Consider the following 56,665-nt stretch of genomic DNA (forward strand, 5'->3'; position numbering starts at 1 on the left):
ACTGAGCGACTTTCAGCAAAGAATCCATGACGTCATTCCGCTGACCCGGGCCATGTCGGCGGAACTGGTGCACTACGACGGCGGGCAGCTGCTGGTGAAGGCGCCCCTCGCGCCCAACAGTAACCATCAGGGCACCGGTTTTGGAGGAGCCATCTATTCCGTTGCGGTGCTGGCGGCCTGGGGCCTGATCGAGTTGGTCGTGGCCGACGCCGGCCTGGAGGGAAACGTGGTCATCCAGAGTGGCGGCATCGACTACGGCCAGCCGGCGGACGACGACTTCTTTGCCCTCTGCCAGCTTCCCGAGGAGCAGGCGAAGGCGAAATTCCTGACCATGCTGCGGCGCCGTGGCCGGGCCCGGCTGGAGCTGGAGTCCGCGGTGTACTGCGGCGAACCACAGCTGGCTCCGGCGCAGCCGGCAGTGGCGACCTTCAAGGGGCGCTTCGTGGTCCGTGTCCAGCCTGATGCCCCCTCCGGGGATGACAGCGGGACCTGACCGACGGGTCTCCCGGGCAACCATTTTTGCCAACCCCTGCTATGCTTACGGCCGGGTTTTCTGGTTACATATCAAGTTCAAGCGGCGCCTGGAAAAGCCGATAACAAGAATCCTGGGGAACGGGTGGCGGTCAGGTTATGAAAAAAACGGAAAGACGCGGTCATATCCGCACGGCACTGAACGCCAGAGTCAGTGTTGAACACGAGACCCTTGGCAAGAGCATTTTTTCCACCCGTGACATCTCGGACGGCGGAATCTTCGTGGTGGTTGAAGACCAGCAGTTCACCCCGGACATGGGTGACCTGGTGACAGTTCAGGTGCAGGGGCTGCCGATTCCCGCTCCGGAACTGAGAATGGTGGTGGTCCGCAAAACCGTGGACGGGTTTGGCCTGCAGTTCGCCGACCACCAGGACGACTGACATTTCATTGATGGTTTTCTCAAATTTCCTGTCCAGTTACTAGACAGGCTGTGATTCGTGTCACAGTATTACCCTATGTAGCAGAACGACAATATACGTAACCGAATGTGGCGGTTCGGTTACCAATATTCTTCCATTTGTAACGGAATCCTGACACGGAGGTGGCGACAATGGATGTTGTCAAGTCTCGACCAATCCAGAGGTGGAAAGTGGGTGTTTCCCAGAAGAAGGTATCCGTCCAGGACCTTGAAGTGGGTATGTTCGTGGCCGATCTCGACCGGCCCTGGCACCTCACGCCGTTTCCCATTCAGGGCTTTTATATCCGCTCCCAGGAAGAAATCCGGGCGCTGGTTTCCCATTGCCGCTGGGTCATGGTGGATGTGGCCGAGGCGCGTGACGAGCTGGAATACAGCGAGGCCGGGGCGCCCAGTTTCGCCAGACGCGCCAGCCGAAAGGTCCGCGATAGCGAGATCGTCAAGCTCGCACCCGTCCAGATCAGAAACCCGGTGGATCACCAGACCACCCGCTCCCTGAAAAAAGAACTGAAGGCCTGCCGCAATCTTATTGATTCCGCCGCCGCCGCCATCGAGGACGTTGCCTCCGCCCTGCGTACCGAGTCGCTGCCTGACCTGCGACCCATTACCCGCGTGGCCCGGACCATGACCGCCAGTGTCATGCGCAATCCCGACGCGTTGTTGTGGCTGACACGGGTGCGTGAGCACGATGATCATACCTATCGCCATTCCATGAGATCCGCAGTCTGGGCACTGGTGTTCGGCCGCCACCTGGGGCTGGACGAGTCTCTGCTTACCAATCTGGCCACAGGTTGCCTGCTGGCGCACATTGGCAAAGCCGAGCTGCCCACCGAACTTCTGTTCAACGAACAGCAGCTGGATGCCGAGCAGTTCCGGGAGTTCCGCACCTACGTGGAGCGGGGTGCCCGCCGTCTGGAAGAAGCAGGCATGCCCCGTGCCGTGGTTGCCGTGGTTCGTGGCCATCGCGAGCGTCATAACGGATCCGGCTTCCCGGCGGGCGTTCGCGGTGACCGGATTCCGTTGCTGGCCAAGCTGGCGGGACTGGTGGATTTCTACGAGTCGCTGATCGCGCCACGGCAGGGTTATGAGCCCCTGTCCCCGGCCCAGGCGGTCAGCCAGTTGTTCGAGCTGCGCAACGTGGAATTCCAGGAGGATCTGGTTGAGAAATTCATCCAGGCGATCGGCATCTATCCCATCGGTACACTGGTGCAGCTGACCAACGGCCAGCGGGGTATTGTCGTGTCCCATTCGCCAAAGAGGCGGCTGATGCCGCGGGTCATGGTGATGACGGACACCGCCCAGCAGCCCCTGCGTTCCGCGAAAATGATCAACCTGGCGGCCATCAATGAAGGGCGCAAAGTGGAGGACTCCCTGCGGGTGGAGGGCTGTCTTCCCAATGGCACCGAAGGGCTGGACCCGAAACGGTACGATGTCACCGGGGCCGAAACCCGCTGGAACCTGCGCCGCCTGGTCGGTGCCTGATCACCTGCCTCCGGGGCAAGTCTCCCGGTCGCAACCCCCCGCAGTCGGGTGCCTTGCCCTTGAATTTTATTCCTGTTGGCTCAAGATATAGCGCTTTCGCGACACACCACTCTCTGTCCGGACTTCGCTATGACAACCTTACCGAGCCAGTCTTCCCCGCCCGCCTGGGCCCTTGAAATCGAAAATCTCAGGAAGAGTTACGGCAGCGGTTTCGAAGCCCTCAAAGGCATTGATCTGAAGGTCCGGGAGGGGGATTTCTTCGCCCTGCTGGGTCCCAACGGCGCTGGCAAGTCCACCATCCTGGGAATCGTCTGCTCCCTGGTGAACAAGTCGTCCGGCAAGGTCCGGGTTTTCGGCCATGATATCGACACCGACCTGGCCGCTGCCAAGCTCAACCTGGGCGTGGTGCCCCAGGAATTCAACTTCAACCAGTTCGAGAAGGTGTTCGACATCGTCACCACCCAGGCCGGCTATTACGGCATTCCGCTGTCCAAGGCCCGGGAGTCCGCCGAACATTACCTGAAGAAGCTGGGGCTCTGGGAAAAGAAGGACGACCCGGCGCGCATGCTGTCCGGGGGCATGAAGCGCCGCCTGATGATTGCCCGCGCCCTGGTGCACAACCCCCGGATACTGATCCTCGACGAACCGACCGCCGGCGTCGATATCGAACTGCGCCGCTCCATGTGGACGTTCCTGGAGGAGATGAACCGCAACGGCACCACCATTATCCTCACCACCCACTACCTGGAAGAGGCGGAAGCACTCTGCCGCAACATTGCCATTATCGATCACGGCAGGATCGTGCGGCACACCAGCAAGAAGGAGCTGTTGACCCAGTTGCGGATGGAAACCTTCGTGCTGGATGCGGAGCAGGCCCTGACCGAGGCGCCGGAGCTGGACGGCTTCGTGACCCGCCTGGACGGGGAGGGTGCACTGGAGGTGGAAGTGGAGAAGGGGCAGGGCCTCAACGAGGTGTTCGCCCAACTCGACCGCAAGGACATCCGCGTACTCAGCATGCGTACCAAGGCCAACCGCCTGGAGGAACTCTTCCTGCGAATGGTCGAGGACAACAACAACCGTCGGGACGAGGAGGTGATCCAGTGAGCCCCAGCGCCGTCCTGACCGCCTTTCTGACGATCGTACTTCGCGAGATCCGCCGCTTTACCCGGATCTGGCCCCAGACACTGCTGCCACCGGCGGTTACCATGTGCCTGTATTTCGTGATTTTCGGCAACCTTATCGGATCACGGATTGGTCCCATGGAAGGTTTTGACTATATGTCCTTCATCGTGCCGGGGCTGATTATGATGGCGGTGATCACCAATTCCTATTCCAATGTGGTGTCGTCCTTCTTCAGCATGAAGTTCCAGCGCAGCATCGAGGAGTTGCTGGTGTCGCCGACCCCGAACTGGGCCATTCTGGCGGGATACGTGGCCGGGGGCATGGCTCGCGGCCTGGGGGTGGGGGTGATCGTCACCCTGCTGTCCCTGGCGTTTACCCGGCTGCAGATCCATAACCTGCCGATGATCGTGCTGACAGTGTTCCTCACGTCTGCGCTGTTCTCCCTGGGTGGCTTCATCAACGCCATGCTGGCCACCAAATTCGATGACATCTCCATCGTCCCCACCTTTATACTGACGCCGCTGACCTACCTTGGGGGTGTGTTCTATTCCATCCAGATGCTGCCGGACTTCTGGCGCAGCGTGTCCATGGTGAACCCGATCCTCTACATGGTGAATGCCTTCCGCTACGGCATTCTGGGGGTGTCCGACGTTAACCCCTATGTGGCGCTGGGTATGATCCTGGTGTTTATTACCGTACTCGCCGTCGTTTCGCTGCGCATGCTGCAGCGGGGCAAGGGCATCCGCAGCTGAGAATGACCTATGGCCCTTGATAACGCCCCCCTTGGCAAGAGCAGTGACTATCCGGAGCGTTACGCGCCGGAGCTGCTGTTTCCGGTACCGCGAGATGACAACCGCCGTCGCATAGCGCTGGATGATGGGCGCTGGCCCTGGTTCGGCGAGGATCTCTGGCAGGCGTGGGAACTGTCATGGCTGCGGCCTTCCGGGGTACCCGAGGTTGCCTGGGGCACGTTCCGGTTGCCGGCCGCTTCCCCCAGCCTGATCGAATCGAAATCCCTCAAGCTGTACCTGAACTCCCTGAACCAGGAGGTGTATAGCTCCCATGGGCAGGTCCGCGAGACCATTGAACGGGACCTGGCCAGCGCCTGTGGCGCCGCCGCCTCGGTAATGCTTTACAGCGTGGATCGGGGCATGACCGCCGCCGGGCGGCCGGAGGGGGCCATCCTGATTGATGACGAGCCCGTGGACGGGGTGATCTACGAGTACTGCCCCGAGGTGCTCGTCGCCGGTGGCGAAAAGGTGTCGGAAAGCCTCTGTTCACACCTGCTGAAGAGTAACTGCCCGGTTACCGGGCAGCCGGACTGGGGCAGCCTGCTGATTGAATACACCGGCCCGGCCATGGACCGCGCGGCCCTGCTGAAGTACGTGGTGGGTTTCCGCCAGAAGCAGGATTTCCATGAGCATTGCGTGGAGACGGTATTCACCGACCTGATGCGGGCCTGCCAGCCGGAGCAGCTCACCGTAAGCGCCCGCTATACCCGGCGGGGCGGGCTCGATATCAATCCCTGGCGCAGCACCAGCCCCGGCGAGGCGCCTCTGGTACGGCTGGTGCGGCAATAGGGCCAGTGTTCCGTCCGGGACCCGGATGGGATATTACCGGTCTGATTCCTCTTCCCGCAGTCGGTCGGCGGCCTCTTCCAAAGCTTCCAGAATCGCATTGCGGTCCCGTTCGCAGATCTTGCCGGAGTCGAGATACATGGCGAAACCGGCGTGTTCGTGTTCCACGAAGCTGCGGTTGGGGCCCAGGTCACGGCGAAAGTCGATGACCTCGTAGATGGCCACCGGGCGGCCAAACCCCTTTACGGTGATTTCGCCCTTGTCCCGGCACATGATCCGCTCCTTGATCAGGGAGAAGGTTTCGTAGGACACCAGGATCTGCCCGGGCTCGGCGAGTTGCTCCAGGCGACTGGCCAGGTTCACTTCCTTGCCGATGATGGTGTAGTCCATGCGGTTTTCGGCACCGAAGTTGCCAACGGTGACGAAGCCGGAGCTGATACCCATGCGGATCTCCAGGGGAGTGCGGATACCCTGGCTGCGCCAGCGCTGACGCATGATCTTCATATGATTGCGCATGTCGATGGCCATGGACACGCAGGCCTGGGCATCCTCTTTCTGGCCCCGGGAGGAGGGATCGCCGAAGAAGATCATGATGGAATCGCCGACGAACTTGTCGATGGTGCCGCCGTATCGCAGTGCCACCTCGGACATCTCGTTGAAGTAGTTGTTGAGCAGTTCGGTCAGACCCTCCGGCTCCATTTCCTCGGACAGATCGGTAAAACCCTTGATGTCGGAAAAGAACACGCTGAGTTTCTTGCGGCGGGTCTCCAGGCGCACATCCCGCTCACCGGTAAAGATGGACTGCCAGACCTGGGGTGAGAGGTACTTGGAGAGCTTATCCGACAGGGCGATGGACTGCTCCCGCTGCTTCTGGATCTGGCCCTTGGCGGCCAGCAGGCTGCGGGCCTGGATATGGGTGTAGTAGGCCGTGACGCAGATGTAGATACCGGTGCCCAGCAGAGACACCACGCTGGTGAGCACCGGGGTGGTGAAATCGTCGGTGACGCCCATGAGTCCCACCACCAGTCCGGCAACGGCACTGAGCAGCAGGGTGCCATAGAACCAGAGATAGATACCACCGACGATCAGGCAGCTGAACATCAGCATCAGGGTCATGGCCAGGGCGGGTACCGGGGTCAGCCCGGTCAGACCGATGACGGCACCGCCGATAATGCACTCGCCCAGCAGCAGGTACTGGTGAATCCGAGGCTGCCTGTACAGGTCGATACGGCGGCTGATGAGCGTCATGGCGTGGGGCCAGACCAGCCCCGCGGCCAGCAACCAGAGCATGTTCTGGTGGAATATGCCGTCCACGACCCCCGCGACGATGATGGCGCAGAAGGCGGCGGACCCCAGCACCCGGCCATTGAAGTCCGGAAGCGGAGGTATGGCCTTCGGGGCATCGTCGAGGGCGCTGCCGGAGCGTGGCTCCTGACTGCTGTCCGTGGCGTTCATATAGCCTGGCATGGTCCATCCGTGTTGAAAGCGGGTAAAATACTGGGTAGAGCTGCGGTGCGGATCCTGTTCAGGCGGTGCTTGTGTTCCTTTGCTGCGACGGTTAGGGTCCGGCGACAGCGCACTGCAATTTAGATGAGATTATCAGCAATGGGCCCATCCGACAACGCGGCGGAGGCCCCTGTGACCGAGCCGGGAGATGTCGTTCAACCATGGATACCGTTACCGAGGCAATCCTCAACCGCAGCTCCGAGCCCCGACTGAAGGCGCCGGCGCCTTCGGGCTCCGCCCTGGAACTGGCCCTGGCCTGCGCCGCCCGTGCCCCGGACCATGCCCTGCTGCGTCCATGGCGCTACCTGGTGGTGGAAGGGGAGGGCCTTGAGGAACTGGGTCGGCTGTTCGAGTCCAGTGCCCCGGAGGACGCTACCGATGCGGCCCGTGAGAAACTCCGGCGCATGCCGTTGCGGGCGCCGATGATTATCGCCGCCATTGCCTCTCCGGTACCCCATCCCAAGGTGCCGGCCCTCGAGCAGTGCTACTCCACCGCAGCGGGGGCCGCCTACCTGGTGCTGGCCCTGCAGGCTGAGGGTTATGGCGCCATGTGGCGCACCGGGTCCGTGGCGGAAAGCCCGGTGGTGGCCAGGGGCCTGGGCCTGGCGGAGCACGAGACCATTGTCGGCTTCATTTATACCGGAACCGTGGCTGACGACAAGCCCGCCGTGCCCCGGCCAGGTGTCTCGGAATTTTCCTCCCGCTGGCCGGCATAGCGCAGACCTGTTGCCCGCTTTGCCGGTGGTGGGGAAGCGGGTTGCCGCTCTGCTCATCCAGCCCCTGCCTCAGCCCCTCCCGGACTTGTCCTTGTTTTTGTAACCCTCCGATATTAAACATAATATTGATTTTCCTGTAAGCCTGGCACTGTGCTTGCTTTGATCTCTGCAAACGATCCCTGACCGGCAAATGCATGGCGGGGAGATGCAGTTACTGGAGGCACAATGGCAATCACCTTCGACAAAGCCCTGGGCATACATGAAACGGCGCTTCTGGCCCGCAGTCAGCGCGCGGAAGTGCTGGCGAACAACCTGGCGAACGCGGACACCCCTGGCTACAAGGCCCGGGACGTGGACTTCCAGGCCATGCTGAACGAAGCCTCACGGGCGTCGGAAAGCCCCTCGATGGAACGTACCCATCCGGGCCATATGGACGTGAGCGGTGCGGCCACGGGCCGGGAGCTGCTGTACCGGGTACCGCATCAGCCCTCCATCGACGGCAATACCGTTGAGGCCCAGCAGGAGCAGAGCCGCTACATGCGCAATGCCATGGACTTCCAGGCCAGCTTCCAGTTTCTGAACAGCAAGTTTTCGGGCCTGACCAAGGCCCTCAAGGGCGAATAGGCCGGCCACCGGGATTAGAGGAGAGACCGTATGTCCCTGGGAAACATTTTTGATATCGCCGGCTCCGGCATGACCGCACAGCAGCTGCGGCTGAACACCACCGCATCCAACATTGCCAATGCGGAAACCGCCAGCTCCAGCATCGATGAGACCTACCGTGCCCGCAAGCCGGTGTTCGCCGCCATTCAGCAGCAGATGCTGAACCCGGACCAGGCCAGCGGCCATTTCGCCTTCGGCGGGGAGTCGGGCGCGGGTGTCCAGGTTCAGGGCATCGTGGAAAGCCAGGAAGATCTGCAGATGCGCTATGAACCCCATCATCCCGCCGCCAACGAGGAGGGGTATGTGTTCTACCCCAACGTCAACGTGGTTGAGGAAATGGCGGACATGATGTCGTCCTCACGGAGCTTCCAGATGAACGTGGATGTGATGAACGCCGCCAAGTCCATGATGCAGCGGGTTCTCACCCTGGGGCAGCAGTAAAACCGCCAGCGACTAGTTCGGGGAATTGACCAATGAGCATAGTGAATACCACCACCTCGGCCACCGACCTCCTGGCAGAGTTCCGACACAAGCAGGGCGGTGCTGCCGGTGGCAGCAACGAACTGGGCAAGAACGAGTTCATGGAGCTGATGATTGCCCAGCTCAAGAACCAGAATCCCCTGGAGCCCCAGAGCAACGGCGAGTTCATCGCTGATCTGGCCCAGTTCAGTTCCCTTGAGGAAATGCAGAACCTGAGCTCTTCCGTGGACAGCGTGGTGGGTGAGTTCCGTTCCACCCAGGCCCTGCAGGCCTCCGCCATGGTGGGTAAGAGTGTTCTTGCCCCGGCCAATTTCGGTGTGCTGGACCAGAGTGGCGAAATGACGGGCGTGGTGAACGTTCCGGCCTCCACCGGCGGCCTCACGGTGTCGATCCAGAACAGCCAGGGCGAACTGGTGCGCCAGCTTGACCTGGGCCAGTCCGAGGCAGGACAGAAGGCCTTCAGCTGGGACGGCAAGGACGGAAACGGCAACAGTCTGCCGCCCGGGCGCTACAGTGTGGTGGCCCAGGGTCGCTACCCGGAAGGCATGGAGCAGCTGGAAACTCTGATGAGCGCCAATGTTGACAGCGTGTCACTGGGTAAGGGGGGCGGCATCACCCTGAACCTGGCGGGCATGGGCTCCATCGCGTTGTCAGATGTACAACAAATCAACTGAGTGAGGTGAAACATGGCATTTAATATCGGACTCAGTGGTCTGCGGGCCTCACAGGTTGATCTGGACGTCACCGGCAACAACATCGCCAACGCCAGCACCGTGGGCTTCAAGGGCAGCAAGGCCCAGTTCGGCGACCTGTACTCCAGCGGCTTTCTCAGCAGCGGCAATATCAATATCGGCGGGGGCGTCAAGGTCCAGGACGTCAAGCAGAGCTTCGGCCAGGGCAATATCAGTGGTACCCAGAACGGCCTGGACATGGCCATTGATGGCGACGGCTTCTTTATCCTGAACGACGGTGGCGAGATCCAGTACTCCCGTGCCGGCCAGTTCGGCGTCGACCGTAACGGTTACGTGACCAACAACCAGGGTATGCGCGTGCAGGGGTTCCAGGCCGATGAAGACGGCAACCTGAGCGGCATCCGTGGTGACCTTCAGATCGACACCGACAACCTGGCCCCGCGACGGACCACCAACTTTGTCTCCGAGCTGAACCTGGATTCCCGGGAGCCGGTGCTGGAAGTGTCCGGCACCAGGATCCAGACCACCGGTGGCCCGGTCACCTCGGATCAGAACTACACCATCAATTACCCGGACGGAACCACCCGCAACGTCCTGATCGAGTCGGGTTTCTCAGCCCGGGAGACCGCCGAGCGTTTTAACGAACAGCGGGGCGTCGGCGCCTCCGCGAGAACCACTCTGGATGTGCCCCTGACCGATATCCAGCCGGGCTACTCGGTGAATCTCCAGGGTACGCAGTTCGAAATTCCGGCCTCTCTGGCGGATGGGGCCGAAGCGGCTGAGTGGCTGCGGGACGCGATCAACGACTCGCCCCTGAATACCATCAATGCCACAGAAAGTGGAGGCAGCCTGCGGCTGATCGACAGTCGTGGCAACGATGTCACCACGATTGTGGAAGACGGCACCGGCACCGAGCAATTCAACGAGACCAGGGTGGGGGCAGTCTCCATCACCCTGGAGCGGGATGTCTCCATTTCGCCGGACAACAGCGGCATCCTCGCGGGCAGCACCAGCGAAGCCTTCCGCACGAACACCTTCAATCCCGACGATCAGCGCACCTACAACCATGCCACTTCGTCCACCATTTACGACAGCCTGGGCAACCCTCACACCATGACCCAGTTCTTCGTCAAGGAGCCGGTTTCCGGTGGGGACAGCGTCTGGGCCATGTACGTCCAGATTGATGGCCGCGATGTTGGGGATCCGCCCGACACCAATGGTGAACCCAGCCGGGCCCGCTTCGATATGCAGTTCAACCAGGATGGCAGTCTTGCCTCCATTGACGGCAATCCCAGTGGCGAGGTGCTGATTTCCAACTGGACGCCGCTGGATGAAAACGGTCAGCCCAACGGAGCTGATGGTCCGCGCCTGGTGGCCGAGGGCGCCCAGATTCCCATTGCGGATCCGCCCATTTCGTCGAACTTCGTCATCAACGTGGCGGAAACCACCCAGTATGGCGCGGAGTTCGGGGTCAACGACCAGCAGCAGAACGGCTATACCACCGGCCGTCTTTCCGGTCTGGACGTTTCCGGTGAGGGCATTATTTTCGCCCGCTACACCAATGGTCAGTCCCAGAGCCTGGGGCAGGTGGCATTGGCCACCTTTGCCAATAATGACGGCCTGACGCCGGTGGGCGATACCAGCTGGGTTGAAACCTTTGAATCGGGCCAGCCCATTGTCGGCGCGCCGGATACCGGCACCCTGGGATCGATTACCGCCAGCTCGGTGGAGGAATCCAATGTGGACCTGTCGGCGGAACTGGTGAACCTGATCATCGCCCAGCGTAATTATCAGGCCAACGCCAAGACCATCGAGACGTCCGATGCGGTGACCCAGACCATTATCAATCTTCGATAATGGCTGAAAGCTGAAGGCGCGGGTGCTTTTTTGTCGTCCGCGCCTGAGAATTCGGGTGCAGGGCCCCGGGGGTGAGGGGCTCTTTCTTCGCCGCAATTCACGGCCCGTCCCTGGACCGGCCTTGCTACCGCGCCATCCATGGCGCTGCTACGAAAGAGTCCCTCACCCCCGGGACCTTACCGGCAATTTTGAGGGCCTGGTGGTCAACGTAATCTGATTAAAAATTCTTCCTACTGACGTCGTTTAAAAAGTTGAGTTTCCACCGGGGTACGAAGAGTCGGAGTGTGGTGGTCCTTTTTCGCAACAGCGCCATGGATGGCGCGGAGCAAGGCCGGTCCAGGGATGGACCGTGAATTGCGGTGGAGAAAAAGGACCACCACACTCCGACTCCGGCACCCAAGCCAGCCCCCAACGCTAACCAAAGTAAGAACCCGCCTCCAACCCAGACCGCAAATACAACCCTGGCACGACTCCTGCAAGAACCACCGAAACGACGAAAAATCGTCAGATTTCCGGCAGGAGTTTTCCCATGGACAAGTCCATCTACATCGGTATGTCCGGTGCCAAGCAGAACATGATGGCACAGCAGGCCCATGCCAATAACCTGGCCAACGTGAACACCACTGGGTTCAAGAAAGATTTCGCCCAGGCCCGCAGCATGCCTGTATTCGGTGAGCACCATCCTACCCGCGCCTACGCCATGACCGAACGCCCCGGCACCGACTTCAGCGCCGGCTCGCTGCAGCAGACCGGTCGCGACCTGGATGTGGCGGTGGAAGGCCAGGGCTGGCTCGCCGTCCAGAACGACCAGGGCGAAGAAGTCTTCACACGCTCCGGCAGCCTCCAGGTGGACGTCAACGGTCTGCTGCGGATGTCCTCCGGAGAGCCGGTACTCGGTAATGGCGGTCCGGTGGCACTGCCTCCTTTCGAACGTCTGCTGGTGGGCGCGGACGGCACCATTTCGGTCCAGCCCGTGGGTGGTCCCCCGAACCAGCTGGTGGAGGTGGACCGGCTGAAACTGGTGAACCCGCCCGCCGATGTTCTGGAGAAGGGCCAGGACGGCTTCATCCGCCGCAAGCCCGATGACGCCCTGGCAGGCCCCGAGCCGGTCGATGCGACCATGCGGGTGGCTTCGGGCTACCTGGAAAGCTCCAACGTCAATGCGGTGGAAGAAATGATCGCCAACCTGCAGCTGTCGCGGCAGTTCGAAATGCAGGTGAAGGTGATGCAGACCGCCGATGAGAACTCCGAGGTTACGGCACGGCTGTTGCAGAACCTCTGATAATGACACGAATTTTCATCTGATCGACCGCAAACGGCAAATATTCGCCGCCGGACGGGCAGCAAGCAAAGGGGATTGATCATGCATCCAGCACTTTGGGTCAGCAAAACCGGGTTGAGCGCACAGGACACCAACATGTCCACCATCTCCAACAACCTGGCCAACGTGAATACCACGGGCTTCAAGCGGGACCGGGCCGTGTTCCAGGATCTGCTCTACCAGGTCAACCGTCAGCCGGGTGGTCTCAACACGCAGAATTCGGAACTGCCTTCCGGTCTCCAGCTGGGCACCGGTGTGCGGGTGGTGGGGACGGCCAAGCAATTCTCCCAGGGGAACCTCCAGGTGACCGAGCAGCCCCTGGACATGGCGGTGAACGGTCGCGGCTTCTTCCAGGTGCAGATGCCGGACGGCAACATTGCCTATACGCGTGACGGCCAGTTCCAGCTCAATTCCGACGGCGACATCGTGACCCCGGATGGCTATCTGCTGGAGCCGAATATCACGGTGCCGGAAAACGCCACCAGTGTGACCATCGGCAAGGATGGCACTGTCTCCGCGGTGGTCGAGAACCAGGCCAACCCGGTAAACCTGGGCGAGATTCCCCTGGTGGACTTCATCAACCCCCAGGGCCTGCAGGCCGTGGGCAACAACCTGTTCCGTGAAACTGCTGCCAGCGGCAATCCCCAGGAAGGAGAGCCCGGTATTGGTGGCCTTGGCACCATCGAACAGGGCATGACCGAGGCCTCCAACGTGGAGGTGGTGGAGGAACTGGTGAACATGATCACCACCCAGCGGGCCTACGAAATGAACTCCAAGGTGGTGTCCAGCACCGACCAGATGCTGCAGTTCATCACCAACAACATTGGTTAATACGGGTAGCAGGTGATTACGCCATGACCATGCCGAGCGCCATCAGATCGACACACCACAACCGGACCGTGGGCACCGTTGCCCTGGTTCTGGTGCTGGCGCTGCTTCAGGGTTGCCAGTCCATGAACCGGCCGCGGCCGATGCCCGACGATCCGGCCTACGCGCCGGTGCGCGCACAGGCCATGGAACAGCGCGGGGTGCATACCGGCTCCATCTACCAGACCTCCCGCAATCACAACTTCTACACCGATAACACCGCCCTGAACGTGGGCGATATCCTGACGGTTACCCTGCAGGAGGCCACCAGCGCCAGCAAGAGCGCGGAGAGCAGCATTACCAAGGACAGTGAGATCAGCATGGGCAGCCCCGGTCTCTTCGGCCGTGTCTATGACCGTCTCGGAGCCTCTGCCAACGCCGAGCGTGATTTCGAGGGCGAAGCGGAAGCGGATCAGAGCAACAGCCTGGCCGGCAGCATCACCGTGACCGTCACCGACGTGCTGCCGAACGGCGTGCTGCACATCCGCGGCGAGAAGTGGCTGTCGCTGACCAATGGGGACGAGTATATCCGCCTCACCGGAATGGTCCGTCCGCAGGACATCACTCCGGACAATACGGTTCCGTCGCAGCGCATCGCCAACGCGCGCATTGCCTACGGCGGCACCGGTGATTTTGATCAGGCCAACCAGCCCGGTTGGCTGACCCGATTCTTCAACAGTGAATGGTGGCCGCTGTGACTATCAAGAATACCCTCGCTCTTGGCCTGGTCCTGCTGATGGCGGCGGGTCCGGTAATGGCGGATCGCCTGAAGGATCTTACCCGTGTTCAGGGCGTACGCAGCAACCAGCTGGTGGGCTACGGCCTGGTGGTGGGCCTGGACGGCTCCGGGGATTCTGCGGCTTTCACCAACCAGACCTTCCGCAACATGATGAACCGCTTCGGTATCACCATCCCGGAGGGCGTCAATCCAAGCATCGATAACGTGGCCGCGGTCAGTGTCCATGCCAGTCTGCCGCCCTTTGCAAAGGCCGGCCAGGAACTGGACATTACCGTGTCGTCCATCGGCAACGCAGATAGTCTGCGGGGCGGAACCCTGCTGATGACACCCCTCAAGGGGGCCGACGACCAGGTCTACGCCATGGCCCAGGGCAGCCTGGTGGTGGGCGGTTTCGGTGCCGAGGGCCAGGACGGTTCGCGGATTACCGTGAACGTCCCCAGCGTGGGACGGATTCCCAACGGCGCCACCATCGAGCGTGAGGTCACCAGCCCGTTTACCCAGGGCGATACCATTACCTTCAATCTGCTCCGTGCGGACTTCACCACCGCCAAGCGGGTGGTGGAAACCATCAATGGTTACCTTGGTGATGGCATGGCGTATGCCCATGACGCCACTTCCATCTCGGTCAAGGCGCCCCGTGATCCGTCCCAGCGGGTCAGCTTCCTCTCCATTCTGGAGAACCTGGAGGTGGATCCCGCGGAGGAAGCAGCCAAGGTGGTGATCAACAGCCGCACCGGCACCATCGTGGTGGGAGAGAACGTCCGCGTCAGTCCGGCCGCCGTGACCCATGGCAACCTGACCGTCACCATCCAGGAAAACCCGGAGGTGGTTCAGCCCAACCCGTTTGCCGCAGGCGAAACGGAAGTGGTGGCCAACACCCAGATTGCGATTACCGAAGAGCCGGCCCGGATGTTCCAGTTCGGCCCGGCCACCACCCTCAGTGAGATTGTCCAGGCGGTGAACCAGGTGGGCGCGGCGCCGGGGGATGTGATGGCGGTGCTCGAAGCCCTCAAACAGGCCGGCGCCCTTCGTGCCGAACTGATTGTCATATAGGTGTGACCATGCAGCAATCCGGACTTCCCCAGGCCCAGATCTACACCGAATTCGGCGGTCTGAACGCGCTCAAGGCCCAGGCCAGGACCGACCGCAAGGCCGCTCTGGAAGAGGTGGCGAAGCAGTTCGAAGGTCTGTTCCTGTCCCAGATGCTCAAAAGCATGCGGGCGGCCAACCAGGTTCTTGCGGAGGGCAATTACCTGAACAGTCAGCAATCCGAGTTCTACCAGGACATGTTTGACAGCCAGTTGAGCCTGTCCCTGAGCCGGGGCAACGGCTTTGGTCTCAGCGAGGCCCTGGTGCGGCAGATGAGCCGCCAGATTCCGGGTATGGACAGTGACGGCAATGAATTGCCGGGCGCCCGACGGACCCTCGCGGACTACGACCGCAGCATCGCGCCGCTGTCGCCCCGGTTGCCGGCCCGTGTGGAGCAGGTGGAGGAACTGGCGGAGACGGTTGAGGCGGCTGAGAAGACTGCGCCTGAGGTTGCCGGGCCTGCCGCAGACAAGGCGATGGAAACCGCCATGCCGGAACGTTTCGACAGCCCGGAGCACTTCGTGCGCACCCTGCTGCCCCTGGCCAGAGACATTGCCCGGGAGTCCGGTATCGACCCCCGGCTGATGGTGGCCCAGGCTGCCCTGGAAACCGGCTGGGGCCGGCATATGATTCGCGGTAACGATGGTGCCCACAGTTACAACCTCTTTGGCATCAAGGCGGACAGTCGCTGGCAGGGGGATTCAGTGAACATTGCCACCACGGAATTCCGGGACGGCGTGGCCATGAGTGAGCGGGCCAATTTCCGCCAGTACCCGGATTACCGGGAAAGCTTCCGTGACTACGTGGCTTTCCTGCAGGACAACCCGCGCTACCGGGAAGTGCTGGAAGTGGCAGACCAGCCAGAGCTGTTTGCCGAACGGCTGCAGCAGGCCGGTTATGCCACGGACCCGGCCTACGGCCGCAAGATCCGCAATATCATGGAGGGCGAGCCCTTCGAGGCGGCCCTTGACCGGTTCCACACCCTGTCCAGGGTTACTGAGGAGTAACGGCGATGGCTGGTCTGATCGGTATTGGTCTGAGTGGAATCCTTGGACATCAGTCTGCCCTCAACACCACCGGTAACAATATTACCAACGCCAACACTCCGGGCTATAGCCGCCAGGAGGTCCAGTTCGACACCCAGGCCGGCCGTAACACCGGCAATGGCCGCATTGGCTCCGGCGTCAGTGTCGAAAACATCCGGCGCCTCGCGGACCAGTACCTGGTGGACCAGGTGAGGGCGGATTCGTCCCTTTATGAGGAGCAGAAAACCCTCAATACCGAATTATCCCGGCTCGACGACCTCCTGGGTGGCGAAGATACCGGGCTCTCCAAGTCACTGAACAATTTCTTCGCCAGCCTGCAGAACGCCGCTGAAGACCCCGCCTCTCTGCCACAGCGACAACTGGTGCTCAGCGAGGCGCAGGGCGTGGTGAACCGCTTCCAGGCAATCCAGCAGGAGCTGATCCAGCAGCGGGAACTGGTCAAGGCCCAGATGAACGAAGGTGTCGAGGATGCCAATACCCTGATCAAGAGCATCGCGGAACTGAATCTGGCGATCTCGGAATCGCCGGGTCTTGCCCAGGGCAGACTGCCCAACGACCTTCTGGATAAGCGCGATGAGGCCCTGCGAAAGCTATCCGAGCAGCTCAAGGTCCGTGTTGTACCCACCGACGGCCAGCAGGTAAACGTTCTGCTTAACAATGGCCAGGCGCTGGTGGTCGGTGCGGAGGCTTCGCAACTGGGGACCCGCCGCAATGCGGACGATCCTTCCGCCCTTGAGTTCACCCTCAACAACGGTGGCCGGATCACGGTGGTCAACGAGCAGGTGGTGGGCGGTAAACTCGGTGGCCTGCGCCGTTTTGATCAGGAGGCCCTGCGCCCGGCATTCGATGAGCTTGGTCGCGTCGCCATCGCGTTGTCCGACGCCATGAACCACCAGCACGAGATCGGCATGGACCTGGAGGGCGACCTTGGGGGCCGCTTTTTCCGGGACATCAACAGCCCGGAGCTGCAGACAGCCCGGGTCATCGCCAGCAGCAATAATCAGCCGCCACAGAATGCCGTCCTCGGGGTCGAGATCACCGACAGCTCCCGGCTCGAGGCCGGCGCCTGGACCCTCCAGATGAGTGGTACCGACGGCCGCAACTACGAACTGATCGACCAGCAGAGCGGACGGGTGGTCAACCAGGGCCAGTTGCCGGCTCAGTTGCCGGCGGAAATCTCCATGCCGGGCTTTAACATTCGCGTGGAATCCGGCGATTTTGCCGAGGGTGACCGTTTCCAGATCCAGCCGTCCCGTCAGGCCGCGTCCGATATTGTCCTGGAAGTGGAACGGGAGGAAGATCTGGCCTTCGCCAGCCCGATAAGGGCGGTGACCGACAACGGTAACAGCGGCGATGCCCGTATCGACCAGGGTCAGATGCTGGCTATCCGCAATCCCCTGACCAATGCGCCGCTGCCGGCATTCAGCCAGCGGGGCGAGCTGTCTCCACCGTTGATGGTGAGGTTCATTAGTGACAGCCAGTACGAGATCCTGGACGCGACCGATCCGGCGGTCCCCCAGCCCCTGAATCCGCCGGTGATCGGTGACTACCAGCAGGGCATCACCAACAAGCTGTTCTCGGAGGACCCCTCCGACGACAACTACCGTGGTTTCCAGTTTGCCATCAGTGGCAACCCCCGGGCTGGTGACAGCTTCATTATCAGTTACAACAGCAATGGTGTGTCTGATAACCGCAACGCCGAGCTGCTGGCGGGCCTGGCCACCCGCAACACCATGAACGACGGCACCCAGAGTTTTACGGAAGGTTACGCCGGGCTGGTGGAGCGTATTGGTGTGCAGACGCGCCAGGCCCAGCTTGACAGCGATTCCGGGAAGACCCTGCTGGAACAGTCCAATAACCAGCGCGAGGCGGTGTCCGGCGTTAACCTGGATGAGGAAGCCGGCCGCCTGATCCAGTACCAGGCGGCGTACAACGCTTCCGCCCGGGTGATGGGGGTGGCCCAGGATCTGTTCGACACCCTTTTATCCACTTTCCGTTAAAGCCCGGTGGCCGTAGAGGGACACTGACATGATACGAATCTCATCCCAGCAGATCTTCTCCGGTGGCGTGAACCGGCTGCAGGAACTGAACGTTGGCCTGAACAAAACCCAGGAGCAGGTGTCCACCGGCAAGCGGGTGAATCGCCCGTCGGACGACCCGGTGGCGGCGGCGCGCATCCTCAAGCTGGACCAGCAGGTGGGCCGGATCGAAACCTTCCAGCGCAATGTCAGCCTGGCGGAGAACCGTCTGCAGAAGGAAGAAGGCACCCTCTCCAGTATGGTGGATGTGGTTCAGCGGGTCCGGGAACTGACGGTTCAGGCCGGCAACGGCTCGCTGTCCATCAATGACCGCCAGTCCATCTCCGCGGAGCTCAAGGAACGACTCGGTCAGCTCGCCTCGCTGGCCAATACCCAGGATGCCGCCGGCGAGTATATATTCAGCGGTTTCCAGGGAAACACTCCTGCCTTCGGTCAGAACATTTCCGGTGACTGGGTTTACCAGGGTGACGAAGGCCAGCGTAAACTGGAAATTGACGATGGGGTGACCGTTCCCATCAGCGATCATGGCAGGAAGCTGTTTGTGGACGTGGCCAGTGCCGGTCCCACCTTCTTTGCGGAAGCCAATCCGGCCAATACCTCCGGCGCCCGTATCAGCAGTGGTGTGGTGCTGGATCCTGAGCTGGTGGCGGGTCTTTCACCGGAGGATCTGGTGGTTTCGGTGGAGGATGATGGAGCAGGCAATCTCGGTTACCGCATTACCGAACGCAGTTCCGGCGACCCGGTCATTCCCGCCCTGGCGACGGAACCGGCCATTCCCTATACCAGTGGTGAGAGTGTCCGGGTCAGCGGCATGCAGTTCGAGATCACTGGTGCCGGGGCCGGCGATGAGTTCTTCCTGAAAACCAGCTCCAAACAGTCCGTTTTCACCAGCATTGAAAAGCTGATCTACGGCCTGGACAACCTGGCGAAGCAGGGAGAGGCTGCCACCGTCACCGCATTCGCGCCGGCAGGCGGGGACTCCCTGACGATCAATGACGACGTGGTGCTGACCTTCGCCGCCGGTGATGATATCCAGGATCTGGCCGACGCCATCAACAACAGCAATGACAACGCCCTCGACGGCGTGACAGCGGAGGTGGTCGGTGGTGAATTGAAAATCAGCTCGCCTGGCAAGGATGTGCGTATCGACGCCACCGGCTGGACCGGAAACCTTCAGATATCCGGCGCGCTCTTCGATGATATCGGGATTACCGGAGGTGCGGTGGATGCGGGCGCCACCAGTAGCGCGGGCTTCGTGAGCAGCCAGAAAGCCTACGACGACCTGATTGCCCAGTCGCTCCAGAACCTGGATAACGCCCAGGAAAGCATCATTCGCGTGCAGACCGAGATTGGTGGTCGGATGAACGCTCTGGAATCCACGGGAGAGTTCCTCGACGATTCCGCCCTGTACAGCAAGGACATCCGCTCACAACTGCAGGATGTGGACTACGCCGAGGCCATCAGTAACCTGTCGTTCCAGAGCTTCGTGCTGCAGGCGGCCCAGCAGTCTTTCGCCCAGACGTCGCAGCTGTCCCTGTTCGATCGTCTGTAAGAGAGGGTGGGGGATACCAAAGCGTTTGATTTCAGGGCTGTCGTCGGTATAATCGCTGGCGCTTCTCAACCCGGGAAGCTGTATTTGGCGGCGTGGTGAAATTGGTAGACACGACGGATTCAAAATCCGTTGGGGTAAAACCCGTGGCGGTTCGAGTCCGCCCGCCGCTACCATTCCTGGTCTGTTCCCCCGATTTCCCACTGCTCCCCCGATTTCCCACTGCTCCCCCGCGATCCTCAATTGGACCGCCGCCCTCGAGGCTGTATAATCCGCCTCTTTCAAAACCCCTTATCGATGATCGCCTCCTTTGGGCCCTGACGCAGTCCTGCCAATGAACGTTTCCGATTTCCATTTCGACCTCCCGGACGAACTGATTGCCCGTTATCCCATGCCTGAACGAAGCGGATCCCGCCTGCTGGTTCTCGAGGGTGTGTCCGGTAACGTCAGCCACCGGTATTTCCGCGACCTGCCGGCATTGCTCGAACCCGAGGATCTGCTGATATTCAACGACACCCGGGTCATTCCCGCGCGCCTGCTGGGCACCAAGGAGACAGGTGGCAAGCTGGAAGTACTGGTTGAACGGGTCATCGCCGACGACACCGTGCTGGCCCATGTGCGCGCCTCGAAGGCCCTCAAGCCGGGGCAGCGTGTGTATCTCGAGGACGGCTCGGTGCTGGTCATGCTGGACCGGGACGACACCCTGTTCCGGTTGCGGACGGAATCCGGCGAGCCGGTTCTGGACCTGCTTGAGCGTACCGGCCACATGCCCCTGCCGCCTTACGTGGATCGCCCTGACGAGACCGCCGACCGGGAGCGATACCAGACAGTCTATGCCCGGGAAGCCGGTGCCGTGGCGGCACCCACCGCCGGCCTTCACTTCGATGATGCCATGTTCGAGGCCCTTGCCACGAAGGGCATCGAGACCGCTTTCGTGACGCTGCACGTGGGAGCCGGTACGTTCCAGCCGGTGCGGGTGGAAAAGGTTGAGGATCACGTCATGCACAGCGAGGTGGCAACGGTTCCGGAAGCCACTGTGGCCGCCATTGCCCGGGCCCGGGCCCGTGGCGGCCGGGTGATTGCCGTGGGCACGACGTCGGTACGGTCACTGGAATCCGCCAGCCGGGGTGGAGTGGTGAGACCGTTCCAGGGGGAGACCGATATCTTCATCAGCCCGGGTTACCGGTTCCAGACGGTGGACGCCATGATTACCAATTTCCACTTGCCGGAGTCGACCCTGATCATGCTGGTGAGCGCCTTTGCCGGCTACCAGAACACCATGAACGCCTATGACGAGGCGGTCCGGGAGCGGTACCGTTTCTTCAGTTATGGTGACGCCATGTTCATTACCGGCGAGGGCCCCAGTCTTGGCGCCCTTGCTGGCCCAGGAGCCCGAGATGACTGATCGCTGTTTCATGACCTTCGAGAAACTCGGCGAGGACGGAAAGGCCCGGCGAGGCCGGTTGACCTTCCCCCGGGGAGTGGTGGAAACACCCGCCTTCATGCCCGTTGGAACCTACGGCACCGTCAAGGGAATGTTGCCGCGGGATATCGAGGCCACCGGCGCCCAGATCATTCTCGGCAATACCTTTCACCTGATGCTCCGGCCGGGCACCGAGGTGATCAGGGCCCACGGTGACCTTCACGATTTCACTCAGTGGCAGGGCCCGATCCTGACCGACTCCGGTGGTTTCCAGGTGTTCAGCCTGGGAGATATGCGAAAGATCACCGAGGAGGGCGTGAGTTTCCGTTCCCCGGTGGATGGCTCCCCGGTGGAACTGAATCCCGAGATTGCCATGCGGGTACAGCGGGACCTGGGCTCAGACATTGTGATGATCTTCGACGAGTGCACTCCTTATCCCGCCACCATGACGGAGGCCAGGGTTTCCATGGAGATGTCGCTGCGCTGGGCTGCCCGGAGCAGGATTGCCCATGGCGACAGCCCATCGGCGCTGTTCGGTATCATCCAGGGGGGTATGTATAACGACCTTCGGCAGCGCTCCCTGGACGGCCTCGTGGAGATCGGGTTTGACGGCTATGCCATCGGCGGCCTGTCCGTGGGCGAGCCCAAGGAAGAAATGCTGGCCGTGCTGGATGACCTGCCGCCAAGAATGCCGGCGGACAGACCCCGTTACCTGATGGGGGTGGGTCGCCCGGAAGACATCGTGGAAGCGGTACGCCGGGGCGTGGATATGTTCGATTGCGTCATGCCGACACGGAATGCACGTAATGGCTACCTGTTCACGTCCACGGGCATCGTCAAGATCCGTAACGCCACCCACCGTCACGATACCTCACCGCTGGATGCGGAATGCGACTGCTACACCTGTTCACAGTTTTCCAGAAGCTATCTGCATCATCTTGATAAATGTGGTGAAATGCTCGGGTCGCAATTAAACACCATCCACAATCTCCATTATTATCAAAAGCTGATGGCCGGATTGCGTGGGGCTATTGAAGCAGGTACATTGTCCGACTTTGTGGCATCCTTCTACGCGAAAAGGGGCCTTCCCGTGCCGCCTCTGGCCGGGGTCTGAACCCGGACGCACCCGTTTTTATCGCTGAAACCGTTAACGGAGATATCCTATGAAAGCAGTAAAAGCCATGTTGGCCACCCTTCTGGCTACGGCCACTCCCGGCGTTGCCCTTGCGCAGGACGCCGGTCAGGGCATGGGCGTGATCGGGCAGGTCATCTTTTTCGGTGGCTTTATCCTGATTTTCTACCTGTTGATCTGGCGCCCGCAGTCCAAGCGTGCCAAGGAGCATAAGGCTCTGATGTCAGGCCTGAACAAGGGTGACGAAGTGGTCACCTCCGGTGGCATCGCCGGCCGTATTACCCGGGTAACCGACGACTTCATCGTCATGGAAGTGTCCGACAACGTGGAAGTCAAGGTCCAGAAGGTTGCCGTCGGCGCCGCGCTGCCCAAGGGCACTCTGAAAGATATCTGATACCGCTGACCATAGGGCCGCCCTGGCACCCGGGGCGGCTCCCGGACGGTCAAGAAAGGGCTCCTATGCTGAACAAGTACCCGCTTTGGAAAAATCTGGTCATCCTGGTCGTACTGGCGATCGGATTCATCTACGCATTGCCGAACATCTTTCCGGACGATTTTGCGATCCAGGTCACCGGTGCCCGCAGTGGCACGGAAGTTTCCGAGAGGACGGTGGATACCGCGGTCAGCGCTCTCGAAGAGGCCGGCATTGCCATCAAGGGAGTGGAGCGGGAAGAGCGTAGCGCGCTGATCCGTGTAAACAGTTCGGAAGCCCAGCTGCGGGCGCGGCCGCTGGTTCAGCAGGCCCTCGGGGATGAATACCTGGTCGCCCTGAATATGGCCGAGTCCACCCCGGGCTGGCTGGAGAGTCTCGGGGCAGGCCCTATGAAGCTCGGCCTTGACCTGCGTGGCGGCGTTCACTTCCTGCTGGAGGTGGACATGGAAACGGCGGTTACCCAGCGTCTGGAGGCCATTGCCAGCCAGATCAAGCGGGAACTCCGCGAAGAGCGGATCCGCTATCGCGGCGGCGATCTTACCGGGAATGAAGAGATCGTTCTGAACTTCCGGGATGAAAGCGATCGAGCCGAGGCTTTTGACCTGGTAAGGCAGAATTACAACGAATTCCTGCTCGACGAACGTCGGGTGGATGGTGACTACCAGCTGGTGCTGAGCCTGACGGAGCAGGAAGTCCGACAGATCCAGGACTATGCCATCGAGCAGAACCTGACCACGATCCGCAACCGGGTAAATGAACTGGGTGTGGCGGAGCCTCTGGTTCAGCGCCAGGGCGCGGACCGTATCATTGTGGAGCTGCCGGGAGTGCAGGATACCGCCCAGGCCAAGCGGGTACTGGGTGCCACCGCCAACCTGGAATTCCGCCTGGAGGCTCGTCAGGACGCACCGGCGGCGACCACGGAAGTACTGCCGTTCCGGGATAATCCTGATCGTACCGCCCGCCTGCAACGGGATGTGATCGTTACCGGTGAGCATGTCTCCAATGCCCGCCAGAGTTTTGATGAGAACGGCATGCCCCAGGTGGACATCACCCTGGATGGTGTGGGCGGCGACCTGATGACCCGGACAACCCGCAATGCGGTTGGGCGCAGCATGGCGGTGGTCTTTATTGAATACCGGACCGAAACCGAGCAGAAGATGGTGGATGGTGACATGGTCACCGAGGAGAAACGGGTCGAGGAGGAGAGCATCATCAGTCTCGCCACGATCCAGACCACCCTCGGGTCCAGCTTCCGCATCACCGGGCTCGACTCCATCCACGAGGCCTCGGAGCTGGCCTTGCTGTTGCGCGCCGGCTCACTGGCGGCTCCCATGTATTTTGTTCAGGAGCGCACCATCGGCCCAAGCCTGGGCCAGCAGAATATCGATGCGGGGCTGATGTCGGTGATTGTGGGCTTCATTCTGGTGCTGGTGTTCATGGCGGTGTTCTACCGGGTGTTCGGGCTTGTGGCGAACGTCGCCCTGACCCTGAACCTGATGCTGCTGATCGCCTGCATGTCGATATTGTCCGCCACACTGACATTGCCCGGTATCGCCGGTATCGTGCTGACAGTCGGTATGGCGGTGGACGCCAACGTCCTCATATTTGAACGGATACGGGAAGAGATGCGTGAGGGCGTGGCCCCACAGCTGGCCATCAACGCCGGTTACTCCCGGGCCTTCGTGTCCATTGTGGACGCCAACATCACCACCTTCCTAGTGGCCATTATCCTGTTTGCCATGGGCACGGGACCGGTCAAGGGCTTCGCGGTTACCCTGTGCATTGGTATCGTGACTTCCCTGTTCACCGCGTTGGTGGTGAGCCGGGGCATTGTGAATGTCATATATGGAGGCCGGAAGGTCGAAAAGCTCTCGATCGGAGGCAAGCTGGCCAATGTCTGATACCCATAAGCAACCGTTTGATTTCATGAGTTTGCGGAAGGTTTTTGCCGCAATTTCCATTATCCTGGTCATTGTATCCATTGTACTGATAGGGGTCCGGGGCCTGAATTTCGGTCTCGACTTCACCGGCGGTACCTCGGTGGAGCTGGAATACCAGCAGGCGCCGGACCTGGAGGACGTCCGTTCCCAGTTGTCGGATGCGGGCTATGAGGACTTTGTGGTCCAGAACTTCGGTTCGGAGAACCTGGTGCTGATCCGGATGCAGGAGTCCGGTGACGACACGCTCGGCAACCGGATTGTCCGGGACATCCGGGACCGGAGCGACCTGGAACTCAAGCTGGTGAGTTCGGAGTTCGTGGGTTCCCAGGTGGGTGACGAACTGAAGGAAGACAGCGGTCTGGGTATGCTCCTGGCGCTGGCCGTGGTGCTTATCTATGTTGGCATGCGCTTCCAGTTCAAGTTCGGCATTGCATCGGTGATCCCTCTGGCTCACGACGTCATTATCATCCTGGGGATATTCGCGCTGTTCCAGTGGACCTTCGACCTGACGGTGCTGGCAGCCCTGCTGGCGGTTATTGGTTATTCCCTGAACGACACCATCGTGATCATGGACCGCATCCGGGAAAACTTCCGTAAGCTCCGGATTGACGATCCCCAGGAAACGATCAACCGCTCCATCCAGGAGACCATCAACCGGACCATCAACACCTCCGTGACAACGTTACTGGTTCTGCTGGCGCTGTTTTTCCTGGGGGGAGCGGCGATCAACAACTTCGCACTCACCCTGGCGCTGGGTGTGGTGGTGGGTACCTACTCCTCGATCTACGTGGCGGCCAATCTGCTGCTCGCCCTCGGAATCACACGTACGGACATGATCCTGCCGGCGAAGGAAGGTGTGGCCGGAGAGAGTGAGGAAGAGGAAGAACCGCCGGAGTGGCTGAACCGGATGTAGCACCGGGGCAGGCCAGGCGAATACGAAAAAGCCGCGGGGGACGTTATCTCCCGCGGCTTTTTCGTGTCTCTGCTCCCGATTCCGAGGGGACTGTGTCTCAGCGGGGCAGGCGGGACTGGAAAGGATGCAGGGTGCGCAGCAGTTCCCGGAACAGCTTGGGGTTGGCGATGGCCAGCTGACGGGTGTCGGCACGGGACGGATTGCCGGAGAAATCGCCACTGAGGATACCGGCTTCATTGGCCAGTGCCAGGCCTATGTCCATGTCTTCCGGTGTGGGACGAAACAGCACGATCGCATCCAGATAGCCGGCAGCTACGCGGGCAATATCCAGGACGCTGCATCCGCAGGTACGCAGGTCGTTGCTCTGGCTGGCCAGCTGAGCGGACAATTCTCCCCAGACCAGCGGGTTATCGCTGCCCCGCGCCTGACGCAGCAGGTTCGTGACCACCATGGCGTCCGCCAGGTGTTTCACTTCGCTGGCGCGCATGCGCCGGTTGTTCAGGGAGGCTCCCCGGCCACGGCTGGCGGAGTACTCCTCCCCAGTCACCGGATTGATCAGCAGCAGATTCTCGGTGCGGTTGTCCTTTTTCTGGACCAGGGCGAGGGCAAATTCGGGAATGCCCCGCAGCAGATTTTCCGATCCGAGTACAGGGAAGACATGCCAGCTCAGGGCATGGCCGTCGGCATCACCATCGCCGGCCGGGGCGATGTAGTGGTCCTTGTAGGCCTTCTGAAGCTGTTCCGAAAAATTCTCGTAGATCTTCCCGGTGACGCGTTCCAGTTGACGCTCCCGTTCTTCGGGCGCATTGCCTGCGATGTCCTGGCGTTCGAAATGGGCTTTCAGATAATCGGTACCCTGGCGTGCAATACGCAGGGCCATTTTAATGGCTGGTTGCATCGGACTCTTCAATACCTGGAATGAGCGAAGGCGCGATCATAGCAAATAGCGCATGGCCCTTAAACGTTTTTCCTCTCCGTAAAGACCGCCATGGCGTGGTCATGGATAGCATCCCGCGGGCTTTTCCGGTATCAATCCGGGGGGGTCAAAGCCTTCGCCAGTCTGGTAACATTACCTCTTTCCTACACCTTTTCTTTGTGGATGTTCGCCTGATGCATAAACCCGCATTACCCAGCAGTTTCGACCTTCCCGCCCGCGATTACGTCCGGGTGGTCCTGGTGGAGACCTCCCACTCAGGCAACATCGGTGCTGTTGCCCGGGCGATGAAGAACATGGGCCTGGGCAACCTGTGGCTGGTCAGCCCGAGATCGTTCCCGGACGAGACCTCCTACGCAAGGGCCGCCGGCGCTTCCGATGTACTGGACCGGGCCCGGGTGGTCGCGACCCTGGATGAGGCGATCGCCGATTGCGTGCTGGTTATGGGAACCAGCGCCCGCGGCCGGAAGGTGCCCTGGCCCGTGATGTCGCCCACCGACGCCGCGCAACAGGTTGGTGACTACCAGGAGCGGGGCGAGGTGGCCCTGGTGTTCGGTCGCGAGAACAATGGCCTGAGCAATGACGAGCTGCAGCGCTGCCATGTGCACATCCATATTCCCTCGAACCCTGACTACGGATCCCTGAACGTGGCCATGGCGGTCCAGGTACTGTGTTACGAGGTTCGAATGCAATATCTGCGGGGGCTTGAAAACAGCGAGAATAACCCGCAACTCAAGGCCATTAACTCTCCCGAGGACGCGGGCTGGGATGTGCCGGCCGCGACGGTGGCGGAGCTCGACGGATTCTTCGGACACCTCGAAGCAACGCTGGCGGACATCGAGTTTCACCGCCGGGATAACCCGCGCCAGCTGATGACCCGGCTGCGCCGCCTGTTCCAGCGGGCGCGACCCGATCAGATGGAGATCAATATTCTCCGCGGCGTGTTGTCCGCGGTCCAGAAAACAGCCACTGACCGGGGCGAAACGACGGCGGGTGCATCACAACAGGACCAGCAAGATGTTTGACAGACTGAAAGAAGATATCAATAGCGTGTTCCACCGTGATCCCGCGGCCCGCAACACGTTTGAGGTTCTCACCAACTATCCCGGCCTGCACGCGCTTCTGTTTCACCGGCTGGCTCATCGCATCTGGCTTAAGGATTTCAAGTGGCTGGCCCGAAGTATTTCCACCTTTTCGCGCTGGCTTACCGGAATCGAAATCCATCCGGGTGCCACCATCGGACGACGTTTCTTTATCGACCATGGCATGGGGGTGGTGATCGGGGAAACCACGGTGATCGGGGATGATGTCACCCTGTACCAGGGCGTTACCCTGGGGGGCACCAGCTGGAACAAGGGCAAGCGCCACCCCACCATCGGCGATGGCGTTGTGGTGGGTGCCGGCGCCAAGATCCTCGGTCCCTTCGAGGTGGGTGAGGGCGCCAAGGTGGGCTCCAACTCCGTTGTTACCAAGGCCGTGCCCGCCGGAGCCACGGTGGTGGGTATTCCCGGGCGTGTGATCGTCAAGAGCCCCGAGTCGGATGGCCGCCGCAAGGAGATGGAAGAGCGGATGGGCTTCGATGCCTATGGCGTTACCGAGGAGATGCCAGATCCCGTTGCCAGGGCCATGCGAAGCCTGCTGGACCATATGCACGCGGTGGATGAGCGAATCGAGAAGATGTGCACTGCCATTCGCAAGGTCAATCAGGATTACGTCGACAACGGCAAGCTGCCACCGCTGGATGCGGAAGAGTTTGACTGTGTTCGCGACGACTCCAGTGAGACAGCGGAAAACCGTTGAATACTTGACCAAAACACTTGGTCAATTCATACTCACCGGCACACATGCACATGTTCTTCTTTGCCGGGACAGCCCTATGCGACTCACAACCAAAGGCCGCTACGCCGTAACCGCCATGCTTGATCTGGCTCTCCATGGTGATGAGGGACCGGTCAGCCTGGCGGATATCTCGCGGCGTCAGGGCATTTCCCTGTCCTACCTGGAGCAGCTGTTCGCCCGCCTGCGCCGGGAAAAGCTGGTTATCAGTGTGCGGGGCCCCGGCGGCGGCTATCGCCTGAGCCGGTCCAACGACCAGGTATTCATTGCCGACGTTGTGGACGCGGTCAACGAATCCCTGGACACAACCCGATGCAGCAACAAGGGTGACTGCCAGAACGGCGAAATGTGCCTGACTCACCACCTCTGGTCGGATCTCAGTGATCAGATTCATCAGTTTCTCAGCAGAATCAGCCTCGCTGACCTGATGAAAAAACGGGAAATCCAGGCGGTGGCGAGCCGCCAGGACACCAGGCCGCTGAACGGCGATGACGGCGATACCATCAATACCATCAATACCGAGCGCCTGGTAAGCAAGGCGCCCGCGTAACCAGTAAGTGACGATGACAAAACCTGTATATCTCGACTACGCAGCAACCACTCCTGTGGACCCGGCGGTTGCCGACGCAATGGTGCGTCATCTGACCATGGATGGCGTTTTCGGCAACCCTGCCAGCCGCTCCCATGGCTACGGCTGGCAGGCGGAGGCCGCAGTGGAGAGCGCCCGCCGGCAGGTGGCCGAGCTCATCAACGCCGATCCCCGGGAGATCGTCTGGACCTCCGGCGCCACCGAGTCGGATAACCTGGCCATAAAGGGCGCGGTCGCGGCCAACCGCAGAGAGGGCGTGCGGCCCCATATCGTGACCTCCGTCATCGAGCACAAGGCCGTGGTGGATACCTGCGCCTGGCTCGAGGGTCAGGGATGCGACGTCACCTGGCTGGTTCCGGACAGTACCGGAGCGGTCGCAGTGGATCAGGTTGAGGCCTCCCTGCGGCCGGAAACCCTGCTGGTGAGTCTCATGCTGGTCAATAATGAACTGGGAACCGTCACCGACGTTGGCGCTATTGGCGCCATGCTGAGGGGCCGGGGCATCCTTTTTCACGTGGATGCGGCCCAGGCTGCCGGCAAGATGCCGATTGATGTAACCGCACTGAATGTTGACCTGATGGCGCTGTCCGCCCACAAGGTATACGGCCCCAAGGGTATCGGTGCTCTTTTTGTCCGCCGCTCCACGGATGTCCGGATCGATGCCCAGATTCATGGCGGTGGTCATGAAAGGGGAATGCGTTCCGGAACCCTGCCTACGCATCAGATTGTGGGCATGGGTGGGGCTTTTGAGATGGCGGGCGCCGGCCTTGATGAAGAGATGGGGCGTATCGAGAGTCTTCGGGATCGCTTGCTTTCCGGGCTGGAAGGGCTCGATGGTGTCCACCTCCATGGCAGCGTCACCCTGAGGGTTCCGGGTATTCTCAACCTGGGTTTCGACGGCGTCGAAGCGGAATCCCTGATGCTGGGTCTGCGGGAGTTGGCGGTCTCTTCCGGTTCCGCCTGTGCCTCGGCCACCATGGAACCGTCCTATGTTCTGAAAGGTATTGGTCTGTCGGATGCACAGGCCCACTCCGGCCTGCGCTTCTCCCTGGGACGCTTTACCACGGAAGAGGAAGTGGATTTCGCAGTCGAGCAGATCCGCCTCGTGGTGACCCGTCTGAGGGAGCGCCGGCGCGCATCTGCCTGACGCTATTACCGATAACCTCGGTAAGGGGCCGGCTGTCGGTAGGCAGCCGGCCCCTTACTGCGTATAATCTCAGGCCGGAATTTTCACCCGAAACCCAACTGGAGCCATAATTATGTCCACTGAGCGCACGCTCTCCATCATCAAGCCGGATGCCGTTGCCAAGAATGTCATTGGCCAGATCCTGTCCCGTTTCGAGAACGCCGGTCTCAGGATCGTCGCCGCCAAGATGATGCACCTGTCCCAGGAGCAGGCGGAAGGCTTTTACGCCGAGCACAAAGAGCGTCCTTTCTTCGGTGACCTGGTGGCTTTCATGACTTCCGGCCCGGTGGTTGTCCAGGTACTGGAAGGTGAGGGCGCGATCGCCAAGAACCGTGACCTGATGGGTGCCACCAACCCCAAGGAAGCCGAGTCTGGCACCATTCGCGCCGATTTCGCAGAGACCATTGATGCCAATGCGGTCCATGGCTCCGACTCCGCGGCTTCCGCCGAACGGGAAATCGCCTATTTCTTCAACGACAGCGAAATCTGCCCCAGGGGCTGATGCTGTCCGGGGTGGCTCTGGCCGCCCCGTCCGTTATCTGATCGAGACTGACCATGACTTCTGATGTCGCAAAAACCAATCTGCTGGGAATGCCCAAGGCCAAGCTGGAGGCGTTCTTCGAATCCCTGGGGGAGAAGCGTTTCCGCGCGACCCAGGTGTTGCAGTGGATGCATCAGCGCGGTGTCGACGATTTCGATCAGATGACCAACATGAGCAAGGCGCTACGGGAAAAACTCAAGCTGGTGGCGGAGGTACGTGGCCCGGAAGTGGTCTACGATGAAACCTCGAAAGACGGCACCCGCAAATGGGTCATGCGCATGGACTCCGGCAACAGTGTAGAGACCGTGCTGATTCCCGACGGCGAGCGCGGCACCCTGTGCGTTTCCTCCCAGATTGGCTGCAGCCTGGACTGCACCTTCTGCTCGACAGGAAAAAGAGGCTTCAACCGCAACCTGACCGCCGCGGAAATCATCGGCCAGGTCTGGGTTGCCCGCAAGGCTTTCATGCCCTTCGACCCGAACGCCGACCGGCCCATCACCAACGTGGTGATGATGGGGATGGGCGAGCCACTGCTCAACTTTGACAACGTTGTGGACGCAATGAACCTGATGATGGAGGATCTTGCCTACGGCATTTCCAAGCGTCGGGTCACCGTCAGCACCTCCGGCGTTGTGCCGGCTCTTGACCGCCTGGGTGAGGTGAGCGACGTTTCCCTGGCAATCTCTCTGCACGCACCCAACGACGCCCTGCGCAATACCCTGGTGCCGTTGAACAGGAAATACCCCATTGCCGAGCTTCTGGCAGCTACCCGCCGCTATCTGGCCCGGTTGCCGGACAAGCGCAAGGCCACCATAGAGTATACTGTGATCGAGGGCACCAATGATCAGCCGGAACACGCCCATGAACTGGCGGAAGTTCTCCGGGGTCTGCCCTGCAAGATCAACCTGATTCCGTTCAACCCGTTTCCCGAGAGCGATTTCAGGCGGCCAAGCATGAATGCCACCCGTCGATTCCAGAAAATTCTCAATGAAGCGGGCTACATCACAACCATCCGGACCACAAGAGGCGATGATATCGACGCCGCCTGCGGACAGCTGGTTGGCCAGGTGGAGGATCGGACCCGACGCAGTCAGCGTTATATTCCGGTTCATCAGATGACCCCCTGATAATCCATGTGAGGTCCCGGGAAAACAACATGCAATCAGTATATGCTGCAGGATTATTGACCAGGCTCAGAGTGCCGCTGATGGTTTGCATGCTGATGCTTGCGGCCCTTCTGGCCGGCTGTGTCACCACCACAGACAGTCGGTTCGCCCGGGAGGCTGATCGTGACGAGGCGGTCGATAACTACGTGCGCCTCGCCACGGCCTACCTATCGAAAGGCAATTACGACCGCGCCCGCAATCACCTCGACCGGGCTCTGGAGCTGGACAGCTCGGATGCGGCGGCCCTGGCCACCAAGGGTCTGTTGTATCAGGCGGAAGGCGAGCCGGAACTGGCTGAGGAGGCCTATGAGAAGGCCCTCAGAAGCGATTCGGGCTACACCCGTGGCCGTGTGTTCTACGGCGCTTTCCTCTACAACAACCAGCGCTACGAGGAAGCCCGCGAGCAGTTCCGTGTGGCGTCCCGGGACACCGGCTACGAAGACCGGGCCTCGGTGTTCTACAACCTTGGCCGCACCAACGAAAGACTCGGTAATCTGGAGGCGGCCGCGGGCGACTATGAACGCGCGGTGGAGCTTCGCCGTGGTGACAGTCGTGCGTTGCTGGCCCTGTCCAGGGTTCTGGCGGATGCCGGGGACTGGTCAATGGCGTCGCGCTATTACAGCCGCCTGAGCCAGATAATCCAGCGCAGCCCGCAGTTAAGGCACACGCCGGAAAGTCTCCTGGTAGGCGTTCGTATCGCCCGCCATTTCGGTGACTACAACCGCGAATCCAGCCTTGCGCTGCTGCTCAGGAATGAATATCCGAATTCGGAAGAATACAGACAATACAAGGCACTGATCGCAGATGACAACGGATAACGCCAGCCAGGATGCCCGGCAGCTGACGGCCGGCGAACGACTTCGGCAGGCCCGCGAATCGGCCGGACTTTCCGTTACGGAAGTGGCGGACAGGCAGCACCTCAGGCCTGCCGTCATTGCCGCTATCGAGAAGGGCGACTACAGCCAGGTTGACAGCGAGCTTTTCCTCAAGGGCTATGTCAGGGCCTACGCGTCCCAGGTGGGCCTCGACCCTGACAGTGTGGTTCGCCAGCTCGACGGTGAGCTGGAGCCTCTGCGAGAGCAGAAGAAGGCGCAGGTGGAAGCCAACCCACTGGTGACGATAGAGCGCAGAAAGCGCCGCAAGCGCCAGGTGGCCAGGGTGGTATTCGTTCTGGTGGTGCTGGCCGCTCTCTTTTACGGTGGCTCTCTGTACCTCGCCCATCAGCAGGCGGAGGAAGCCGTTTCAGATGATTCGAATACAGGGCAGCTGAACACGCCGGCGGTACCCGTCGGCAACGACGGGATGCCAGGGGATGATGTCGAGCCCGTCCCTGATGCCGGTGAAGCAGCTCCCGCGGAAGCGGACCAGTCGCTGGACACGGACCCGCAGACTGAGGAGTCAGAGTTGCAGTCGTCGGCCGTCGTGGAGCAGGAGAATGGCACGGAGACCGGGCCCGAGGTCACTGAAGTTACCAGCGGGGATGACGACCCGGAAGCCACCGATGAGGCGGGTTTCGAAGGCGAGGCCGCCGGCCCCGAGCCCGGTACCGTCGATATGGGGTCTGATCCGGTACCGGTACCGACGATAGCGGAAGAACCGGATACCACGCCCCCTCCGGTTCCGGAGACCGTCAGCCCGGAGCAGGATGAGGCAGGGCGGCTGGTGGCCTCGTTCAACGATGACTGCTGGGTTGAGGTGCAGGACAGTAACGGACGGGTCCTGGTGGCCGAACTTCGCCGTGCGGGAGAAACCCTCGATGTAACGGGTGAGGGTCCACTGAGAGTCGTTTTCGGTGCGGTGGACGCAGTCTCCTCGGTAAGGTACGGGGGGGAACCCGTTGATCTTTCGGCCCGCCCCGCCCGCAACAACCGGGTAGTTCTGACCCTGTCGCAGTGACAGGGCCGGACCGGGCAGGAAGGGCGCCCCCGGGTGACCAGGTGCGCACCATTTTCACTTACTCAGATCGGTTTGGCCGTTTATGAAGCTCGAATCCCCTATTAAACGTCGCAAGTCACGGCAGATCATGGTGGGCAACGTTCCTGTCGGGGGCGACGCACCGATCACCGTGCAGAGCATGACCAACACGGAAACCCGCGACGTGGCCGCCACTGTTGCCCAGATCGAGGCACTGCAGTTGGCAGGCGCCGATATCGTGCGGGTCTCGGTGCCCAGCATGGACGCCGCCGAGGCGTTTGGCCGGATTCGCCAACAGGTTAGCGTCCCCCTGGTCGCGGACATCCACTTTGACTACAAGATCGCCCTGCGGGTGGCAGAGCTTGGCGTTGACTGCCTGCGCATCAATCCCGGCAACATTGGCCGCGAGGACCGGGTCAGCGCGGTGATCGGGGCGGCCCGGGACAAGGGCATTCCCATTCGTATCGGTGTCAATGCCGGGTCCCTGGAAAAGGAACTGCAGCGCAAGTACGGCGAACCAACCCCCGAGGCCCTGGTGGAGTCCGCGATGCGCCATATCGACATCCTGGACCGTCACGACTTCCAGGACTTCAAGGTGAGCCTCAAGGCCTCTGAAGTGTTCATGACCGTGGCGGCCTACCGCAAGATTGCGGATCAGATCGAGCAGCCTCTTCACCTGGGTATTACCGAGGCCGGTGGCTTCCGCTCCGGGACCGTGAAATCCTCCATTGGTCTGGGCATGCTGCTGATGGACGGCATCGGCGATACCATTCGCGTTTCCCTGGCGGCGGATCCCGTTCAGGAAATCAAGGTGGGCTACGATATCCTCAAGAGCCTGCGCCTGCGTAGCCACGGCATCAATTTTGTGGCCTGCCCCAGCTGCTCGCGTCAGAACTTCGACGTCATCCAGACCGTGAACGACCTGGAGGCCCGCCTGGAGGACGTCAATATTCCCCTGGATGTGGCCATCATCGGCTGCATCGTCAATGGCCCTGGCGAGGCCAAGGTGGCCGACCTTGGTCTGACCGGAGGCTCGCCGAAGAACCTGTTCTATGCTGCCGGCAAACCCAATCAGAAGCTGGTCAACGCGACCCTCACCGATGATCTGGAACGGTTGATTCGTGAAGAAGTTGCCCGCCGCAAGCAACAGGAAGAATCCATTATCGCGAAGTCCGGTCAGTAAACCGGGTCCACTGACCGTCAATTCAACGAGAAAGGTTTTAACTTGGCTAAGATTCAGGCAATTCGCGGGATGAACGATATCCTGCCCGAACAGACTCCGGTCTGGCAGTTTCTGGAAGCCAGAGTCCGTGATGTCCTGGGCGTCTATGGCTACCAGGAAATCCGCATGCCCGTGGTCGAGCACACGGAGCTGTTCCGTCGCTCCATCGGCGAGGTCACCGATATCGTCGAGAAAGAAATGTACACCTTCGAGGATCGCAACGGTGACAGTCTTACCTTGCGGCCTGAAGGCACCGCCGGCTGCGTGCGGGCGGCTGAGGAGCACGGTCTGCTGTTCAATCAGACCCGGCGGTTATGGTACACCGGGCCGATGTTCCGTCACGAGCGGCCCCAGAAAGGTCGGTATCGGCAGTTCCACCAGGTAGGGGTGGAGTGTTTCGGCATGGACGGCCCCGACATCGATGCCGAGCTGCTGATCCTGACCGCCCGCCTGTGGCGGGAACTGGGTTTGATGGAGCACGCGCGGCTGGAGATCAACAGCATCGGCACTTCCGAGGCCCGGGCCGAGTACCGTCAGGCCCTGGTGGATTATCTTGGTGACTTCCGGTCGGACCTCGACCCGGACAGCCAGCGTCGCCTGCTGACCAACCCCCTGCGGATTCTCGATTCCAAGAACCCGGAAACCCAGCGGATCCTGGAAAAGGCGCCCTCCCTGGACGACTACCTGGACGACGAGTCCCGGGAACACTTCGAGCAGCTCACCGGGATGCTGGACGCCGCCGGGGTGGAGTACACCATTAACAGTCGCCTGGTTCGCGGCCTCGATTACTACGGCAGGACCGTGTTCGAATGGGTTACCGACAGCCTCGGTGCCCAGGGCACCATTTGCGCCGGAGGCCGTTACGATGGCCTGGTGGAGCAGCTGGGTGGCCGTCCCACGGCCGCGGTTGGCTTCGCCATGGGCATGGAGCGTCTGGTCCTGCTGCTGGAGACTCTGGAACTGGTGCCGGCAACGGTCAACAGCGATGCGGATGTGTACGTGACGGCACTGGGTGATTCAGCCGTGGCCGAAGCCTTCAGGATCAGCGAGACATTGCGGTCGGCGCTGCCGGGGCGTACTGTCGTCACCCATTGTGGCGGCGGTAGCTTCAAGAGCCAGATGAAGAAGGCGGATCGCAGCGGCGCCGAGATTGCCGTTGTCATTGGTGAGAACGAAGTGCGGGAAGGCGTGGTGGGCATCAAGTACCTTCGCCGAGACGCGGAACAGGAACAGGTGGCACGGGACGACGTCGGCCGCCAGATCGCCGCCCGTCTTGAGGGCTAGTGTCCCCTCTGTTTGGCGGGCCAGACAGGCAAACACCGAAAATAATACGTTAACAGGATAAGGATACTCACAGGAGTCATCATGGCCGAGATGCGGACCGAAGAAGAACAGATTGAAGCCATCAAGAACTGGTGGAAAAAGAACGGCAGTTCGCTGCTGATCGGTATTGCACTGGCGCTGGCCATCGTATTCGGCTGGCAGGCGTGGCAGAACCATCAGGCCCAGCAAAGGGCGGAGGCGGCCAGTGCCTTCAACCAGTTACTGGATGCCGCCGGCGCCGCCTCCACCGAGGAAGACCGGGACACCGTTGCCTATCTGGCGAATCAGGTCCGTGAGAATCATGAAGACAGCGCTTATGCGGTTTATGCCATGATGCTGCTGGCCAATCAGCAGATGATGACAGACAACGACCCTGAAGCCGCTGCCGAGACTCTGGGCTGGGCCCTGGAGCAGACCGAGGCCGGGACCGCCCTGTCACTGGTCGTTCGTACCCGCCTGGCACGGGCCCAGTATGGCGCCGGCCAGTATGACGACGCGCTGTCGACCGTCCGGGGCGCCTCCGACCCCAGCGACTTTGAAGCGATTCTCGCTGAGCTGGAGGGCGATATCCTGCTGGCTGATGGCGACCGCGCCGCTGCCGAGGAGGCCTACCTCAAGGCCCGTAATGCCGCCGGAAATGGTGGCCTGGGTCTGCTCGAGCTGAAACTCGATGATCTGGGAATCGGAGGTGATGCCTGATGCCATGCGGCGTGCGGCTCAAGTCCTTCCTTGCCCCTGCCGCCGTGGCTGCTCTGGCAGCACTCGCACTGGCGGGGTGTAGTTCCACCGAGAATTTCGAAGAAGCGGACCCGGTTCCTGAGGTGGTGTCATCGGTTTCCCTGGAAGCCCGCTGGTCACTGCAGGTTGGTGACGGCTACGACGGCAAATACCTTCACCTGCGACCAACCGTGGTCGGCGGCAGTCTGTACGCAGTATCTGCTGACGGCGAGCTCGTTGCGGTCGGTCCGGCCACCGGCGAGGTCCGGTGGCGCCGTACCCTGGGCGAAACCATCATGGCTGGTGTCGGTGGCGACAGCCGCAACCTGTATGTGGTGACGGCCGATGCCGAACTGATGGCGCTCAATCGCCGTGATGGCGAGGAACTCTGGCGCCTGAGGATGCCCAATGAAGTCCTTGCGCCGCCCAGGTCGAATGGCAGCCTGGTACTGACCCAGACCATCGATGGTAGGGTCGTGGCGGCGGATACCCGGTCCGGCGAGCGCCTGTGGCAGTTCGATGCGCCATCGCCGGCCCTGTCGGTCCGGGACACCGCGCCCCCGGTGGTGGGCTCGGAACTGGCGTTGATCTCGCTGGCCAACGGGCGGCTGGTGGCGCTGTCGACCGACAGCGGGCAGCCGGTCTGGCAGTACACGGTGGGAGAACCCTCCGGTCGGACCGAGCTGGAGCGACTGGTGGATGTTACCGCGGAGCCGGTCATCGTGGAGGGCGCCGCGCTGGTGGCAGGTTACCAGGGTAAGCTGGCGCTGGTGGATCTGCGCAACGGCCAGGAAATCTGGAGTCGGTCCACTTCCACGTTCCACAGTCCGGCCCTGGGCCCTGGCAGGATTTTCATCGCCGAAGCCAACGGCGATCTGGTGGGCCTGGATGCCAGCAACCTCGATCCGGTATGGACCCAGGACGAGCTCTCCTGGCGTCGGCTGTCGGCTCCGAGCGCGATAGATGACTTCCTGGTGGTGGGAGACTATGAAGGCTATCTTCATATTCTTGCCCAGGAGGACGGCCAGTTTCAGGGCCAGAACAGGTTTGACAAGGCGGGTATCCGAGCCCCGATGGTACGCTGGGAGAATCGTCTGATCGTTTATGGCAACAGCGGACGTCTGGCGGCATTCACCCTTAATGATTCGCGCGACTAGCGCCTGATCCAGACGAGAAAGCATGACACCGGTAATAGCACTGGTCGGCCGACCCAATGTCGGCAAGTCCACCCTTTTCAATCAGATGACCCGTTCCCGCGATGCGCTGGTGGCGGACTTTCCTGGCCTGACCCGGGACCGCAAGTACGGTGACGGGGACTATGAGGGCCGCCGTTTTATCGTGATTGATACCGGTGGCCTGACCGGTGAGGAAGAGGGTCTCGACGCGGAGATGGCCCGTCAGTCCATGCAGGCGGTGGAAGAGGCGGATATTGTCCTGTTCCTGGTGGATGGCCGTGCCGGCCTGACCGCCGGCGATGAAATCATTGCAGACCACCTGCGTCGTTCCGGCAAGCCGGCCCACCTGGTGGTGAACAAGACCGATGGCCAGGACCCGGAGGTTGCGGCCGCGGATTTTTACGGTCTGGGCTTTGATTCTGTCTATATGATCGCCGCGGCCCACAATCGGGGCATCCGTTCCATGCTGGAGCTGTTGCTGCCGGAGATGGACGAAGCGGAGGAAGACCGTGCGGACAGGTACCCAGGCATCCGGATCGGGGTGGTGGGCCGTCCCAACGTGGGCAAATCCACACTCGTGAACCGGCTTCTCGGGGAGGAACGGGTGGTGGTCTACGACATGCCCGGCACGACTCGCGACAGTGTGTACATCCCCTATGAGCGGCAGGGTCAGGACTACACCCTCATTGACACGGCAGGGGTTCGCCGTCGCAAGAACGTGAAGGAAGTGGTGGAGAAGTTTTCCATCATCAAGACCCTGAAGGCCATTGAGGATGCCCATGTCGTCATCCTGGTGATCGATGCCCGGGAAGGTCTGGTGGATCAGGACCTGCACCTGATCGGTTTCGTGCTGGATTCGGGCCGCTCGCTGGTGATTGCCGTGAACAAATGGGACGGCATGGATCCGGAAGAGCGAGCCAGTGTGAAGGAGCAGGTGCGCCGTCGCCTGGACTTCCTGGACTACGCGGACAAGCACTATATCTCCGCGCTGCACGGTTCCGGCGTGGGACTGCTCTATGACTCCATCCAGGATTGCTACGAGTCGGCCATGGCAAAATGGCCCACCAACCGCCTGACGGCCATTCTTCAGGACGCGGTGGCGCAGCACCAGCCACCCATGGTTCACGGTCGTCGTATCAAGCTTCGCTTTGCCCACCAGGGGGGCTCCAACCCTCCGGTCATCGTTGTCCACGGTAACCAGACTGAAGCACTGGGGGGGGACTACAAGCGCTATCTGGAGAATACCTTCCGTAAGGTACTGAAGGTGAAGGGCTCTCCCATCCGCTTCGAGTTCCGCTCGGGGGAAAACCCCTTTGCCAATCGGGTCAACCGGATGACGCCCCGGCAGAAGGTCAAGAAGGACAACGATCTGAAGCGGGGCCGGCCAGTGAAAAAAACCCGCATGAAGAGCAAAAAGAAGTAACGAATGACAGAAAGGCCCGCAAAGCGGGCCTTTCTTTTCTTGTGGCTGCAGGGGCGGGAAACCCCAGCGATTCAGTCCCCGGACTGACTCTCGGCCTGTTGGGCCTGCACCGCGGTGAGGGCGATGGTGAAAACGATATCGTCCACCAGGGCCCCCCGGGACAGATCATTGACCGGCTTTCTCAGGCCTTGCAGCATGGGGCCTATGCTCACCACGTTGGCGCTGCGCTGAACCGCCTTATAGGTGGTGTTGCCGGTATTCAGGTCCGGGAAGATGAACACTGTGGCCTTGCCGGCCACCTCACTGTCCGGCGCCTTGCTGCGACCGACGTCGGCGTTGGCAGCGGCATCATACTGGAGCGGGCCATCAATCAGCAGATCCGGTCGCAGTTCCCGGGCGATGCGGGTCGCTTCCCGAACCTTTTCCACGTCCTCCCCGCTGCCGGAGCTACCAGTGCTGTAGCTGATCATGGCAACCGCGGGCTCGACCCCGAAGGCCCGTGCCGAATCGGCGCTCTGAATGGCGATGTCGGCCAGTTCCTCGGCGTTGGGATCGGGATTGATGGCGCAGTCGCCGTAAACCAGCACCTGTTCCGGAAGCAGCATGAAGAAGACGGAGGACACCACCTTCGCTGTGTCCGCGGTCTTGATGAGTTGCAGGGCGGGGCGCACGGTGTTTGCGGTAGTATGGATAGCGCCCGACACTAGGCCGTCGGCCTCGCCCTCGGCCACCATCATTGTGCCCAGCACGACGTTATCCTCCAGCATCGCCTTCGCCATGTCCGGGGCGAGGCCCTTGTGCTTGCGCAGCTCCACCATGGGGTCGACGTAGCGGTCGCGGACCTCCGCCGGGTCGATAATTTCCAGTTCCTCGGGCAGGGTCAGGCCCTGGGATTCCGCCACCGCCTCGATCTCGTCGTATTCGCCGAGCAGTATACAGCGGGCCAGCTTCCGCTGGGTGCAGATGATGGCTGCCTGAACGGTCCGCGGCTCATTGCCCTCGGGAAGTACAATGCGCTTGTTCGCCTCCCGCGCCAGCTGCGACAGTTGGTGGCGGAAAGCCGGGGGCGACAGCCTTCGACGCCGTTGCACCCGCAGGTGGTCCTGAAGCCAGTCGGCGTCCAGGCGCGAGGCAACCGCCTCCATCACCTTCTCAATGCGATCCGGGTCATCGGCGGGCACGGCCCCGGGCAGGTTGGCCAGACCATGGGCAGTTTCGTAGGTATTGTTATCAGTGTGCAGCACCGGCAAACCGGTGGCCAGCGCGCGCCGGCAGAGGTCGATGGTGCGCGGGTCCGGCATAAGGCCGCCGGTCAGCAGCACTCCCGCCAGGGGCACGCCGTTGAGGGCTGCGACCGCGGTCGTGACCAGGATGTCCTCACGGTCGCCGGGGGTAACCAGCAACGTACCCGGGCGAAGGGTGTCGATCATATTGGGTATGGTGCGGGCGCACACGGAAATCTTCTGGACGCGACGGGTTTCGATGTCCCCCTCATGGAGAATATCCGCCGGCAATTCCCGGGCGATATCCGATATCCTCGGGGCCAGCAGATCCGGTTGCCACGGGATGATGCCCAGCAGACAGAGTCGCTCGGCCCGGAAGATCCTGCAGTCAGAGGCGTAGTCGGGAACGTCGGCCGGTGTGGGCTTGCTGAAGGTCGGCAGGAAGCCGGAGTGCTCGGGCTCGCCGACCTTGTTGAGCACAACCCCGATGACATCCGGATCTTCCGGGTCCGCGAACAGGCGCGATGAAAAATCCAGCCATTCGTCCAGCTCTTTGCAGGACCGCTGACCCGGACTGCAGACCAGGATGACGTCCGAGCCGAGATTGCGGGCCATTTCCACATTCATGCGGGCGGTATAGGCTTCGCTCCGGTCCGGTACCAGGCCCTCCACGATTACCACGTCGACGTCCCTGGCTACGGTCTGGAAGCGCCCCACCATATCTTCCATGAACTCATCCGACTTGCCCCGATTAAGCAGGTTCTGGGCTTCCTTCAGGGGGATCGGCGTTGGCGGGTCGAGGTCCGAGCGAGCTTTCACGAAAGGCACCGACGAATCCTCGCCCCCCCTGCCGGCATTGGAGCGGGGCGGCTGGCTTACCGGCTTGTAGAATCCGACCCTGACTCCGACCCGGTCGAGTGCCCGCAGCAGGCCGAGACAAACCGAGGTGAGTCCACTGTCCAGTTCGGTTGGGGCGACAAACAGGCTCTTGGCCATGGGTGCTCCTTTAGTTGCTCATGTTCTTGTCACGGGCGCGCTCAGCGGCCACCGTGGCGGCTTCCCGGGCAATCACTGCCTCCTCCCGGGTGGGGATTACCAGTATCGCAAACCGGCTTTCGGGAGCGTCGATACGACCGTTTGTGTCACGGCCGTGGTCCCGGTTGGCAGTTTCGTCCATGACAAAACCGGGCAGGATGAGGTGTTCCAGAGTCCGGGCCCGCACCCGGTCGCTGTTCTCGCCGATGCCCCCGGTGAAGACAAGGGCATCCAGGGTCTCAAGAGAGACCATCATCGCCCCGATGTAACGGGCCAGGCGGAAGCAGAAAACCTCGAATGCGTCCTGGCAGTCCTGATTGCCTGCGTCGGCCTCCCTGAGCAGGTTGCGCATGTCGCTGGTGGTGCCGGAAAGGCCCAGAAGGCCGCTCTCCCGGTTCAGCAGCCTGTGGGTCTCGTCAGCCTCGATGCCCTTGCCGGCAAGGAAGTCGAACAGCCCGGGGTCCACGTCGCCGCTGCGGGTGCCCATGACCAGGCCCTCCAGAGGCGTCAGGCCCATACTGGTGTCAACGCTTTCGCCGTTGCGAATGGCGGTGATACTGCAGCCATTGCCCAGGTGCGTCGAGATGATGGAGGTCTGGGCCACGGTCTTGCCGAGCCGGTCGGCCGCCTGCTCGGCCATGTACTGATGGCTGGTGCCATGAAAGCCATAACGGCGAACACCCCAGTCGTCATAGAAGCGGCGTGGGACAGGATACAGCCAGGCATGCCGGGGAAGGGTCTGATGGAAGGCAGTATCGAATACTGCCACCTGGGGTACGCCCGGATACAGTTCCCTGGCCGCTTCAATCCCGGCGAGGTTAACGGGATTGTGCAGCGGTGCCAGACTCGAGCACTCCTCGATGGCCTGTATCACCCGCTCGTCCAGCAGGGCCGCTCCGTGAAAGGCCTCGCCGCCGTGGACCACCCGGTGCCCGATGGCAACCGGCGCGTCGAGATAACCCTGGTCCCGGAACCAGCGGATGCTGGTCTCCAGTGCCTCCCGGTGCCCGGCGTTGTCCGCCAGGGCGACCGGTTCCCCCTGATCGGGAACCAGACGGGCCCCGGACTGGCCCAGGCGTTCGGCCAGTGCTGAGTGCAATTGCTCACCCTGTTCGCTGAAGATGGCCATTTTGACGGAGGAACTGCCACAGTTTATGACGAGGATCTGATCGTCCATGGGTCATCGTTTCCTGTTGCCGTTGGTCATGAGAATGATATGCCAGCCAGACTTCGGAGGGTTGATCCACCATCGGCCCGGCGGACCGGGTCAGTTGTCCATGCCTCTCGGGCTGGCGCGTAACCAGTCCAGGAATTCGGCTTCCGGCACGGGCCGGCTGTAGAAGTAGCCCTGGGCGTAATCGCAGCGCAGATCCTGAAGGAAGCGCGTCTGGCCGTCTTCCTCGACCCCTTCCGCAATGACCCTCAGGTTGAGGCTGTGGGCCATGGTAATGATGGCCCGCACCAGTGAGGCGTCATCCACCGACACCAGCACATCCGCTATAAAGGATTTGTCGACCTTCAGCGTATCAAAAGGGTAGCTTTTAAGATAACTGAGGGCCGAGAAGCCGGTGCCGAAATCGTCCACCGAGAGTCGCAGGCCGGCCGTATCCAGCTGGTTCAGTATGGCGGCCGTCTCGATGGTGTTGTCCAGGATCAGGCGTTCCGTGATTTCCAGTTCCACCCGTTGCGGATCCATGCCGGTGTCCGCCAGCGTCTGCAGGGTCGTGGCCACGAACTCCGGGTCACGGAACTGGCGGGGGGAGACGTTCACCGAAATGTTCAGGGCAAGGCCGGTGGCCTGCTCCACGCGCCCCATTGCCGCACAGGCCTGTTCCAGCACCCAGCGGCCAATGGGTATGATCATGCCGGTCTCCTCCGCAAGCGGAATGAACCGGTCCGGCATTACCAGCCCCATGGCGGGGCTTTTCCACCGCAGTAGCGCTTCCGCGCCGGTAACCCGGCCGGTTTGGGTTTCCACGATGGGCTGGTACCAGAGTTCGAATTCATCCAGCTCCAGGGCCCGGCGCAGGCGTGATTCCATCTGCAGCCGTTCGTGGGAGACCTCCTTCATGGCCGGGGCGAACCGTTCCCAGGAACTCTTGCCCTTGTGCTTGGCCTCGTACATGGCGGCATCCGCATGCTGGAGCAGAGTGCCGGTGTTGTCAGAGTCCGTTGGATAGATGGCAATACCGATGCTGGTCGTGACAAACACCTCCTGCCCACTCAGCAGGAAAGGAGGGCCGAAGGCCTTCAGTATCCGGTCTGCCACCATCTCCGCTCCCTGGGGCTCCTTCAGCCCGGGCAGCACCACCAGGAACTCATCGCCACCAAGGCGGGCGACGGTGCTGGTTCCCCGCAGGCAGGCCGAGACACGGCGGGCAGCCTCGACCAGCAGATGGTCACCAGCGTCATGGCCCAGGGTATCGTTGATGTGCTTGAAGTTGTCCAGGTCCAGGAACATGACCCCGACCTGGGTGGACTCCCGGTGAGCCTGCGCCAGCGCTAGCTTGAGCCGGTCAAGCGCCAGCATGCGGTTGGGCAGGCCGGTCAGGATGTCGTAGTTGGCCTGGCGTAACAGTTGCTGTTCATAGCGCTTGCGGATACTGATGTCCTCGCCCACGACCAGGTAATTGCTGATACGACTATCGGCATCCTTGATGGCGGTGACCACGAGCTGTTCCCAGAAACGATCACCGTTGCGCCGAACGCTGTGAACCTCGCCCTGCCAGACACCGACCCTCTGCACCTGGAGGCGGATGGTCTGCCACAACTGCTGGCTGTCGCGCATGCCACGGGCGTCCATGGGAAGGTCGCCTGGTTGCTTGTTGAGCACATCGGCCGCTGCATAACCGGTGAGCTGGGTGAACTTCTGGTTGACGAACTCGATCCGCCACTGACGATCGCAGATCATCACCGAGGAGGGACTCTGCTCCACCGCCTTGGAGAGTTTGCGGATCTCTGCCTCGTCCCTGGCCTGGCGTGACAGGTCCTCCCGCAGTCGCTGACGCATGTGGTTGAACGCCTCGGTGACCTGGCCAAGTTCATCCCTACGATGACGTCGTGTATCGGGACGGTCCAGGGTCAGGGGGGAGTCCAGGCTCTGCAGGGAAAAATCCCGGGCATAGTTCGCCATCCTGGTCAGGTGCCGGGTAACCAGATGCCGGAAGATCCAGACAATCAGAATGGAGATAAGAAAGGTCTTCAGGAACTGGGTGGTCAGTATCACCCAGATCTTTCTTTCCAGCTCCTGGTAGGTACGGGCGAGCGAGGCGGTGATGGTGAGCTCCCCGAGTTCGGTCTGGAGCGTACCGTCATGGGTGATCTCGAAGGAATGCTGGCGGATGGCTGCGTCACGCTCAGGCCTGTCGCCGATCACCAGCTCTGAGTCCGGATAGATCCGCAGGCGGAGGTGAACGATATCCGGCAGGGACAGAATGCCCTCCAGCTGGACCTGAAGCAGATTCTGGTCAAGTGCCCAGAGGCTCCGTGCGAGGCTCGACGAATAGCTGGTTTCCACCACCTCGAATCGCTCCTCTATCGCCGCGAGGTCCTTGCGAAAATCACCGTAGATCTGGATGCCCGTGGCAATCAGGGTGAACGCGGAGCTGAACAGGAGGATATAGGCGAGCAGGCGGAACGACAATGGCGACCCCTGGCGGAACTGCTTTAGGCGCGAAAAGAGGCTGAGCATGCCGTTGTCTGTCCGGCTTCCTGGATGGATTTGATTGGGCCCGGGCGGCATGGCGATCTGGTTTGCAGACCGGATCCGGCGAACGAGAGCCGGCTACGACATGGTCGCCCATTTCCTCTGCAGACTATAGCAGGATGTTCCATCCGTTGCCCTGCAAAGTGCGGAAAAGCTACGAAAAAACCGATATTGGTCCGGGACGCCAGGCCTTTGATGCAGGTCAAGACGGGTTCTGGCACTCAGGCGTAGTCTGAAATTACAGAAGTCAGTTCAGATGTGACAAATGAGGAGTGAAGCCATGTACATGGACACTGTGGTGATTGCCGGGGTTGGAACCGTTTTGCTGATGGTTGGCTTTATGGCCGCCGTGGGCGCTTTCGTGGTCTGGGATGCGAAAAAGAAGGCAGCCGGTGCGGGTAAACATGACAGCCATCATGGTCGTTAAAGAGTGGCGTCCCCTGGGGGGTTCGAACCCCCGTTGCCGCCGTGAAAGGGCGGAGTCCTAGGCCACTAGACGAAGGGGACGCATTTCTCTGAACCATTGCCTCGTCGAGGTGGCGCGTATATTAAGAATGCGGCCCTGAGGTGTCAAGCCGTTTTCCGAAAAAATTCGTGTCGGCATTGCGACCCTTTTACTCCGATTTTCCAAGGGCTTGCTTCAGGGCGGGCTCAAGTTCTGGATACTGGAACTCGAATCCCTGATCCTGTAGGCGTTGTGGTATGGCACGCTGCCCCGTCAGCAGAAGGCGGGCCATTTCGCCAAGGGCCAGCTTGAGAACCGGGGCCGGCACCGGGAAGAAGGCCGGCCGACCCAGTGTTCTGGCCAGGGTCGAGGTAAAGGTCCGGTTGGTCACCGGGTTGGGGCTGACCACGTTGTAGGGACCGGAGGCGGAAGGTGTTTCCAGCATCCAGATCAGGGCGTTCACCACATCCTGCCGGTGGACCCATGGCATGAACTGCCGGCCGTTCCCGATACGACCTCCGAGCCCGAATTTGAAGGGCAGCACCATCCGCTCCAGAAAGCCACCATCACGGCCCACCACGAGGCCTGTCCGTGACCAGGCCACTCTTACCTCCTTGTCTCTCAGTGGGGCTGCCGCATTTTCCCAGTCCTTGCACAGCTCATGGGTAAACTCCGGATTAGGGGATGTCTCCTCGGTGACCCTGTTATCCCCCTGGGCGCCGTAGAAACCCACGGCGGAACCGGACACCATCACCTCGGGTAACCGGTCGTTTCGCAGCAGGGCGCTGACAAGCTCGCGGGTAAGGGCGATGCGACTGTCCCTGAGCACCTCCTTGCGGCTTTCGGACCACCGCTTCTCGGCGATACCGGCGCCGGCCAGGTTAATGACCCCGTCAAAGGATGGCCCTTCGGCCACTCTCGCCATCTCTGGAACGGGGGTGACCCGGCCGCAGATGGCCCGTACCTCATCGCCCGGGCGCCGGCTGAGCACGTGAAGTTCGTGGCCTTTCTTCAGCAGTTCCTGGCAGAGTACCCTGCCGATAAAACCGGTTCCGCCGGTGATCAGTACGCGTTTCTCGCCCATGATTATCCTCCTGGAACGATCATTGATGTCCTGCCCGGGACATGGGTGTCAAGGGGCACTAGGCTTTCAGTGTGTCTGAAACAATGTCCTTGAGAGCCTCGCCAAGGCGCGGATCCTCCCCAATTGGCGGCAACAGCTCGACCTCCACGTGAAAACGTTCACGATAGTCTTCCAGCATGGCGGGCACGTCCTTGCGAAGATGACGTCCCACGGCCAGGAACAGCGGCACCACCTTGATATGGGTCACCCCTTCGGCCGCCGCTTTTTCCACTTCTGCCTCGAGTGACGGTTCGGCCAGTTCCATGTAGGCAACCCGGGCCTCCGGCAGCGTTCTGAGGGTAGGCGCGGCCAGGGCTTCAAAGGTCTGGCACCAGCGAGGGTCGCTGCTGCCGTGGGCCAGTAAGAGAATCCGTGTGGGTGCGGTCATCCGGTTTTGTGCTCCTTTGGCTGTTGCTCGGTTCAGTGTATAACTGTGTCCCGTCTGCTGCTAACAATCCGGTCGAAGGGTCATGACCCTGTCCCGCGACCGTGGCGTAAGAAACCGATTTGGGACTACTGTATGTTCGCATGGCATGAGCTTCTGGATTTCTGGTTCGGTCCCCTGGACGAATATGGTCTCCCTGACCGGGAGCACCGGGAGCGCTGGTTTCGCTCCAGTCGGGCCTTCGATCAGGAAATCCGCAGGCGGTTTATCTCCATGGTCCTGTTTGCGTCGGAAAACGGCCTCGAGCACTGGCGTCAGGAGCCTGGTGGCAGGCTCGCGGAGATCCTTCTGCTGGATCAGTTCACGCGCCATATATATCGTGGTGGCGAACTCGCGTTTTCCAACGACCGACAGGCGGCGAGCCTGTGTCTGGAGGGGCTCGGTGCAGGGGTTGACCACCGCCTGGTGGCCATTCAGCGGGCTTTCTTCTATATGCCGCTGCAGCATGCTGAAAAACTCGAGCATCAGGACCGCTCTGTCGAGCTGTACGAAAGGCTTGCCGCTTCGGAAGACGGGCCGCTGGGCGCATTCCTGGAAAGCTTTCTGCAGTCCGCCAGGGACCACCGCCAGATCATCCAGCGGTTCGGTCGTTTTCCCCATCGCAACCGCGCTCTGAAACGCCGGTCCACGCCTGAGGAGCAGCAGTATCTCGAGGGAGGAGGCGCCAGTTACGGGCAGGGTTAATTTTTTACGGCAGGGTGTTGACGCCGGGGACGGAATGGGTAGAATACGCAGCCGTTGAGGAGCAACGCCTCCTGACAGACCCGCGGGAATAGCTCAGTTGGTAGAGCACAACCTTGCCAAGGTTGGGGTCGCGAGTTCGAGTCTCGTTTCCCGCTCCAGATTCCGGAAACCCAGCCCCTGTGGCTGGGTTTTTTCGTTTCTGGCTCCCAGGTTCAGTATACTGGCCCGCGTCCTGTTGAATGCTTTGCCCATACCTCGGTGTCCCCATGAAAATAGCGGCTCTTTATTACTATCCGGTGAAGTCCCTGCCGGGGGTTGCCACGGATTCCCTCTGTCTCGACCGCTTTGGACCGGCCGGCGACCGCCGCTGGATGATTGTCGGTGCCGATGGACGGTTTGTTACCCAGCGCAAACACCCGACCCTGGCCCGGGTCAGCTGTAGTCTTGGCGGGGATGGTGTCTGGATTACGGTGCCGGGGGAAGGCCGCTTTCCCCTCGTGGAGGACGCCATGACCCGCAGTGTGACGGTCTGGAAGGACGCAGTGGAAGCACGACAGGCAGAACCAGGGGCAGGGGAGGCATTATCGCGCTTTCTGGGGTTAGAGGTGGAGTTTGTGTACATGCCGGAGGATACGACCCGGCTGGCATGTCACGACGGGCTTGGAGACCGCCATCCCGTGAGTTTCGCTGATGGATTTCCGTTTCTGGTTACCAATATGGCCTCCCTGGCGGATCTGAACCGGCGGCTGCCCAGGCCCGCCGATATTCGCCGCTTCCGGCCCAATATCGTCGTCGAGGGGGCTGATGCCTGGGCCGAGGACCACTGGCGGCAGCTTTCCATCGCTGGCGTGACCCTGGATCTGGTCAAGCCCTGCAGCCGCTGTAACATGACCACTGTCGATCCGGACACCGGGGCCAGGGCCCGCGACGGCGAGCCCCTGAAGACCCTGGCTGCGTTCCGGACATCGCCGGATGGCGTGCTGTTCGGCGTAAATGCGGTTTATCGGGGAAGCGGCGCAATTTCCGTGGGCGACCCCATCACTGTTCTTGACACCAAGGAGTCAGACCTTTAATGCCATTGCTCAACCTGGAAGATATTTCGCTCGCTTATGGCATGCAGCCGCTGCTGGATGGGGCCTCCCTCACCATCGACTCCGGCGAGCGCGTTTGCCTTCTCGGCCGGAATGGCGAGGGCAAGTCGACCCTGCTGAAGATCATCAGCGGCGAAGTGACGCCGGACGCCGGTTCAGTGCGGCTGGACGCGGGCGCAAGGCTTGCGGTGTTGCCTCAGAACCTGCCCTCCAATGACACCCGCACGGCCTACGAGGTGGTGGCTGGCGCTTTCCCCGAAACCGGCGAATTGCTGAGCGAGTTCCACCACCTGTCCCAGCAGGTGGATGAGGCGAGCCTGGATCGCATGATGAAAGTTCAGGAACGGCTCGAGGAACTTGATGGCTGGCGCCTTGACCAGAAGGTGAACACCATTCTTGAGCAATACCGCATCGACCCGGACCAGACCCTGAACACCCTCTCCGGTGGCTGGCAGAGACGGGTTCTGTTGGCCAGCGCCCTGGTGGTGGAGCCGGATATCCTGCTGCTGGACGAACCCACCAACCATCTGGACGTGCCCGCCATCGCCTGGCTGGAAGAGGCTCTGTCGCAATTCCGCGGAGCCATTGTATTTGTCTCCCACGACCGGGCGTTTATCCGTCGTATGGCGACCCGGATTGTCGAGCTGGATCGAGGACACCTTGTCAGTTTCGCGGCCAGTTACGATAAGTACCTTGAACTCAAGGAAAAAGCGCTGGAGGAGGAAGAGCGTCAGAATGCGCTGTTCGACAAGCGCCTGAAACAGGAGGAGGCCTGGATCCGGCAGGGCATCAAGGCGCGTCGTACCCGGAACATGGGCCGGGTGAGGGCGCTCAGGGCCATGCGGGAAGAACGTCAGCAGCGCCGTGAGCGTGTCGGAACCGCGAGCTTTTCGGTGGAAGACGCATCGCGCTCCGGCAAGCTGGTGGTGGATGCCAAGGATGCTGGCTTCCGTTACCCGGATGGCCGGGAGATCATCCGCGACCTGAATATCACCGTTCTGCGGGGTGACAAGATCGGCCTGGTGGGCGAGAACGGCACGGGCAAGACAACGCTTGTGCGGCTGCTGCTGGGAGATCTCGAACCAACAGAGGGTCGTATCCGCCTGGGTACCAACCGGCAGGTGGCGTACTTCGACCAGCTACGTGGCGAGCTGGATCTTGAGCGCAACGCCCTGGACAATCTTTCCGAAGGCCGCGAGTTCATTGAGATCAACGGCCAGCAGAAACACGTTCTGGGGTACCTCCAGGAGTTCCTGTTTTCTCCGGAGCGGGCCCGCTCCCCGGTACGGGTGTTCTCCGGCGGCGAAAGGGCGCGTCTGTTGCTGGCCAAACTTTTCAGCAAACCGGCCAACATCCTGGTACTCGATGAACCCACCAATGACCTGGATGTGGAAACCCTGGAATTGCTCGAGGCCCGGCTTGTGGATTTTGCCGGCACGGTCATTGTGATCAGTCACGACCGGGAATTTCTGGACAACATCGCCACGGATACTCTCTTCCTGGATGGATCGGGCGCCGTGCGGGAATACGTGGGCGGTTACACGGACTGGCGGCGCCAGGGCGGACGCTTTCCCACCGAGCAGGCAACTGGGGGGGCGGGGAAGAAATCGGTGACCCCGGCATCCGGTGGCAGTTCCGCAACTCGGTCTGCGCCCGCCTCCGAGACCCCGTCCGCGGCAGCGCCCGCCAGGCCGGTCAAACTGAGTTACAAGCTGAAACGTGAGCTGGAGCAGCTGCCAGGGTTGATTGAAGAGCTGGAAAACCGGATTGAGGCCCTGAACGGGGAAGTGTCAGGACCGGACTTCTACCAACAGGACACCGATAAGGTCAATGCCAAGCTGGAAGAACTGGCCGTCGCGGAGACAAAGCTTGAGGAGGTGATGAGTCGCTGGGTGGAGCTGGAGGAAATGCGGTCCGGCGAATAGGGGGGAACCGGTGCTCCGGAAGCCTGAATGGCAACGGAGCACCCTGGCTCTCAGTGGCTCAGTAGATCAGCGAACCAACCAACCAAACGGGACGCTATCCCCGGGTCAGTGTATACGCACGGCCAGCACATCGCACTTGGCACCATGCAGCACACCATTGGCGGTCGAGCCGAGCAGCAGCTGGAAGCCCTTGCGACCGTGACTGCCGACGACCACCAGATCCACCCCGTAATCTTCGCTAAGCTGGTGGATCTCCGACTCCGGCCGACCAACCGTGACGATCTGATCATCCTCGCTGATACCGTATTCCTTTCCATATTTGCCAAGCTGCTCCCGGGCAGCCTTATCCAGCTGGTCCTGGAGTTCGCTCAGGTCCATCGGGATATCGCCGCCATAGGCATATCCCACAGGCTCGACAACGTGGGCCAGTATCAGCTTGGCGCCGTGCTGCTCGCTGAGGGCGAGGGCTTTTTTCAGAACCTGCGGAGCTTCTTCCGTCAGGTCAATCGCGACCAGAATTTTGCTGTACGCTGACATATCTGCACATCTCCATGTCCGAAGGGTGGGCGTGAACGTCCGGCTCCGGGGCCGGTTGCCCCTGGAGTGATCAAAGAACTCGGAGCCATCCTGCCGGCCTGGTAGCGACGGGAAAGGCTCCGGGTTTTCAGAGTATAGTTAATACTTTAGGGGATTTTTGCCAAGTGTAAACTGATGGCGGTCAATAAAACGAAAACGGGCCACCATGAGGTGACCCGTTGTCAGGTGGTCGCCTGGCAGTAATCAGGCGGAGCGGAGCACTGACATGGCAGTATCGAGTTCCTGAAGGATGGAGCGGGAATACCGTTCAATCACGAAAACCACATTCTTCTCGGTGTAATTGATGTAGGATTCGCGGATGAAGCGCCACTTGGATTCGATTTCCGATACGGTCTCACTCAACGGGCCCTGGCCGGCTGAATTGACAAATTCACTGATCAGCGCATCAAGTTGACGGGCCTGCTCATCCAGTGGAACCAGGCCTGCGGCGCCCTGGAACGTCTGTGTCACCGGGCTGTAGGACCTGGCCGCGTAACGGGACAGCATCTGGGCCATGAGAATGGAAGCGGAACGGGCGGTTTCCACCTGGGGCTTGATGGGCGTCTGGGAACTTTCGCGGGCCTGGGTGTAGAGTTCCTCGGCGACGTTGCTCATCTTGACCGCCTGGTTTGCCATCTCACCAACCAGTCTCAGATCAGGGTAGCCGATTTCAGTGACGTCGCTGACGTTCTGGGCCATGAGTTCGCTGAAGGTGGCGAATTCTGATCTCAGGGTCTTGATCTGGTCGGGGGTAAGTACGTTGGCACCGCTTTCCGCCACCGCCTGAAGGTTGGTCGTCGCTTCACCCATGTGCTGCTTGATGACCCCTTCGGCCGTGGGGTCGTCGGTGGCGCTATAGCGGTAGTAGGTGCTCAGGGCCATGAAGTTGTTCAGGCGGAATTCGTGCAGCTGCTCAAGGAACAGGGCCCCCTCATCGGCTGCGGATGCCGGTAGGGCCCCGGCCAGCAGCAGAACCACTGCAGCCAGCATGGAATGGACGTGGAGGCGAATGTTGTTCATCGGGTGTTACTCCGTGGTCAGGCGCTTTATTATTCGATCGGACGGGATCCTCATCACAAAGCTAAATTAAGCGTTAGGGCCGATCAAGCGGTTTGTTACAGATTGCGACACTGTTCCCGCATTTCACGAAATTTTGCAGTTATGGCGACGGCTTAGGGGGTGTTCTTAAAGCCGCCTCCTCGGTAATTGTCGGTGTTGGCAATCACAAATGCATTGACAAAATCGCCTTTTTTTCTCATGGTGTGCCCTCCCGGATTCAAACGACTGTATGAATTTTAGATCCGAGCTCTCGGGCAGTGACCGAAAATCCGCTGTCGCACCGATACCGACCCTGTCGGAGCAGGTCGCAGCCATTAACACAGACTGGAGATCAGTTGATGATTTACGAAGGTAAAGCCATCACGGTTAAAGAGATCGAAGGCGGAATCGCACAGCTGAACTTTGACTTGCAGGGCGAGTCAGTCAACAAGTTCAACCGCCTCACCATTGAGGAACTGCGTGCCGCAACCGACAAGTTGAAGGCGCAGGGCAACCTGAAGGGTCTGGTGGTAACCAGTGGCAAGGACAGCTTTATTGTTGGTGCCGACATTGGCGAGTTCACTGACCTCTTTGCCGGCCCCGAGGACGAGCTGATCAACAACAACCTCACCGCCAATGCAGTGTTCAATGACATCGAGGATCTGCCTTTTCCCACCGTTACGTGCATTAATGGAATGGCGCTGGGCGGCGGCTTCGAGATGGGGTTGGCCACCGACTACCGGGTAATGGACAGCAAGGCGAAAGTCGGGCTACCGGAAGTCAAGCTGGGCATCTTCCCGGGTTTTGGCGGCACCGTTCGCCTGTCCCGTCTGGTCGGTGTCGATTACGCCATCGAATGGATCTGCATGGGCTCGGAAAACCGTGCCGACAAGGCCCTGAAAGTGGGTGCCGTTGATGCCGTCGTCGAGGCGGGTAAGCTGATGGACGCGGCACGGGCCATCATCGATCAGTGCAACAGTGGCAAGCTGGACTACCAGGCCCGTCGCGAGGAAAAGAAAGGCAGGATCAAGCTGAACAATATGGAAAGCATGATGGCCTTTGAAACCTCCAAGGGTTTCGTGGCCGGTCAGGCCGGCAAGAACTACCCGGCGCCGGTTGAGGCTATCAAGGTGATGCAGAAGCACGCCAGTCTCACCCGCGACAAAGCGATCGAAGTGGAGGCCAAGGGTTTCGCCAAGATGGCCAAGACCAACGTGGCGGCCTGTCTGGTTGGCCTGTTCCTGAACGACCAGAAGCTCAAGACCAAGGCCAAGAAGTGGGAAAAGGAAGCGGCTGACGTCAAACAGGCGGCGGTTCTGGGTGCCGGCATCATGGGGGGCGGTATTGCTTTCCAGTCCGCCTACAAGGGCACCCCCATCCTGATGAAGGACATCAACGAGGACGGCATCGGTCTGGGTCTGAAAGAAGCCAAGAAGCTGCTCAGCAAGCGGGTCGCCAAGGGCAAGATGAAGCCCGAGCAGATGGCTGACGCCCTCAACAACATCCGTCCGACCCTGACCTATGGCGACTTCAGCAACGTCAACATTGTTGTCGAAGCGGTGGTCGAGAACGTGAAGGTCAAGGACTCGGTGCTGCGGGAAGTGGAAGACCAGGTTTCCGAAGATACCATCATTACTTCCAACACCTCGACCATTTCCATCGATACCCTCGCCAAGAACCTGAAGCGGCCGGAGAATTTCTGCGGCATGCATTTCTTCAATCCGGTACACATGATGCCACTGGTTGAGGTTATCCGCGGTGAGAAAACCAGCGACCGGGCTATTGCCACCACCGTGGCCTACGCCAAGGCCATGGGCAAGACGCCGATCGTGGTCAACAACTGCCCCGGCTTCCTGGTGAATCGGGTCCTGTTCCCGTACTTCGGCGGCTTTGCCGGCCTGGTCCGCGACGGTGCTGATTTCCAGCGGGTGGACAAGGTCATGGAAAATTTTGGCTGGCCCATGGGTCCGGCCTATCTGCTGGACGTTGTCGGCATGGATACGGGCAAGCATGCCAACGAAGTAATGGCCGAAGGCTTCCCGGACCGGATGAAGACCGACTGGGAATCCGCCATCGACGTGATGTACGAGCACAAGCGTTACGGCCAGAAGAATGGCAAGGGCTTCTACGCCTACGAGGAAGACAGAAAAGGCAAGCAGAAGAAGGTGGTAGATGAGGAAACCTACAAACTGCTTGAGCCTGTGGTCAAGGAAAGAAAAGACCTTTCCGACGAGGACATCATCGCCCGGATGATGATCCCGCTGTGCATGGAAACCGTTCGCTGCCTGGAGGATGGCATTGTCGAAGAACCGGCGGATGCGGATATGGGCCTGATCTACGGCATCGGCTTCCCTCCGTTCCGCGGTGGCGCCTTGCGCTACATCGATGACATGGGCGTCGACAGATTCGTCGAGCTGGCAGACAAGTATGCAGATCTGGGTCCGCTGTACCACCCGACCGAGAAGCTGCGTGACATGGCCAAGAACGGCGAAAAGTTCTTCGGTTGAACCCTATTCCGAACGGAGAAAGATCTATGAGCCTTAATCCGAGAGACGTTGTGGTAGTGGATTGCGTGCGGACTCCGATGGGTCGCGCCAAGAACGGCTGCTTCCGCAATGTTCGCGCCGAGAACCTGTCGGCGGCACTGATTGAAGCATTGCTGGACCGCAACCCGAAACTGAACCCCAAGGACGTGGAGGACGTGATCTGGGGCTGTGTGAACCAGACCAAGGAGCAGGGTTTCAACGTGGCGCGCCACATCTCCCTGCTCACCCGTCTGCCCCATGAAACCGGTGCCCAGACTGTCAACCGCCTCTGCGGCTCGTCCATGAGCGCGATCCATACTGCGGCCCAGGCCATCATGACCGGCAACGGTGATGTATTCATGATCGGTGGTGTCGAGCACATGGGGCATGTCCCCATGACCGAGGGGTTCGACCACAATCCGGCATCGTCCAAGTATTCCGCCAAGGCATCCAATATGATGGGTCTGACCGCGGAAATGCTGGCCAAGATGCATGGCATCAGCCGGGAGCAGCAGGATGAGTTTGGCGCACGCTCCCATCGCCAGGCCCACGAAGCGACCGTGGAAGGCCGCTTCAAGAACGAAATCGTGCCCATCGAGGGTCATGACGAGAACGGCTTCGTGAAGCTGATCGAGGACGATGAAACCATTCGTCCGGAAACCACCGCGGAGTCACTGGGCCAGCTGAAGCCGGCCTTCGACCCGAAGAATGGCACCGTCACAGCCGGAACCTCGTCACAGCTGACCGATGGCGCGGCTGCCATGCTGCTGATGTCCGCCGAGAAGGCGCAGGACCTGGGCCTGACTCCGATTGCCAGAATCCGCGGTATGGCGGTTGCCGGCGTGGATCCGGCCATCATGGGCTACGGTCCGGTTCCGGCCACCAGGAAGGCCCTGAAGCGGGCCGGGCTGACCATCGACGACATTGATTTCTGGGAGCTCAACGAGGCCTTTGCCGGGCAGTCCCTGCCGGTGCTGAAGGATCTCAAGCTGCTGGATGTAATGGATGAGAAGGTCAACCTGAACGGCGGAGCGATCGCACTGGGTCACCCCCTGGGTTGTTCCGGTGCCCGTATTTCCACCACCCTGCTGAACATCATGCAGGCCCGGGGTGGCAATCTCGGTGTCTCCACCATGTGTATCGGCCTCGGCCAGGGCATAGCAACGGTGTGGGAGCGCCTCTGAGGCGATTCTGAATCACTGTAATAGAAAGAAAGCCCGGTCCAGTACCGGGTTTTCTTTTGTCTGAAACGCCGAACCCTGTAGGAGCTGGCCTGCCAGCGAGGAGGGC

General features: G+C 61.0%; 51 protein-coding genes and 3 tRNA genes (1 of these 54 cut by a window edge). 44 read left to right on the forward strand and 10 right to left on the reverse strand.

The genetic code is table 11. The annotated features are described in order from the left end of the window. The 6 genes from BM346_RS01015 to queF all read left to right on the forward strand — a co-directional run. On the forward strand, positions 1-493 hold the 3' portion of the coding sequence (locus BM346_RS01015) for a thioesterase domain-containing protein (RefSeq protein WP_092008456.1). The gene continues 8 nt to the left of window position 1, outside the view; 493 of the gene's 501 nt are visible here — the last part of the coding sequence; its start codon lies off the left edge, out of view; its stop codon occupies positions 491-493. A gap of 137 nt (positions 494-630) precedes the next feature. Next, positions 631-912, forward strand: coding sequence for a PilZ domain-containing protein (locus BM346_RS01020; RefSeq protein ID WP_092008457.1), 282 nt, complete (start codon positions 631-633; stop codon positions 910-912). 209 nt (positions 913-1,121) lie between these two features. Next, entirely contained in the window at positions 1,122-2,429 is a 1,308-nt protein-coding gene (locus tag BM346_RS01025) for an HD-GYP domain-containing protein (protein WP_092013156.1), read from the forward strand. Positions 2,430-2,558: 129 nt separating this feature from the next. Further along, entirely contained in the window at positions 2,559-3,533 is a 975-nt protein-coding gene (locus tag BM346_RS01030; RefSeq protein ID WP_092008458.1) for an ABC transporter ATP-binding protein, read from the forward strand. Further along, the gene (locus tag BM346_RS01035) at positions 3,530-4,303 is read left to right on the forward strand and encodes an ABC transporter permease (RefSeq protein WP_092008459.1); all 774 of its coding nucleotides are present in this window, start codon (positions 3,530-3,532) and stop codon (positions 4,301-4,303) included. Before BM346_RS01030 ends, BM346_RS01035 begins: the two co-directional genes overlap by 4 nt. Positions 4,304-4,312: 9 nt before the next feature. Then, the gene (queF, locus tag BM346_RS01040; protein ID WP_092008460.1) at positions 4,313-5,131 is read left to right on the forward strand and encodes an NADPH-dependent 7-cyano-7-deazaguanine reductase QueF; all 819 of its coding nucleotides are present in this window, start codon (positions 4,313-4,315) and stop codon (positions 5,129-5,131) included. Positions 5,132-5,164: 33 nt separating this feature from the next. Here queF and BM346_RS01045 read toward each other — a convergent pair whose 3' ends face one another. Then, positions 5,165-6,595: an adenylate/guanylate cyclase domain-containing protein gene (locus BM346_RS01045; protein ID WP_092008461.1), complete on the reverse strand. Its 1,431-nt coding sequence runs from the start codon at positions 6,593-6,595 to the stop codon at positions 5,165-5,167. A 200-nt stretch (positions 6,596-6,795) separates the two neighbouring features. Between BM346_RS01045 and BM346_RS01050 the strand changes: the two genes are divergently transcribed. From BM346_RS01050 to secF, 18 genes are all read left to right on the forward strand, one after another. Next, on the forward strand, positions 6,796-7,350 hold the full coding sequence (locus tag BM346_RS01050) for a nitroreductase family protein (RefSeq protein ID WP_092008462.1): 555 nt from the start codon (positions 6,796-6,798) through the stop codon (positions 7,348-7,350). Positions 7,351-7,575: 225 nt separating this feature from the next. Then, positions 7,576-7,974, forward strand: coding sequence for a flagellar basal body rod protein FlgB (gene flgB, locus BM346_RS01055; protein WP_092008463.1), 399 nt, complete (start codon positions 7,576-7,578; stop codon positions 7,972-7,974). Positions 7,975-8,004: 30 nt separating this feature from the next. Next, complete coding sequence (gene flgC, locus BM346_RS01060; RefSeq protein ID WP_092008464.1) at positions 8,005-8,454, forward strand: flagellar basal body rod protein FlgC; 450 nt, start codon at positions 8,005-8,007, stop codon at positions 8,452-8,454. Positions 8,455-8,486: 32 nt separating this feature from the next. Continuing rightward, positions 8,487-9,167, forward strand: coding sequence for a flagellar hook assembly protein FlgD (locus BM346_RS01065; protein WP_092008465.1), 681 nt, complete (start codon positions 8,487-8,489; stop codon positions 9,165-9,167). Positions 9,168-9,179: 12 nt separating this feature from the next. Further along, positions 9,180-11,042: a flagellar hook protein FlgE gene (locus tag BM346_RS01070; protein WP_092008466.1), complete on the forward strand. Its 1,863-nt coding sequence runs from the start codon at positions 9,180-9,182 to the stop codon at positions 11,040-11,042. A gap of 529 nt (positions 11,043-11,571) precedes the next feature. Then, a complete protein-coding gene (locus tag BM346_RS01075; RefSeq protein WP_092008467.1) occupies positions 11,572-12,324 on the forward strand; it encodes a flagellar basal body rod protein FlgF in 753 nt (250 codons plus the stop codon). 81 nt (positions 12,325-12,405) lie between these two features. Beyond that, on the forward strand, positions 12,406-13,194 hold the full coding sequence (gene flgG, locus BM346_RS01080) for a flagellar basal-body rod protein FlgG (protein WP_092008468.1): 789 nt from the start codon (positions 12,406-12,408) through the stop codon (positions 13,192-13,194). Positions 13,195-13,217: 23 nt separating this feature from the next. Beyond that, a complete protein-coding gene (gene flgH / locus BM346_RS01085; RefSeq protein WP_092008469.1) occupies positions 13,218-13,928 on the forward strand; it encodes a flagellar basal body L-ring protein FlgH in 711 nt (236 codons plus the stop codon). A gap of 38 nt (positions 13,929-13,966) precedes the next feature. After that, the gene (locus tag BM346_RS01090; protein WP_265013568.1) at positions 13,967-15,022 is read left to right on the forward strand and encodes a flagellar basal body P-ring protein FlgI; all 1,056 of its coding nucleotides are present in this window, start codon (positions 13,967-13,969) and stop codon (positions 15,020-15,022) included. A gap of 8 nt (positions 15,023-15,030) precedes the next feature. Continuing rightward, positions 15,031-16,065 carry a flagellar assembly peptidoglycan hydrolase FlgJ gene (gene flgJ / locus BM346_RS01095; RefSeq protein ID WP_092013158.1) on the forward strand — a complete coding sequence of 345 codons (1,035 nt, stop codon included), beginning with the start codon at positions 15,031-15,033 and terminating at the stop codon, positions 16,063-16,065. 5 nt (positions 16,066-16,070) lie between these two features. Further along, positions 16,071-18,104, forward strand: a complete 2,034-nt coding sequence (gene flgK, locus BM346_RS01100; RefSeq protein WP_092008471.1) for a flagellar hook-associated protein FlgK — start codon at positions 16,071-16,073, stop codon at positions 18,102-18,104. A gap of 28 nt (positions 18,105-18,132) precedes the next feature. Then, complete coding sequence (flgL, locus tag BM346_RS18005; RefSeq protein WP_167812660.1) at positions 18,133-19,695, forward strand: flagellar hook-associated protein FlgL; 1,563 nt, start codon at positions 18,133-18,135, stop codon at positions 19,693-19,695. 86 nt (positions 19,696-19,781) lie between these two features. Then, positions 19,782-19,868 (forward strand) — tRNA-Leu (locus BM346_RS01115). A gap of 158 nt (positions 19,869-20,026) precedes the next feature. After that, entirely contained in the window at positions 20,027-21,097 is a 1,071-nt protein-coding gene (gene queA, locus BM346_RS01120; RefSeq protein ID WP_092008472.1) for a tRNA preQ1(34) S-adenosylmethionine ribosyltransferase-isomerase QueA, read from the forward strand. 10 nt (positions 21,098-21,107) lie between these two features. Next, positions 21,108-22,229: a tRNA guanosine(34) transglycosylase Tgt gene (gene tgt / locus BM346_RS01125; RefSeq protein ID WP_174805176.1), complete on the forward strand. Its 1,122-nt coding sequence runs from the start codon at positions 21,108-21,110 to the stop codon at positions 22,227-22,229. Positions 22,230-22,278: 49 nt separating this feature from the next. After that, complete coding sequence (yajC, locus tag BM346_RS01130) at positions 22,279-22,641, forward strand: preprotein translocase subunit YajC (RefSeq protein WP_092008474.1); 363 nt, start codon at positions 22,279-22,281, stop codon at positions 22,639-22,641. Between the two features lie 65 nt (positions 22,642-22,706). Next, complete coding sequence (gene secD / locus BM346_RS01135; RefSeq protein ID WP_092008475.1) at positions 22,707-24,581, forward strand: protein translocase subunit SecD; 1,875 nt, start codon at positions 22,707-22,709, stop codon at positions 24,579-24,581. Next, a complete protein-coding gene (secF, locus tag BM346_RS01140) occupies positions 24,574-25,533 on the forward strand; it encodes a protein translocase subunit SecF (protein ID WP_092008476.1) in 960 nt (319 codons plus the stop codon). The genes secD and secF overlap by 8 nt, the downstream gene beginning before the upstream one ends. 97 nt (positions 25,534-25,630) lie before the next feature. Here the strand turns inward: secF and BM346_RS01145 are convergent, their stop codons facing one another. Continuing rightward, positions 25,631-26,431 (reverse strand): inositol monophosphatase family protein, encoded by an 801-nt coding sequence (locus BM346_RS01145; protein ID WP_092008477.1) that lies wholly within the window; start codon positions 26,429-26,431, stop codon positions 25,631-25,633. A gap of 212 nt (positions 26,432-26,643) precedes the next feature. On the opposite strand from BM346_RS01145, the gene trmJ reads away from it, so the two are divergent. From trmJ to der, 13 genes are all read left to right on the forward strand, one after another. Further along, positions 26,644-27,492, forward strand: a complete 849-nt coding sequence (gene trmJ / locus BM346_RS01150; RefSeq protein ID WP_092008478.1) for a tRNA (cytosine(32)/uridine(32)-2'-O)-methyltransferase TrmJ — start codon at positions 26,644-26,646, stop codon at positions 27,490-27,492. Continuing rightward, a complete protein-coding gene (cysE, locus tag BM346_RS01155; RefSeq protein WP_092008479.1) occupies positions 27,485-28,267 on the forward strand; it encodes a serine O-acetyltransferase in 783 nt (260 codons plus the stop codon). Before trmJ ends, cysE begins: the two co-directional genes overlap by 8 nt. Before the next feature lie 76 nt (positions 28,268-28,343). After that, complete coding sequence (gene iscR / locus BM346_RS01160; protein WP_092008480.1) at positions 28,344-28,853, forward strand: Fe-S cluster assembly transcriptional regulator IscR; 510 nt, start codon at positions 28,344-28,346, stop codon at positions 28,851-28,853. Between the two features lie 13 nt (positions 28,854-28,866). Continuing rightward, on the forward strand, positions 28,867-30,039 hold the full coding sequence (locus BM346_RS01165; RefSeq protein ID WP_092008481.1) for an IscS subfamily cysteine desulfurase: 1,173 nt from the start codon (positions 28,867-28,869) through the stop codon (positions 30,037-30,039). 112 nt (positions 30,040-30,151) lie between these two features. Next, positions 30,152-30,580 carry a nucleoside-diphosphate kinase gene (gene ndk / locus BM346_RS01170; RefSeq protein ID WP_092008482.1) on the forward strand — a complete coding sequence of 143 codons (429 nt, stop codon included), beginning with the start codon at positions 30,152-30,154 and terminating at the stop codon, positions 30,578-30,580. Between the two features lie 53 nt (positions 30,581-30,633). Next, positions 30,634-31,746: a 23S rRNA (adenine(2503)-C(2))-methyltransferase RlmN gene (gene rlmN, locus BM346_RS01175; RefSeq protein ID WP_092008483.1), complete on the forward strand. Its 1,113-nt coding sequence runs from the start codon at positions 30,634-30,636 to the stop codon at positions 31,744-31,746. A 29-nt stretch (positions 31,747-31,775) separates the two neighbouring features. Continuing rightward, on the forward strand, positions 31,776-32,603 hold the full coding sequence (gene pilW, locus BM346_RS01180; protein ID WP_227662964.1) for a type IV pilus biogenesis/stability protein PilW: 828 nt from the start codon (positions 31,776-31,778) through the stop codon (positions 32,601-32,603). Next, positions 32,590-33,681 (forward strand): RodZ domain-containing protein, encoded by a 1,092-nt coding sequence (locus tag BM346_RS01185; protein WP_092008485.1) that lies wholly within the window; start codon positions 32,590-32,592, stop codon positions 33,679-33,681. The genes pilW and BM346_RS01185 overlap by 14 nt, the downstream gene beginning before the upstream one ends. Before the next feature lie 82 nt (positions 33,682-33,763). Continuing rightward, on the forward strand, positions 33,764-34,882 hold the full coding sequence (gene ispG, locus BM346_RS01190) for a flavodoxin-dependent (E)-4-hydroxy-3-methylbut-2-enyl-diphosphate synthase (RefSeq protein ID WP_092008486.1): 1,119 nt from the start codon (positions 33,764-33,766) through the stop codon (positions 34,880-34,882). A 42-nt stretch (positions 34,883-34,924) separates the two neighbouring features. Continuing rightward, complete coding sequence (gene hisS, locus BM346_RS01195) at positions 34,925-36,205, forward strand: histidine--tRNA ligase (RefSeq protein WP_092008487.1); 1,281 nt, start codon at positions 34,925-34,927, stop codon at positions 36,203-36,205. A gap of 81 nt (positions 36,206-36,286) precedes the next feature. Further along, a complete protein-coding gene (locus tag BM346_RS01200; protein WP_092008488.1) occupies positions 36,287-36,943 on the forward strand; it encodes a YfgM family protein in 657 nt (218 codons plus the stop codon). Continuing rightward, positions 36,943-38,118, forward strand: coding sequence for an outer membrane protein assembly factor BamB (gene bamB / locus BM346_RS01205; protein ID WP_092008489.1), 1,176 nt, complete (start codon positions 36,943-36,945; stop codon positions 38,116-38,118). The genes BM346_RS01200 and bamB overlap by 1 nt, the downstream gene beginning before the upstream one ends. 22 nt (positions 38,119-38,140) lie before the next feature. Beyond that, positions 38,141-39,559: a ribosome biogenesis GTPase Der gene (gene der / locus BM346_RS01210; protein WP_092008490.1), complete on the forward strand. Its 1,419-nt coding sequence runs from the start codon at positions 38,141-38,143 to the stop codon at positions 39,557-39,559. Between the two features lie 71 nt (positions 39,560-39,630). Here the strand turns inward: der and pta are convergent, their stop codons facing one another. The 3 genes from pta to BM346_RS01225 all read right to left on the reverse strand — a co-directional run bounded on the left by pta (position 39,631) and on the right by BM346_RS01225 (position 45,508). Next, positions 39,631-41,778 (reverse strand): phosphate acetyltransferase, encoded by a 2,148-nt coding sequence (gene pta, locus BM346_RS01215; protein WP_092008491.1) that lies wholly within the window; start codon positions 41,776-41,778, stop codon positions 39,631-39,633. A gap of 10 nt (positions 41,779-41,788) precedes the next feature. Further along, on the reverse strand, positions 41,789-42,994 hold the full coding sequence (locus tag BM346_RS01220; protein WP_092008492.1) for an acetate/propionate family kinase: 1,206 nt from the start codon (positions 42,992-42,994) through the stop codon (positions 41,789-41,791). 90 nt (positions 42,995-43,084) lie between these two features. Continuing rightward, positions 43,085-45,508, reverse strand: a complete 2,424-nt coding sequence (locus BM346_RS01225; RefSeq protein ID WP_092008493.1) for a bifunctional diguanylate cyclase/phosphodiesterase — start codon at positions 45,506-45,508, stop codon at positions 43,085-43,087. A 295-nt stretch (positions 45,509-45,803) separates the two neighbouring features. Between BM346_RS01225 and ccoM the strand changes: the two genes are divergently transcribed. Continuing rightward, positions 45,804-45,950, forward strand: coding sequence for a cytochrome c oxidase subunit CcoM (gene ccoM / locus BM346_RS18010; RefSeq protein ID WP_167812659.1), 147 nt, complete (start codon positions 45,804-45,806; stop codon positions 45,948-45,950). 4 nt (positions 45,951-45,954) lie between these two features. Here the strand turns inward: ccoM and BM346_RS01230 are convergent. The 3 genes from BM346_RS01230 to BM346_RS01240 all read right to left on the reverse strand — a co-directional run bounded on the left by BM346_RS01230 (position 45,955) and on the right by BM346_RS01240 (position 47,479). Continuing rightward, positions 45,955-46,030: transfer RNA gene (locus tag BM346_RS01230), tRNA-Glu, on the reverse strand. A 107-nt stretch (positions 46,031-46,137) separates the two neighbouring features. Beyond that, positions 46,138-47,052: a TIGR01777 family oxidoreductase gene (locus BM346_RS01235; protein WP_092008494.1), complete on the reverse strand. Its 915-nt coding sequence runs from the start codon at positions 47,050-47,052 to the stop codon at positions 46,138-46,140. Between the two features lie 58 nt (positions 47,053-47,110). Then, entirely contained in the window at positions 47,111-47,479 is a 369-nt protein-coding gene (locus BM346_RS01240; RefSeq protein ID WP_092008495.1) for a sirohydrochlorin chelatase, read from the reverse strand. A gap of 132 nt (positions 47,480-47,611) precedes the next feature. Here BM346_RS01240 and BM346_RS01245 point away from each other — a divergent pair, with 132 nt between their 5' ends. From BM346_RS01245 to abc-f, 4 genes are all read left to right on the forward strand, one after another. After that, positions 47,612-48,220, forward strand: coding sequence for a DUF924 family protein (locus tag BM346_RS01245; RefSeq protein ID WP_092008496.1), 609 nt, complete (start codon positions 47,612-47,614; stop codon positions 48,218-48,220). An 82-nt stretch (positions 48,221-48,302) separates the two neighbouring features. After that, positions 48,303-48,378 (forward strand) — tRNA-Gly (locus BM346_RS01250). A 108-nt stretch (positions 48,379-48,486) separates the two neighbouring features. Further along, positions 48,487-49,293, forward strand: a complete 807-nt coding sequence (locus BM346_RS01255) for an MOSC domain-containing protein (RefSeq protein WP_092008497.1) — start codon at positions 48,487-48,489, stop codon at positions 49,291-49,293. Then, positions 49,293-51,236 (forward strand): ribosomal protection-like ABC-F family protein, encoded by a 1,944-nt coding sequence (abc-f, locus tag BM346_RS01260; RefSeq protein ID WP_092008498.1) that lies wholly within the window; start codon positions 49,293-49,295, stop codon positions 51,234-51,236. Before BM346_RS01255 ends, abc-f begins: the two co-directional genes overlap by 1 nt. 105 nt (positions 51,237-51,341) lie before the next feature. Here abc-f and BM346_RS01265 read toward each other — a convergent pair whose 3' ends face one another. After that, a complete protein-coding gene (locus tag BM346_RS01265; RefSeq protein WP_092008499.1) occupies positions 51,342-51,773 on the reverse strand; it encodes a universal stress protein in 432 nt (143 codons plus the stop codon). Positions 51,774-52,016: 243 nt separating this feature from the next. Beyond that, positions 52,017-52,832, reverse strand: a complete 816-nt coding sequence (locus BM346_RS01270; RefSeq protein WP_092008500.1) for a hypothetical protein — start codon at positions 52,830-52,832, stop codon at positions 52,017-52,019. 377 nt (positions 52,833-53,209) lie between these two features. Between BM346_RS01270 and fadB the strand changes: the two genes are divergently transcribed. After that, positions 53,210-55,357, forward strand: coding sequence for a fatty acid oxidation complex subunit alpha FadB (gene fadB, locus BM346_RS01275; protein ID WP_092008501.1), 2,148 nt, complete (start codon positions 53,210-53,212; stop codon positions 55,355-55,357). Positions 55,358-55,383: 26 nt separating this feature from the next. Beyond that, entirely contained in the window at positions 55,384-56,559 is a 1,176-nt protein-coding gene (fadA, locus tag BM346_RS01280) for an acetyl-CoA C-acyltransferase FadA (protein WP_092008502.1), read from the forward strand. The last annotated feature ends 106 nt before the right edge of the window (positions 56,560-56,665 follow it).

It is taken from the genome of Marinobacter daqiaonensis, assembly GCF_900115285.1.
Taxonomy (GTDB): domain Bacteria; phylum Pseudomonadota; class Gammaproteobacteria; order Pseudomonadales; family Oleiphilaceae; genus Marinobacter; species Marinobacter daqiaonensis.

Bases quoted from the DNA above. Each gene is read 5' to 3' on its own strand.
- BM346_RS01020 (WP_092008457.1), top strand. From the start codon at position 631: ATGAAAAAAACGGAAAGACGCGGTCATATCCGCACGGCACTGAACGCC.
- BM346_RS01030 (WP_092008458.1), top strand. From the start codon at position 2,559: ATGACAACCTTACCGAGCCAGTCTTCCCCGCCCGCCTGGGCCCTTGAA.
- queF (WP_092008460.1), top strand. From the start codon at position 4,313: ATGGCCCTTGATAACGCCCCCCTTGGCAAGAGCAGTGACTATCCGGAG.
- BM346_RS01045 (WP_092008461.1), bottom strand. From the start codon at position 6,595: ATGCCAGGCTATATGAACGCCACGGACAGCAGTCAGGAGCCACGCTCC.
- BM346_RS01050 (WP_092008462.1), top strand. From the start codon at position 6,796: ATGGATACCGTTACCGAGGCAATCCTCAACCGCAGCTCCGAGCCCCGA.
- flgB (WP_092008463.1), top strand. From the start codon at position 7,576: ATGGCAATCACCTTCGACAAAGCCCTGGGCATACATGAAACGGCGCTT.
- flgC (WP_092008464.1), top strand. From the start codon at position 8,005: ATGTCCCTGGGAAACATTTTTGATATCGCCGGCTCCGGCATGACCGCA.
- BM346_RS01065 (WP_092008465.1), top strand. From the start codon at position 8,487: ATGAGCATAGTGAATACCACCACCTCGGCCACCGACCTCCTGGCAGAG.
- BM346_RS01070 (WP_092008466.1), top strand. From the start codon at position 9,180: ATGGCATTTAATATCGGACTCAGTGGTCTGCGGGCCTCACAGGTTGAT.
- BM346_RS01075 (WP_092008467.1), top strand. From the start codon at position 11,572: ATGGACAAGTCCATCTACATCGGTATGTCCGGTGCCAAGCAGAACATG.
- flgG (WP_092008468.1), top strand. From the start codon at position 12,406: ATGCATCCAGCACTTTGGGTCAGCAAAACCGGGTTGAGCGCACAGGAC.
- flgH (WP_092008469.1), top strand. From the start codon at position 13,218: ATGACCATGCCGAGCGCCATCAGATCGACACACCACAACCGGACCGTG.
- BM346_RS01090 (WP_265013568.1), top strand. From the start codon at position 13,967: ATGGCGGCGGGTCCGGTAATGGCGGATCGCCTGAAGGATCTTACCCGT.
- flgJ (WP_092013158.1), top strand. From the start codon at position 15,031: ATGCAGCAATCCGGACTTCCCCAGGCCCAGATCTACACCGAATTCGGC.
- flgK (WP_092008471.1), top strand. From the start codon at position 16,071: ATGGCTGGTCTGATCGGTATTGGTCTGAGTGGAATCCTTGGACATCAG.
- flgL (WP_167812660.1), top strand. From the start codon at position 18,133: ATGATACGAATCTCATCCCAGCAGATCTTCTCCGGTGGCGTGAACCGG.
- queA (WP_092008472.1), top strand. From the start codon at position 20,027: ATGAACGTTTCCGATTTCCATTTCGACCTCCCGGACGAACTGATTGCC.
- tgt (WP_174805176.1), top strand. From the start codon at position 21,108: ATGACCTTCGAGAAACTCGGCGAGGACGGAAAGGCCCGGCGAGGCCGG.
- yajC (WP_092008474.1), top strand. From the start codon at position 22,279: ATGAAAGCAGTAAAAGCCATGTTGGCCACCCTTCTGGCTACGGCCACT.
- secD (WP_092008475.1), top strand. From the start codon at position 22,707: ATGCTGAACAAGTACCCGCTTTGGAAAAATCTGGTCATCCTGGTCGTA.
- secF (WP_092008476.1), top strand. From the start codon at position 24,574: ATGTCTGATACCCATAAGCAACCGTTTGATTTCATGAGTTTGCGGAAG.
- BM346_RS01145 (WP_092008477.1), bottom strand. From the start codon at position 26,431: ATGCAACCAGCCATTAAAATGGCCCTGCGTATTGCACGCCAGGGTACC.
- trmJ (WP_092008478.1), top strand. From the start codon at position 26,644: ATGCATAAACCCGCATTACCCAGCAGTTTCGACCTTCCCGCCCGCGAT.
- cysE (WP_092008479.1), top strand. From the start codon at position 27,485: ATGTTTGACAGACTGAAAGAAGATATCAATAGCGTGTTCCACCGTGAT.
- iscR (WP_092008480.1), top strand. From the start codon at position 28,344: ATGCGACTCACAACCAAAGGCCGCTACGCCGTAACCGCCATGCTTGAT.
- BM346_RS01165 (WP_092008481.1), top strand. From the start codon at position 28,867: ATGACAAAACCTGTATATCTCGACTACGCAGCAACCACTCCTGTGGAC.
- ndk (WP_092008482.1), top strand. From the start codon at position 30,152: ATGTCCACTGAGCGCACGCTCTCCATCATCAAGCCGGATGCCGTTGCC.
- rlmN (WP_092008483.1), top strand. From the start codon at position 30,634: ATGACTTCTGATGTCGCAAAAACCAATCTGCTGGGAATGCCCAAGGCC.
- pilW (WP_227662964.1), top strand. From the start codon at position 31,776: ATGCAATCAGTATATGCTGCAGGATTATTGACCAGGCTCAGAGTGCCG.
- BM346_RS01185 (WP_092008485.1), top strand. From the start codon at position 32,590: ATGACAACGGATAACGCCAGCCAGGATGCCCGGCAGCTGACGGCCGGC.
- ispG (WP_092008486.1), top strand. From the start codon at position 33,764: ATGAAGCTCGAATCCCCTATTAAACGTCGCAAGTCACGGCAGATCATG.
- BM346_RS01200 (WP_092008488.1), top strand. From the start codon at position 36,287: ATGGCCGAGATGCGGACCGAAGAAGAACAGATTGAAGCCATCAAGAAC.
- bamB (WP_092008489.1), top strand. From the start codon at position 36,943: ATGCCATGCGGCGTGCGGCTCAAGTCCTTCCTTGCCCCTGCCGCCGTG.
- der (WP_092008490.1), top strand. From the start codon at position 38,141: ATGACACCGGTAATAGCACTGGTCGGCCGACCCAATGTCGGCAAGTCC.
- pta (WP_092008491.1), bottom strand. From the start codon at position 41,778: ATGGCCAAGAGCCTGTTTGTCGCCCCAACCGAACTGGACAGTGGACTC.
- BM346_RS01220 (WP_092008492.1), bottom strand. From the start codon at position 42,994: ATGGACGATCAGATCCTCGTCATAAACTGTGGCAGTTCCTCCGTCAAA.
- BM346_RS01225 (WP_092008493.1), bottom strand. From the start codon at position 45,508: ATGCTCAGCCTCTTTTCGCGCCTAAAGCAGTTCCGCCAGGGGTCGCCA.
- ccoM (WP_167812659.1), top strand. From the start codon at position 45,804: ATGTACATGGACACTGTGGTGATTGCCGGGGTTGGAACCGTTTTGCTG.
- BM346_RS01235 (WP_092008494.1), bottom strand. From the start codon at position 47,052: ATGGGCGAGAAACGCGTACTGATCACCGGCGGAACCGGTTTTATCGGC.
- BM346_RS01240 (WP_092008495.1), bottom strand. From the start codon at position 47,479: ATGACCGCACCCACACGGATTCTCTTACTGGCCCACGGCAGCAGCGAC.
- BM346_RS01245 (WP_092008496.1), top strand. From the start codon at position 47,612: ATGTTCGCATGGCATGAGCTTCTGGATTTCTGGTTCGGTCCCCTGGAC.
- BM346_RS01255 (WP_092008497.1), top strand. From the start codon at position 48,487: ATGAAAATAGCGGCTCTTTATTACTATCCGGTGAAGTCCCTGCCGGGG.
- abc-f (WP_092008498.1), top strand. From the start codon at position 49,293: ATGCCATTGCTCAACCTGGAAGATATTTCGCTCGCTTATGGCATGCAG.
- BM346_RS01265 (WP_092008499.1), bottom strand. From the start codon at position 51,773: ATGTCAGCGTACAGCAAAATTCTGGTCGCGATTGACCTGACGGAAGAA.
- BM346_RS01270 (WP_092008500.1), bottom strand. From the start codon at position 52,832: ATGAACAACATTCGCCTCCACGTCCATTCCATGCTGGCTGCAGTGGTT.
- fadB (WP_092008501.1), top strand. From the start codon at position 53,210: ATGATTTACGAAGGTAAAGCCATCACGGTTAAAGAGATCGAAGGCGGA.
- fadA (WP_092008502.1), top strand. From the start codon at position 55,384: ATGAGCCTTAATCCGAGAGACGTTGTGGTAGTGGATTGCGTGCGGACT.